We start from the raw sequence: 57671 nt of genomic DNA, 5'->3' as shown, positions 1-57671 counted from the left end.
TTTCTACAACTGCATATACTTTATCTGCCTGTATGAGAGAGTAACTTATATTACCAACCTTTAAATTTTTCTCAATCATATAACATAGTTTGCTTTCAAACGAAACAGATACAACTTCATCATTCTCTACATATGCATCCACTGAAAAAATTCCAGATAACGTTTCAATTTTATATTGATTGGAATCTCTCTTTTTTAAATATCCACTTTCTAGTAACATCGTTATTACCGCGACAATGCCGCCGTAATGAAGAGGAATTGATCCTTCATGATTAAAAAACAATACAGCTGCATCAACTTCATTATGAATAGAAGGAACGACAATACATCCATTTAAGCCGATAAAACCACGTGGTTCATTTAATAAGAGCTTCATTTCCTCTGCTAATTCGCCTGAAAATTGTTCATTTAATTGCTCCAAACTGTAGTAGTATTTGCATGGTACGTCTTTAATTACACGAAATGCTTCGCCATTTACGTGTACGTCTACTGCTGTATACATTTTTTGAATGTTCATTTTACATCCTCCGTTTCATGTTCCATCGGCGGAATTAGCAAAAAGCCTTCTTTAAGTGGATCCTTTTCATTGTAAAAAAATCTATGCATGCCCATAAGCCAAGCTGATCCCGTAATTTTCGTTACTACAGCTTCAATATTTTCGACATATGTTGTATTCATGACACACCCTTTAAATAGAGAACCTACAATACTCTCATGAACAAATTCTTCATCAATGTCGATTTTTTTATGAGCGTATAATACAGCTAACTTCGCTGATGTTCCTGTACCACATGGAGATCGATCAATTCCTCCTGGCGGAACAACAACTGTATTTTTCACATGCGCACTTTCATGAGTAGGATCTGTGTAAAATTCGATATGTGTTAATCCTCTTATAAACGAATACTGCGGATGAATGATTTCAAACTTCTCATTAATTACATTTCTAATATGAATCGCCTTATCAATGATTGTAGATGCGTTTTCTGGTACTAACTCTAGACCTACTGACTTCGCATCGATAATGGCATAAAAATTCCCTCCATACGCAATATCAGCCTCTACAGTTCCAATTTCTTCGACGTGTACAGAAATATTTTTCAGTAAAAAAGCTGGTATGTTACAGAAAGAGACTTCTTTCGCTTTCCCATCTTGAACAGAAATATCTACTTCAACTAAGCCAGCTGGCGTGTCTAGCTTTAAAGAAGTAACCGGTTCAACTACTGGAATTAAACCTGATTCAACTAAAGCTGTACATACACCAATTGTATCGTGGCCACACATCGGCAAATATCCACCTGTCTCTATGTATATAACACCTATATCAGCTTCAGGATGACACGGATCTGTTAATAGTGCTCCTGACATTACATCATGACCACGTGGCTCATTCATTAACAATTTCCGAATCCAGTCATACTCCTTTTTCATATGTAACATTTTCTCTGCCATTGTCTCTCCAATTAACTTAGGAAGTCCGCTAATTAATGTCCTCGTTGGATTCCCGCCCGTATGTGTATCAATCGTCGTAAAGACTCTTTGTGACCTCATCCGTTTAACACCCTTTCTGTAAAACGACTCAAACGAAGTGGTTCAATAGGAATGATTGTTTCTTTTTCATTTAATAACTCTTCAATCACTTTCCCAGTAACTGCTGCCAGACTAATTCCATCACCTTCATGCCCTGCTGCTATAAAGTAGTTCGGAATATGTTCCACTCCTGAAATGATTGGCAAATGATCTTCTGTCCACGGGCGTAATCCAGCATATGAACGAATCACCATCATATCTGCCATTTTCGGATAAAAACGAATTGCTCTGTTCGCAATACATTTAATAACCTCGTTATTTATCTTCGTATGAAACCCTACAAACTCTCTACTACTACCAATTAAAAAATTTTGGCTTTCTGTCGGCTCAAATACAAGAGCTACTCCGTATTTTTCAGTTAAAGCATCCACTTTTCGTTTTCCGCCAAATTTAGAAATTAAATAACCAAATTCCATTACTTTACGGCAACCTACGTGTTGTTGCCTTGAAGCTACAATAATATGTCCTTTTCTCGGTTCGATTGGGATATTTACATCTAACATCTGTCCGATTTTAGGAGCCCACACACCGGCTGCGTTCACAACTTGTTTCGCAGTAAACGTTCCATTTGTCGTTTCTACAATAAAGGAACCGTCTATATCTCTTTTTATTTCTTTCACTTCTGTATGATTAAAAGCTTTTGTACCAAATTTCTTCGATTCTGCAAGAAGTGAAAAAGCAAGAAGATATGGATTTACAGTCGAATCAGTTGCGCATTCTAAACCACCCAATAAATCATCTGCAAAAAATGGTGATTCCTCTCTTATATCTTGCCTGTCAAGCATGCGAAACGGTAATCCAGCTTCTTTTTGACGATTTACCCATTGCTGTGCTGCCTCCATTTCTTCGTCTGATTCACAAACGAGAATGCTTCCTGGCGCCCTATATTCAAATGAGTGCTCCAACTCTTCACTTAATTCAGTTACTAATTTTTGACTTACTAACGACATTTGACTATCAAACCCTGGGTCTTTATCAATAGCCAAAATGTTCCCGTCACACCGTGAAGACGTCCCACTGACAAATTCCCCTTTTTCAATGATTGTTACGTCTCTTCCGTATTTTGATGTGTAATAAGCGATAGAACATCCTATAATACCACCGCCTATTATTAAAACGTCACAGTGTCTCACATATCACCCCTCCTTTCTCCTAAATCTCTCACTTTCTATTTATGCAATTGGTGTGCCAACTCTACATACAGAACTATTTATATGAAATAATTTTTATTTGTAAAAATATTTTAAATTTATCGTAAATAGGTGTATTATTTCTTTATCACTGTCTAAATTTTTATACATACCAGGAGGACACTATGACATTTTCATTTCCAACAATAAAAGAGTTTATAAAAATTTTGTCAATTGATCGTACAAGCACCATTCAGCATATGAAACAGGAAGGTAAAAATTTTTATTACCTTCCTTCATCTACTGAAGAATGTAGTTGCGCAGTTATTTATGAAGAGGACTCTTTCACTACGTTAATCGAAGCTTTTTCTAACAATTCGGCAGTTGTAATTGTGAACGAAAATCTAGATCCTATATGCTGTGTAACTGCTCAACAAATGATTCCATTTCTTTATAATTCTTACAATGATCTGCTAGCTTTTTATAACACTGTCATTCAAACGACTGATTCTTCTGTTACCGTCATTGATGAGAAAGAATGCGTTCGTACGTGGACAGATGGCGCTGAAAAAATCTTTTCAGTCAAACATAACGAAATTATCGGACAACCCATTACACAGTTTTTTGATTATAAAGATTTAGAAATTTTACAATCATTACATGACGGAAAAAGCATAATCGCTCAGTTCCATCAGCCTCGTCCGGATTTGTTCGTATTAATTAATTCAAATCCAGTTTATTGTAACGATGAAATTATAGGAGCAGTCGTTTCTGAAACTGATGTTACAAATCAAGTCGCTTTGAATGAAAAACTATTTAATATGTCGCATGAAATGCACCGATTAGAACAAGAAGTAGCAAAATATAAAGATACATCCGATCCTTTCCTTGCGATGAATGGAAAAAGCCCTGTTATACAAAGAACGATTCAATTAGCTAGAAAGGTTTGTTCAGTGAAATCAACTGTTTTAATACTCGGCGAAAGCGGTGTTGGAAAAGAAGTGTTTGCGAAAGCAATTCATGAAGCAAGTGAGACAGCGAATGCCCCTTTCATTTCAATTAACTGCGGTGCAATTCCTGAAGCGTTATTTGAAAGTGAATTATTTGGTTACGAGCGCGGGGCGTTTTCTGGTGCAAATAGTAAAGGGAAGAAAGGGAAAATAGAGCTCGCGCAAGGCGGTACTTTATTCCTTGATGAGATTGGAGAAATGCCTCTCGATATGCAAGTGAAACTTTTGCGTGTACTGCAAGAACGAAAGTATTACCGAGTTGGTGGAGAAAAAGAAATAAATATTGATTTCCGCATTATCGCTGCTACAAATCGTGATTTACAAGAAGAAATGAGAAAAGGAACTTTCCGAGAAGATTTATACTATCGCTTAAATGTAGTTAGCTTGCATATTCCGCCACTACGCGAAAGACGAGAGGATATTATCGAATTAACCTATTCCTTCTTAAACGATTTTTCAATAAACTATAACAGGCCTATTCGCGACTTACCTTCAAGCACTATGCATGAACTGCTTCATTACAATTGGCCTGGTAATATTCGCGAGCTCCGCAACGTAGTTGAAAGACTCGTCGTATTTGCGACAGACGGCATTATAAAACAAGAATATTTACCGTTTCATACAAATGATACTTTAGAGAACAAAACATCTCATTCCCTATTACTCAGCAATAATAATATGATTCTTTCTTTACAAGAAGAAATGGATGAGCACGAGAAAAAGGTAATTGAAAGGGCTTTACACATTTTAGATGGTAATAAATTAGAATGTGCGAAACAACTCGGGGTAACGAGGGCCACTTTATATAACCGTTTAAAAAGGCTTGGGTTACAATAACCCCTTCTCCTCCTCTATGTTGGCATAGTTATTGCATAATAATTTATGTAAACCGAACTAGAGGAGGAATACATATGACGAATAAAGAGAATTTAATTGTTTGTCGTTGTGAAGAAGTTACATACGGACAACTTCAATCGACAATTGCTGAATATAATTGCTCAGCTCGTGAGTTAAAACTAAGAACGCGTGCTGGTATGGGTTTTTGCGGGGGACGTACATGTAGAACAACACTAGATCGAATGATCGAAAACGCTAACCCTGGTACATCTCCTGACGAGATTCCATTAAAATATCAACCACCAGTGCGTGCAGTTACTTTTGGGGCGGTAGGTGAAAATAAATGAATAGAATTACAAATCACCCTATTTTAGGTAGTTTAAATAGTAGTCAGCGTATCAATTTTCAATTTAATGGTCAACAATATGACGCATATGAACATGAAACGATAGCGGCCGCTCTACTTGCAAACGGAATAAGAACGTTAAGAGTGCATGAAGATAGCGGAACTCCGCGAGGTATTTATTGTAATATCGGGCATTGTTCTGAATGCCGCGTGACTGTAAACAATCAAACGAACGTACGAGCTTGCTTAACTGTTGCCGAAAACGATATGGTTGTTGAAAGCGGAAAACAGCATCCAAATATCGTGAGAGAGATGGTGAAAAAGCGATGATCGATGTAATTATTATTGGTGCAGGACCAGCAGGATTATCAGCTTCCATCTCTTGTGCACGTTTTGGACTTAACGTACTTGTTATTGATGAATTTATAAAGCCGGGCGGAAGATTGTTAGGACAGTTGCATCAAGAGCCTACTGGGGAATGGTGGAACGGAATAGAAGAATCAAAGCGCCTTCACAAAGAAGCAAAATCCCTTTCAGTCGATATTCGGTGCGGTATTTCCGTATATAACTTAGATAAAGATGAGAGGTCTTGGTTCGTACATACAAATATCGGTACGTTAGAAGCACCGTTCGTACTAATTGCTACTGGGGCTGCGGAGTATTCTATTCCCCTTCCTGGCTGGACACTTCCAGGAGTTATGTCAATTGGAGCAGCTCAAGTTATGACAAATGTTCACCGAGTTCAAGTTGGGAAAAAAGGAATCATAATTGGCGCTAACATTTTGTCTTTCGCCATTTTAAATGAATTACAATTAGCTGGAATTAAAGTAGAACATATTGTACTTCCTGAAAAAAGTGAGTTAAGCCAAAAAGCTGGTGAACCAGAAGAAGTTTTGAACTCCCTTTTAAACGCAGCTCACCTCGCTCCTTCTGCTTTTCTGCGTATAGGTAGTCGTTTTATGAAGTATGATTGGATTCGAAAAGCCGGATTAACCTTTTATCCAAATAGCGGAATGAAAATAAACGGAACACCACTTCATCTCCGGAAAGCTGCACTTGAAATTATCGGAACGGATCAAGTTGAAGGTGTTCGTGTTGCTAATATTGATTCTAAAGGAAATATTATTAATGGATCAGAAAAGATATATGAGGCTGACTTCGTTTGTATTGCTGGAGGGTTATATCCGCTTGCTGAGCTTGCCGCTGTAGCTGGTTGTCCGTTCCATTACATTCCTGAACTTGGCGGGCATGTCCCACTTCATTCAGAAGAAATGGAAACCTCTCTTCCAGGTTTATTTGTAGCTGGAAATATTACCGGAATTGAAAGCGGAAAAATTGCAATGGCGCAAGGAACTGTCGCTGGATATTCAATTGTAAAACAAGCAAATAAAAAACCCAATTCGGTTGAACAACACTTACAACAAGCAATTCAAAACGTCCACACCGTGCGTCAACAAGCTGCAATTCAGTTTAATCCGATGGTTGATGTTGGTAGACGAAAGATGAATGAGGTTTGGCGTGATTTTCAATCATTTGAAGAAAAACAACAAATGAAAGCGTGAAAAACTAGCATATAAAAAAGCGGTGGATTACATTTCCACCGCTTTTTTTATAATGTGTAATGTCACATATCGTATTTCTGTTATGTCAATTACAGGAACCAAAAGTAATTACCTATTTTTCATTCCGACTAAAACTTTCGATATAGAAATCCATAAATTTACAAACATTAAAATTCCGCAAACATCAGCGACAACTACATAAAGTCTTATAAATTGGTTTTCAAAGTGGAATAACGGAGTGTAGTAAATGGCCATTATTAAAGCTATAATCATTGAAAACAGAAGAAGTTTTTTCCTAGTTATCATATAAATGCAATACAAAAACGTATAATAAGCCCAAAATTGTGCAGCATACCATGCATGAGATAGTCGAATACCTGTTTTCGTATGTAAAGTTGTTAAAATCAGTATGAATATTACAAGTAATACAATTAATGGTGCAAATCTAACAAATTGCAAAAGATTTATTAAAAAGCGTTTTTTTGAACCTAGGTGATTTACTTCATATTTAAACATCTGTTTCGTTATATAATGAACAAAAAATATTAAACCTACACTAATAGCTAACATAAAAAATATCATTACTATGCCTTCTTTTCTAATATATTTATCAACTGTATTTTAAAAATCAATAGGACTTAACCTAATAAAAATTACACCATCATTCTTCTACCTCGCTTTGAATAATAAAATATAAGATTTCTAAAACATCATATCAAATATGGTTGCAATTCATTTGTCACAATTCGTCGAATAGATAAATAAAAGTCGTTTTATGTCACAAAAAACATTCCTCAATGAAATTTACGATTTATTTGGATGGCCAACTTCGGATTATATAGTTAAAATAATGCAAATACTAAATTGAGGGTACATGAAATACTGAATTTTATCCCAAAAGAAGAAACATACTAACAATATTAATCCAAAATAAAAAACTGTTAGAGCATACAGCTCTAACAGTTTTATTGTTCGTCATTATTAAATTTCGCTAATGCGTAAATGCCTTCCTCATCATCTAATTCAAGTTGCAATCTTGCTGCAAATGAATTGACGTTGTACTCTCGATCAAGTAGTAAGCGTAGTGCTTCGATTAAGTTCGCTTGAATTAATATTTGCTTGCGACCATTTACCTCTACTTCTGCAGAGAAACCGTAGTCGTCATCATACATTAGTTCAACTGAAACTTCTTCTGGACCAACTTGTCTTTTTTCAGCGATATATACACAAAGCGCATTTATTAATTCTTGTTCAGAAATTTTTATTGTTTCCATGCTACTTCATCTGCCTTTTTCTTACGTTGATCTTTGAAGTATTTAAATGCACGAACTGCTAACATTACGATACCAGCCATTACTAACATATTTACCATAAACGCTAATACAGAACCAAGAGCTCCCATATTTGCAAATAAGCTACCCATTAGTAAACCACCAAGACCACCTAGTAATAAGCCTTTCATAAAGCCACCTTTATTACTTTTTGGTGCTGTGTTTGTTGCTTTTGTTTTTGAATCTGTTGTCGTTTTTTGTGAATTTACATTAGAATCTTTTTTGTTTAAATCAACTTTTGAATTTTGACCAGAACTTGGTGTATATGATTTTTTACCAGATTTGTAACTTTTCGCTTCCGCGTGATTTACGAACATAAAGCTACTAGCCCCAAAGATAACCATGAATGCTGTCATTACTGCTACAAGTTTTTTCAACATATTATATCCATTCTCCTTTTATATAGATATATGTGAAATCTACCTTTCTTTTAAAACAAGAATGATAGATTTATTTTAAAATCATTTTAAAGGTTCTTATGAACTCATTATATGAACTTTTGTCGAAATATGCAAGTATTATTTACTTACGACAATAATTCCATAACAAAGGAAAAATTAAGAAAAACGGAATTGACTTTAAATGAAACAAAACATATTATAAGTTCATAAGAACTTTTTATAATTTTGGAGGTGAAAAGATGGAAACATTTCATCTCACACGAAACGAAATGGCAACGCTCCTTCTATCACTTAGAGGATGGAATACGAAAAAGCCTCTTAGCATTTTACAAGAAGCTTGGGCAAAGTCACATAAAAAAGATATTGAAAGCGGACAAAGCGTTACAGCTTTTATTACAACCGCACTTTCACCTATTTTTGAAAAATTAATTAAAATCGATGATACGGATGTCGGTTTTTCTTTAAATGAAATAGTTGCGCTTGGTAATCAGATTGAAAACACAAGTTTCTCTGTAACTGCTATGCAAAACTGGGTGAAACGAGATATAAAAGAAATGATTGGCTCCCCTCAAAAAGGGAAAAAATACTCAATCGAACAAGCAGCATTACTATTCATTGTCGAAGATTTAAAAACAGCGCTTGATTTTGAATCTATTCGCAAACTATTACGACTCATCGTAAATGATCCGGCCGATCGAAGTGATGATTTAATTAACCCTGTTCATTTATATGTAGCTTATTCTTCTTTATTTGAAGAACTGAATCAAGGGAATTGCTTACAACTAAATGCAACAGATACCATTCATACGATCGAAAATATTGTAAAAGAAAAAGCTGATAAAATCGCAAGCAAGTTTGATCAAATCAACAACGAACAACGCGAAGCAATTCGTAACGCTATTATTATCGCCACACTTTCTGTACATACCGCTTATGTACAAATGCTAGCAAAACGTTACGTTTCAGCAACGTTATTCTTACAAAATTTAGATGTGAAGCCGTAAAAAATAGGAGCAGAATTGCTTCTATTTTTTTATAACAAAAAGGTATTTAATTTTAAAGACTAAAACAAGCATAACCCTGTCGTATATTGAGAACATGGTTATGCTTGTTTTTCCTCGATGTAAGATACTAAACAATTTAACAAGAAAGTCGTTTTTAGTCTAAGTTTCATTCCACAATAGCTCTCGCTAATGAAATATACTACTCGCCTATCATTAATTTAACAAAAGTGATTTCATTCTATTAAATTCCTAACAAATTTTCTCGATAGATTTAATTATTTCATCCTTGTAACTCTTTATTAATTTCAATAAGTGCTTTTGAGCTATTAGCAAAATTTAACCAATCCTGCCTCACATTACTTTTATTATCAGTTACCCAGAGTTCAACAATATCTAGATGTGAAACATTCGTTGTTATCGGTTTCTTTATGCCATTAACTTTAGCACCTGACATATACTTAGCAATCTCAGGATTTAATGCGAAAGCAAAGTCAATTACGGTAGCACCTTGTGGTAGATGCATGGGATCTAATTTAGGGGTAAATACAACAATGTTGTCTTGTAATAGTTCATATGATACTAAATCATAAAATTCAAGAGCATCTTGAGTTACTAGATCATTTGTCATAATAAAATGATCCATCAATTTATAAATAATATCTTGCATGTCCTTATCAGTTATACTTTTTGTAAGAATATGAAATACCCCTTTATCTCTTATCTCCTGATTGATTGTTGTTTCAATACATATCACTATCTCATGGTTATTGATTGCCACTTTGGTCCTTAAGTATTTGTTTAATACATTGTTTTCAATTGCTATGTTATCTTCAAATTGATGAGGAATTGGTTTGTATAGTTGATGTATAATCCCTAATATTTTATAACAATCTAAATTGCTTGAGGCCGTGATGATTATTTTTGATACTGCTGTAATGTCTTGAATGTCTTGGAGACGAGAATAAGCTGTATAAATAGGGCTTACTTCATAGTCCACTTCAAACATTAAAGATGGTTCTAGAAAGTTACTTACGTCTTGCTTAATGTTTTGGGACATATCCTCTAATAACTTAACATAATTCTGTAAAAGTATTTTCATTCCCTTATATTTAGAATGATTGAGATGAAAGAAACTTAAATCTTCTAACTCGTATTGAATGTTTAATAGCCCTAACCTTTTACAAATAGGAGCGAAAATTTTAAGTGTTTCATTTGCATAAGGAACTTGTTTTTTTACAGCTTTCACCTGTAAAGTTCTCATGTTATGGAGACGATCTATCACCTTTATAATAGCTACTCGTATATCTCCTTGTGTAGCTAACAATAACTTCTTTAAATTGATTGCTTCATACTCTTCTTTATTGAGGATTTGTTTTTTATCGATTTTAGTTAATCCTTCTACAATATCAGCCACTTTTTCGCCAAACGTATTACGTATATACTCAATTGTGTAATCTGTATCCTCTACAACATCATGTAGTAACGCTGAGACTAAGCTTATAATATCTGCCTTACAATCTAGCAGAATCTCTGTAACTGCAAACGGGTGAGTAATATAAGGCTCACCTGAAACTCGAAATTGCCCTTCATGAGCTTTCTCGGAGACTAATATTGCTTTATGTAATTGTTCTAGTTCTGATTTATGTAGATAGGAGGCTTTTTTCAATAATTCTTTTTTCATATTTTCACCTTCATCTTGTTAATTTTCTATAAAAATTTTAATAACATTATAATTCATTATTTGAAAGTGAAATACCTGTCTAAGTGATAAGAGAATATTTATGTTGTTTATTCTCCGTTAAGTATTTTTAAATTTTTGAACCGAATCAAATTGAATACACATATTCTTTCTTAGGCAATTTCATCCTCTCTTGAATGAAAGGTGATTGTTCTATAATGTCCTCTACTTGCCCCTCTCTATAAACATAAATACCACCCACATATGCACTGTAAGCCTTTTTCTCAGTTATTACCGCTAAGGTGTTATTTTCCTTTTTAAAATCCCCCTCTATTCCTTTTTTAAATGATAAACTTTTAGAGGTTGAAAAATAAAGCTGGATTAATGCCACTAATTGTACATCATCTGATTTTGCAAAGTACTTTATTTCATTTAAAATCATTTCATCTTGTAACGGAAGAAAGTCCTCTACTTCTAACTTCTCTCCTTTATGAAAGAAATTTTGTAGCTCAGGAGTATAGAACGAAAGATTTTTCTCCTCTATCTTTTTAAAAATAGATTGTAGTAATAAGTCTTTCCCTATTACAAACGGATGGCCAAAGCCATTATTGTAAAGCCCTTCTTTCATTTTCATTAGTTGTTCGATCAAAGGGATTCCTGATTCTTCAATAACAAGTTTACCGTTAATAAAACGCATATTAGCAATCAATTCTTCTATTCGTAAGCCCTCTAATTCAAGCGTGGAATAATATAAGTCTCTATTCCAAAAATCTAATTGATCCATTCCTAATGAATTAAATAATAGCTCATCTATAATCGGAAAGGCATCTTCTTCTGTTAAAGCCTTCGTAACGTCTTCTAATAATCCATAAGTCTGATTTATAATCGTACGTATTTCCTCATCTTTTTGAATGATTCGAACAGTCCAATCACCATGATCTTCACCTGATATTTTCTGAAAGCAATGCGAATATGGACCATGTCCAATATCATGTAGAAGAGCTACAGTAGATACTAACTTTCGCTCATATTCTGATAAATGAATGTCACCAATCTCTGTAAGATGTTCTATCACTTTATTAACTAGTACATATACACCTATTGAATGTCTTTTCCTCGTATGTATTGCGTTCTCGTGTAAAAAATATGTATGTCCTTGTTGTTTAATATAGGCCAACCTTCGAAATGCTTTAGTATCGATCAATCGTATGATATCTCTATTGTGAATAGTAATTGGTCCGTAAATAGGATCTGTAAAATGCATAACTTCTCCCCCTTTGTAAATTTAACACTCTATAATCGTACGGAATTTTCAGTCTTTTTCGCTACTCCTTCCCTTTAAATATGAGAAATTTTTAATACTCCTTTCATTATCTCTTCATGAAAACTCAATTCATATCCTTTACTATAAAAACTAGGAAAGCATATACGAGACATAAAAAGTATTGAAATGGCAATATGTTTATTAAATAAGGTATAATTTGCATATAGTGAACTTTTTATGTTATTAAATAAAAAGAGCTTTTACTCGAAAAAATTTATGAACTAGAAGGTGCAACAATGTTAAGTAGTTTTATTCATTCAGTATTAACGTTTTTTGAAGGATTAGGTTATTGGGGCATTATGCTTGGACTTATGATTGAGATTATTCCAAGTGAGATTGTCCTTGCCTATGCAGGATACTTAGTATCAAATGGAAGTATCTCATTTGTAGGCGCAGTTATATTCGGTACAATCGGTGGAGTCATTGCCCAAATCTTTATTTATTGGATTGGACGATACGGTGGTCGCCCTGTATTAGAACGTTATGGAAAGTATATTTTCATTCATAAAAAACAAATCGATGCTGCTGAAGACTGGTTTAATCGTTACGGAACTGGCGTAATTTTCACAGCACGTTTCATTCCTGTCGTTCGTCATGCGATATCAATTCCTGCCGGGATTACAAAAATGCCGCTTTTACGTTTCATTACATTAACAGGACTAGCTATTATTCCTTGGTCTATCATTTTCATTTATTTAGGTGAAAAACTTGGAGAAAACTGGGGTAATATAAATGACGTTGCTGGGCCGTATGTGCAATCTTTCGCTGTTGGCGGGGTTGTTCTTATTATTTTATATTTCGTAATAAAAAAGTGGGCAAAAAAACGTAAAAAGTTTGCTTAAATTTTTAATAAAACCGCTATAAATTCATTTAGAATTATAGCGGTTTTTATTATAGGCTTCGCTATGTTTTAAGAATTGCATAATTTCTTCTTTATGTTTTAAATCATGTTGAATGAGTGATGAAAAATAATTGTTTAATCTCACTCTTTTCGTGCCGAATTGATAGTCATCTTTAAAGTTCTGGGCAGGAATTTGATTAATTTGATCAACTAATTGTTTACGGGTGGATATAAACTGATCTATTAGTTCTTCTTTTGAAATACCAGACCTCGCATATCTCATTGCACTCTTGTTCATTTCTTCCACATCTGTTGGAACATTTGGTACAAATTGTCTACTTATAAAGTATGGAATTCTATACTTCATTAAAAACTCATCCCAAACGATAAAATGTGAAATCACATCCGCAATTCCCCATGAACCTTTTCTAAAAGACTCAAACCATACATCATTTGTTACATCCTTAAATGTTTGGCACCATTCTATTAGACTTAACTTTTTTTCTAGAATACATTCTTTCTCCATAATTCATTCCTTCCTCTTTCACACTTATAATTCATTCATATTAATGACTTCTAGACATTTTATTACAACCCTCCAGTTTAAGATTTACGTGGATAAGTTACAATTCATTTGTAAATTCGTATAGTAACTCAAAAGGAGTGTTTCCCCTATGCATTGGCAGCAAAAAGTACCATACTTAATCGGACACCCTGTTGGTGTTTCTCTCATAAATGGGCAAGGGACTTCCGGCGTTTTATGCGGCGTCCAAAATAATCAATTATTTGTTTACGAATACCTTTACCAAGCCCAATTTGCAATGAAACATTATGACTTTAGACAAATTCAAGATATACACGCCTTTCCAAATTGCCCACACCAAAATCCTTTATACTAAAAAACAGGAACGGCTTTATTGCCATTCCTGTTTCTATTGTTTTCACGCTATTTTTCAGAGTAAAACTTCTGCACTGCTTCATCAAAATAGATCCAGCCTTTCCAGCCTAAATGAATTGTATCTTTTAAGAAATACTTATCATATTCATGGCTAGAAAAATCGACTACTGGGTATCCGGCTTTCTCGACTTGCTCGCGAACCTTATTATAATACACATCACGGCGTTCTTTCGGGAAACCAGCGTAATCATACCACGGTCCGTTTACAGGTACAGAAATAAAGAGTGGTTTTACATTTTTTTCTTTGAAAAGATCTAAAACAATTTGTAAGTCATCATATTCTGGTGATTCATCATACGATTCATTTGCTCTAAAGTTTTTTAACCCTTTTAATTTTTTCTTTAAATTATGTTTATAGTAATACGGATTTTCAATTCCGAATGTATTTGTTGTGGATTCCGCCTTACCTTCTTGTTCCGCTTGTTTACGTGCATCTTCCCAAGAAATTGAACGCAGTCCTGTATTTGTTTTCTCTTTCACCGGTTCGATCTTAAATAGAGAATTAAATAAATCTCGATGATCTAAAATATTCCGGTACATATATGCTAGCGGTTTAGCTAGTCCAGCTTTGATGTTATGTTTTGTATCGTTATATACAATACTTTCTAGCGAACTACTTAATATCGCATCTTTACGAACAACTTTGTAATCTAGTAAACGTTTCGCAATTTTTTTCTTCATTTCAGGATTTATTTCGTCATTAAAAATAAAGTGATAGGCTTGTTGTTTGGAGAAATTATTTGTAAAATCCCCTTGTGATACACCGGTTTTTGTAAACCATTGTGGTGAAAGAACGAAGACTACCTTTTTACCTTCTAATTCATCTATTGTCGACGTCATATTTAAAATATGAGCCAAGCTTTGCGTACCACCAGTTCCTATTAGAAATGGTGTGAAACCTGCAGGGTTTACTTTGAAATAATTAGACGGATGATATGCATCCATTCGTAAAAATTCTGATGAACCGTACATCGGTAAATACTGCGAATTCTCTAACATTTTCTGCTGTAAGAAAACACTTTGTAATTTCTCTTTTTGCAAGGAAGTTGCTGCATCTTCAACTTTCTTATCGCTAATAAGTGATATTAAACTTTTAGATGGGATAAGCAGTACAATGAAAAAGAGTAGACACGCTAAAATAATGGGGCCAAAAGCATGCTTCATCTTCATCTGTTATCCCTCTTTCTATTACTAATAAATTGTAACCCTTGTTTATGACACGCCATCATTTTCTCCTTTTTTCTATACATGTTCCATTCTATTTATCTATTATTTACATGTATGTATTTCCTTCCGTTGCGCTATTAAGTCCTATATTTATAGCACAAGAAAATGTTTCCAAAGAAACATGTTAATTATACAAGATTCTACATAAATTTCACACTGGAATTTATGTAATAATTTTATTTTTAAGCGATGAAAAAACATATAAAATGTCTATAACTCATTTAGAGCTGTAGGATATTCAAAATATGATAATAAACGTCCGTTATGATTAACATTTTCTACATTCGGTCTCCTCACGAATAACCTTTTCGTATGTATTGCAAATACAGACATAATCCCTCTCCTAATACTGTTTACAGATTAATAAATTATAAGCATGAACTATCATTCTGCTTTAAATAAGAACAAACAGACTACCACATATGTGAAGTCTGTTTGTTCTCTCACTTTATTTTTGCACGTCCGCCCATTTTAGGCTTGTTGCTGGACCAAATTGGTGAACATATAAATCTTTCACGTATGGTTTTTGTAAGTAAGATAATCCGCGCTGGAATACTGGTGCGATTACTGCATCATCAAGGAGTACTTTTTCAGCATCTTGCAATGCCTTCCAACGAGCTTTTTCATCATTACCTAATTCTGTTTTAATCTTTTTAATTAACGCATCATATTCTGGATTTGCATATCCTGTATTATTGACAGTACTTCCCGAAAGGAATACTTCTAAGTAAGTCATTGGATCTGGATAATCAGGTAACCAGCGTGATAACGACATTTCATATTCTTTTTTCTTCTCTAGCGCTAGTTTTTGCGTATGTGGTTGTAATTTCACATTTACCTTTAATCCTGGTAAATTTTTCTCAAGCTGCTCTTTAACATATTCGCCTACCTTTTTAAAGTTTTCTAAGTCATAGTTTAATAGTTCTAACGTCACTTCATTCGTGCCTGTCTCTTGTTTTGCCTTTTCCCAATATTCCTTTGCCTTTTTTACGTCCGTCTTATTAAACTCTCCTGCCGTTTCTCTAAAGTCTTTCTTGTCTGGCCCTTTTAAAAACCCTTTCGGAACGTAGTAGTTGGCAGCTACCGAACCATCATTTAAAAATGAAGTCGCGAGCCCCTTCTTATCAAAAACTGTGCTAAGTGCAAGACGGGCATTTTTATTTTTAAGAATCGGTACATTTTCATTGAAACGGAAGAAATACATAACTGGATCTGTATATTGTTTCAGTTCTTTATTATTTTTATATTTATCTACGAATTCTGTAGAAATGACCGCTCTGTCTACTTTATCTGTTTCATATAAATTTACCGCCGTTGAAATTTCTTTAACAATTTGGTAGTTTACTTCATCTAACTTCACTTCTTTTCCATCCCAATATTTATCGTTTTTCTTCATTGTAAAACTTGCTTCGTGCTTCCACTCCGACAACGTAAACGGCCCATTATACACCGCTTTATTTGCCTCTAAACCGTATTTATCACCTTGCTCTTTCGCAAACTTTTCATTAATTGGATAGAAAGACGGTAAAATAAGTAGTTTCGTAAAATACGGTACTGGATGTTCTAATTCCACAACGAACGTTTTATCATCTTTTGCTTTCACACCTAATTCTTCTAATCCTAATTGTTTCTTATTTATCTTTTCTGCATTTTTTACATCGTACGCAATATATGCATATTGAGAGGCTGTATCTGGATTAATAAGTTGCTTCCAAGCATATACGTAATCATGAGCTGTTACTGGATCACCATTAGACCATTTCGCATCACGCAAGTGGAATGTATAAGTCTTTCCGTCTTTACTCACTTCATATTTTTGTGCCCCAGCCTGGATCACTTCATCATTTTTCGATAAACGGAATAACCCTTCCATAACATTGTTTAAAACATTAAACGATACTGCATCTGTTACTTTTCCAGAATTCAGTGACGGAATTTCACCCGTTTCTAGTAGTTGTAATACTTTTTTCTCATCTTTCGGCTTCGTAGCTGTTTTTTCTTTCGCACAGCCTACTAAAAATGAAGAGACAAGTAGAGTACTAACTAATGAATAGCGAACAACCTTTTTCATATAAAGCCCCCCTATCTTTTTTAAGGTAAGTAACGACGAGCACCAGCGTATTCTTCTATATATCCTGGTGTATTTAACGGTATAATTTCTACCGATCTTTCAGCTCTTGGTGAATGAATCATATTCCCATCACCAATATACATTGCAACGTGATGAACACTGCCTTTTTCTTGATTATGTGCAAAGAATATTAAGTCTCCCTTTTGTAGGTTTTCTTTATCAACCGCAATTCCTGCTTTTGATTGTGGCCCCGAATCTCGCGGGATTGTAATACCATGCGATTTATATATCGTATGAGTAAATCCTGAGCAATCAAAACCGAATCCACTTGTACCAGCCCATATATACGGTAATCCTAAAAACATCTTACCCGTATTTATTAGATCATCAGCTGTTGGCGTAGGAATATCATTTTGAGAACGGTGAACAGTTCCATCATTTTTCCGTAGCCACGCCTTCTGACCATTTGGCAACAACACACGGTATGAAATCGTATCTTCACTTAAAAGTGGTAATCGTGTATTATAACTTACTTCTAGTGATTTATGTTTTTCAGAAGGATTTATATATAAAATTGCTGTCGGTTTTGTAATTAAAACGAACGGCTGTCCTGCCTTATCTGCAAATTCTTGATTATACGTTAATTGTTTTTCAGGCATCCATCCTGGGTACCCTTCTTCATTTCGCGGCGTTGGCTGTCCGTGCACTAGTACTTTTACCCAATCACCTTTTTTATCAATGACCGTTACTTCTTGACCGAGTAGCGCTTGCGTTTCTAATTTATTTGCACTTGTTAACCAAAGCTTCTCATCAAGCGTCATTGATTTCGTCCACTTCCACAAATCAACTGGATTTGTTGCGCTCGGTGCATCAATTGGTCGTAATGAATCAGGCACAGTCCAAAGTGTTGCTGCAGATACATCTATAAATGCTTTATTATCCTTCTTCTCTTCAGCATTTATAGATGTAAACGATGAAAATATAAATAAAGTTGTTAAAAATGCAGTTCCTACTTTTTTCATATATATCCCCCTTAAAAGATAGTTTACTAGGTACTACTTCTAAGATTGTATATTCACTACAGAATGCAGGTTTACCTTCGGACCAGTGTAAGTCATTCCTTCTGGCTCTTCTACTAACCATAACGGTGCATCAAGATCAAAGTAATGAACGTTCGGATGGGCCGCAGCTAAATGTGCAACAGCGCTAACTGAAAGTGAAGATTCCATCATACTTCCAACCATACATTTCACACCTGCTGCTTCCGCAATATCCGCAATTTTCCATGCTTCTCGAATACCACCGCATTTCATTAATTTAATATTAAGTAGGTCTGCATATCCTCCTTGGACAATCTTTAATGCGTCACCCGCTGAAAATATACTTTCATCTGCCATAATAGGCGTTTGTACATTGTCTTTCACGTACTTTAATCCATCCCAATCTTTCGCATGAACTGGTTGTTCTACAAATTCTATATTTAAATTTCTATTCTCCATTTCTTTAATAATAGAAACCGCTTCTTTCGGTTTCCATCCTTGATTTGCATCTAAACGTAACGTCGTATTTTTGGGTACTACATTTCGAATTGCCTCTATGCGTTCCAAATCTAAATGCGCCTCTTTACCCACCTTAATTTTTAATGTTTGGAATCCCTTTTCGATATGCTTTTTCGCTTCTTTTGCCATTAATAAAGGTTCATCCACACTTACTGTAATATCAGTATAAACCTCTTTCTTTCCACCTAGTAATGCGTATAACGGTATGTTGTGAAATTGACAATATACATCGTATAAAGCCATATCTACCGCCGCTTTCGCACTTGTATTTCCTATACAACTCATTTGAATGTGTAACAATAACGTTTGAAATTGCAGTACATCTTTTTCAACTAATACAGAACGAATTGGTCCTAATATTGCTTCCTCAATCCCGTTGGCAAAATCACCTGTAATAACCGGCGTTGCTGCAGCGGCTCCTTTTCCAACGATCCCTTCATCTGTATGAATAAACACATCTATACTTTCGATTTCCGTTACAGTACGAAGCGCTGTTTTAAATGGTGTATGAAGCTTTACATGTCGGCGGTTTACCTTCACATCGGTTATTTTCATTTTGTTCATCCTTTCATTGTCTATAAAGTGAAACTTTAATCCGCAGGAGGCTTTATCCGGCCATTAATGTGGAACAAAAAAATCCAGCCATAAGAAGATTCTTACGGCTGGATTTTGTCTATGAGTGGGTAGACAAAGCAGCGATCTGATTATATTTTTTTTGTGCATCTTTCAGTGCTACAAGCAGCGCCTTTTGAGACGAACCGAAATAACGATTTTTTATTTCTGTTACTAGCGCTGGATCATTAATATTTTTATGTAGAAATAAATATTTAACAAATTGAGATGTTAATGCAATTGTCGCTGAGCAATCTGCATCTACAATTTCCCCTGTATCCTTCTCAAGTACAAATGCTACAAAATAGCTTTTGTACTTTTCGGTAATGGGATTATTTTGAGGTGCTTTCGCATCCCCTACGATGTAAATTGTATTTGAAGCGTACACAGCTATCTTCCTTTCTTATACGAGGATAACGGTTTTCTTAACAGACGTATGAGCTGTTAATTCAACGTTGATTAAAAAATATATCCGCTTATCTTGTATTATATATAATTGACAGAATTTTAACAATATTTATTTTGACATATATTCCATAATTATAAAAATCTCTTAAAATAATTAAAAATGGCTCAAACTTCTCATTTTTACAATATGTCATTACTCCTTGTACCATGACATTCACACTACAAACCCCTTTTTCCCCCATACATCAAAAAACAGTTAGCTATCGCTAACTGTTCCACCACTTCACTTTGGCAATACGAATATTGTTTCGTTTGACTTAGAAAATTGATACTCTTTTCTCGCAAACTTTAAAATTTCTTCTTCATTATCCGTTAAATTCTCGATGTTAGTCTTTAAAGAACCTTGATCTTTCTTTAAAGAAACTAATTGTTTCTTTTGGTTCGTTATTGTATTTTTTTTGCCATTAATTACTTCTTGTTGTTTCGTTAAAATATATTGAACGTACAAAGTAGTCGCAGCAATAAAAATGAACATGAAAATAAAACGCCTTAACTTCTTCTTATTTATAGTTCGATTGTCGTTAGGCTGTGATAGTTGCTCTGGTATATTAGGAATATTTACTCTTTTGAGTTTCCTCATTTTCAAATCCCCCTAACCCATATTTTTTCACTACCATCGGCACGATCTCTTACTAACTTAAATTCTATTCTTATAAAATAAGCTCCTTCACAAAAAAATCTCATAAATTAACCAATTAGAGATAGCGTTCGACGACATCTCTGTATTTAAAGTAAAATTTTTTATTTATGCTGCAATAAAATAGTAGTTTATGTTATTCTTTTTCCTCTATTGTAGAAAACATTTTCACTCACATAAATTCTCCCTTTGCATACCGATGTTATAACTTGCTTACAAGGAGGAAGAAACGATGCACTACCGTACATTAGGTAAAACTGGAATCACTGTTTCAGAAATTGGCTTTGGAGCGTGGGCGATTGGCGGCGATGAATGGGGTCCTGTTAACGACAAACAATCTATAACCGCTATGAAGAAAGCAATTGAATGCGGCGTAAACTTTATTGATACTGCTGATGTATACGGATTAGGCCATAGTGAAAGGTTAGTAACTCAAGCGATAAGAGAGCACCGTAATAATATCATTTTATCAACGAAAGGCGGTTTAATTGGGCATCATTATGATCCAAATGGAGAGCCTGTTTATAATACTGCCGAAAAAGTAATCGCAGTCTTTGAAACTAGCTTACTGCGCCTAGAAACAGATTATATTGATGTTTATTTCTGTCACATTTGGTGGGATAAACAAGAAGAAACAGAAGCATTTTTACGCGCATTTGAAATATTAAAACGGGACGGAAAAGTAAGAGCTGTTGGTGTTTCAACTCACGACCTACAATATATAAAACACTTCAATAAAAACGATGAAATTGATGTTGTGCAACTTGATTACAACATATTAAACCGAAAACCAGAAAACGACATACTGCCCTACCTACAAGAGAACAATTTAGGAGCTGTTATACGCGGACCTTTAAAAATGGGGATATTAACTGGAAAGTTTACAAATAAAACAACTTTTCCTGGCGAAGATTTACGCAAAGAATGGCCAAAAGAAAAGTGGTTTCAAGAAGATTTACAAAAAGTAGAAAAATTAAGATTACTCTCAAATAAAAATCAGACATTAGGACAACTTGCACTTCGCTATGTCCTCTCCCATCCAGCAGTATCGGTCGCAATTCCTGGCGCAAAAACAGAAAAACAAGCGAAAGAAAATGCAGATGCAACTACCCGTCCGATCCTTACAGATGAGGAATTAGCGTATATTCAGTCAATATAAAACAAGACCAGCAGTTGGAAATATCCAAATGCTGGTCTTGTTTTACTTTTAATATTGTAAATCTATATCATATTCCATTCTCTTCGCTGTTTCTTCAGCAACCTCAGCACCTAACAAATTTTTCACAATATGAAATGACATATTAATTCCGGCTGAAATTCCACCAGACGTAATAATATGCCCCTCATCTACAAACTTTACATTTTCTAACATTTCAACATTCGGAAAATCTTTTCTAAAGTTTTCAATACTAGCCCAATGTGTTGTCGCTTGTTTTTCCTCAAGTAAACCTGCTTTCGCTAACAAAAGCGCTCCAGTACAAACAGAAGCCATTAACTTCACTTCTTTCATTTGCTGGCAAATCCAATTTATTATAATTTCATTTTCCACTTCGTTTTCTCTAACACCTAACCCACCAGGAATAATTAAAATATCAACTGGAGGTAAGTTTTCAATGCTATAATCCGGTTGTACCTTTAATCCGTTCCGCGCTATAATCATTTCCCCATCTTGGCTAACGGTATGTACAGTAAATGGTTGTTCACCATTCGTTGTAGTAACGGAAAAAACTTCAAACGGCCCCGCGAAATCTAACACTTCCACTTCATTAAATAGAAAAACCCCTACATTCCAGCGATTGATCATAAACTTACTTCCCCCTGCAAATGATGTAAAAGATGCTCATGCCCTTTCTCTAATGCAATATCGTACGCTGTTTTCCCATCATTTTTCTTAATCGTTTTATTAGCCCGATTTTCAAGTAATAATATAATTATTTCTTCATTTCCTAATAAAGAAGCTTCATGAAGTCCTGTCCAACCACCACTTTGAACTGCATTCACATCTGATCCCTTTTCAATTAAGAAAGCTACAAGCTCGCTTTGTTTGTTCGCAATTGCTGCTTGAAGTGGCGTATTTTCATTTTCGTTTTTTGCCCTAATATGTATATCTGCATCCTGTTCTAAAAGGAAGCTTGCTAGTTCTTTCTGTCCAAAATAAGCTGCTAAATGAAGTGGTGTCCAGCCATCTTCACTAAATTCGTTAACAACACTTGGATCAATCTTTACAAATTCCGCTACTTTTTCCTTGTCACCGCTTATGACAGCTTGTGATATTGATTGTAAATGTTTCATAATAATCCCCCAGTTTTCAAACCATTTGAGTATCCCTTTCTATATGTTCTATTAATTATTATATTTTCCTTTTTTAATTAATAGTTTACATAATAATGTTATTTGATTATTTTATTGATAATAATGGGTAAACTTCATTATTTATTTTAAATATTAAAATCTTCTGTTAAAATGGTCGTATTATGCTTAATAAGGGAGAGAGACTATGTTACAAGTAATGCCTTTAAACACTGAAGACTATGATTTAATTAGAGCCGCTGAAAAAGTAATCGAAAAAAACTATAAATATGGTCGTCATCATATCGGTTCAGCTGTACGAACCAAAACGGGTAATGTGTATGCAGCAGTACATGTTGAAGCGAATGTTGGAAGAATAACAGTATGCGGTGAAGCAATGGCAATTGGAAAATCTATTTCAGAAGGTGATCATGAACTTGATACCATTGTAGCAGTTGCTCACCCACATCCTCATGAAGATATAGAAAAATGTTGGGTTGTTGCTCCATGTGGTATGTGTCGAGAATTAATTAGTGATTACGGAAAAAATACGAAAGTTATACTTTCTTATAATGGTGAACTTGTAAAATGTAACGTAATGGAATTATTACCTGAAAAGTATACAAGTGAAGTAGAATGAAATGAAATATAAATACATACATTCAAAAAAATATTATTCCAATAAAAAAACAATCCACTTTATAAACGGATTGTTTTTTTGTTTTCATTTTTATAATGAAGATTATATTTTCGTATTTAAATTTAAAGTACAAATATCTTTAACGAAAATGAAATTAAAATACAAATATATGTCGTTATTTAATTCTTATCTTTTGAAAACCAAAAACACACTATAACCTTACATATGAAAAACACAACTACATTATGCTATATAATTCTTACTCTTATCATACTAATCTATAACAATTCTGCCTTCTTCCCTTACCTGTATCTTTCAGTACATAAGACTTTAAAACGAGTGCTGTTAGTGAATCCGTTAGTGTTTTATATGATAAATTTGAAAGGGCTAATAGATCGTTCGTATATAACATTCTATGCTTCTCTAATAATAATAGTACTAATCGTTCTGACGGTTTTAATGATTCGTCACTTTCTAGTATAAAATCTATATTTTTCATATTCCTACTTCTTACTCCTTATATAAAAAATGATTTTAGTAATTATTTAATATAAAAATACTACATAACAAAATTAAAGATATATCTAAATAACATATCATTTAAACACTATCATACTATAACATAAAAAAGGCATTTCCCCAAATTGGAAATGCCTTTTTTATGTATCTCTCTTATTTATATAATTGATACGATTGTTCTAGCCCTTTATTATATTTTGTATTATTATCCGTCCATTCTCCCCCTAAGTTTCCTGGCCATCCTGATGTATTGGCAACGTATTTAAGTAAATCCCAATCAACCAATCCTTTTTTTACACCGCGCTCATACGATTTAATCATATTAGAAATCGCTATTGTTGTATTTATTCGTGAATCCATTAAGCTCTCTTCCGATAATTGTACTGGTGCTAAACCACCACGATGTAATTGGAATAATCCGAAAGATGTTCCGTTGTCCCCTATCGCTTTTCGATTAAAATTTGTTTCATGATCAGCAATAGATAATGGTATCCAATCTGGAATACCATACCTCATTGCCACTTCACTAATTACTTGTTTATTATTTTTAATCTGTTTCTGCTTTTCATAGTTGGTATAAATTACATAACTTAAAGTAAATAACGTAAGTAATATGAATATATATTGTAGCGCTTTTTTCATCATTCCATCTCCTACTTGGTGTATGTTTCACTTCCTACATACACTATAAGACTCTTATGTGACATTCATTTGACGAAATGATATTAATTATACATAAGCAGTTACATTTTTAACTATCTATCTACTAAACTCAAGTTCTTCTAAAATCCCTTCAACAAATAAAAACGGTTAGCCAGCTTCTTCTCAATTAACATTCTCAACCTTAAATATTCCTTGCAATATGTGGTTTGCTGTAATGACTCGTTCCACCGCCACCTACTACTACTTTACCGCCTTTTTCGAAGATTAATAATTTACTTGAACCATCTGAAAGTAGCACTATTACTTCAGCATGGTCACTTGTCGCTACATAGATTACATAACCACTTTTGGAAATACAAGTTTCCCAATGCTTATCAAATTCTGATCGTACAACCCGATTAGAATACACTTGATTTTCAATTCTTCCTTGTTCTTCGTTTTCCAAATTTATTCTCCCTACTTTCCTAAAGTATCATTTATATTAAAAAAAGCCCCAATTAAAATAGTGACCACCTTGACTATAAATAGTATATGTGGTTTTTAGGAGAGTGCTTGGACAATAAAACATAACAGCATATAAATATATTACAATCGGAATTTTTCCTTAATCTTTACAGCTACTTCTTGAGCGCTCAAATTAGTATTATTAATTTTTATATACTCTTCTTTATCAATTTCACCATGAAGTGAGTTTAATCTATGTTTTTTCATCGTTTCTTTTAAATTTTTTTCAGACCATTTAATATCTCTTTTTTTCGGTTTATGCTCTAGTCTATGTGGACTTTTATTTCGCTCTAATCTTTCACCTAGTTCTGCTTCAAGCTCTACAAAATATACTGTTCCACCTTTTGATTCAAAAATACTTACTACATGATGTATATACTCCCAATCAGATTGAAGGTCAAATGCCCATACATATGTAAAAATCATTCCGTATAAATCACTTTTAGACACTTCTTCAAATATTTCATTACGCAACAAACTTACTAATCTTTTTGCTTCCTTCGTACTGTAATCAAAAAATGGACTTACTAAATCAATGGTCATGTGATTATGAAAAATTTTCAAATCTGTTAGTTTCGCTAATTCTTGTCCGACTGTCATTTTCCCAACTGCTTGGGGACCAAATATTAAAATGAATTTCATTAATTTTTCCCTCCATCTATTTATTCATTTTACAAACCATTACATAAAAATAGAAAATAAGGCAGTCGATTTTGTATCGATTGCCTTATTTTTATTGATACTTCCTTTCCGAAAATTCGCCCTATTCTTTTCGTACAGCTTCAAAAGTAATAATTTGGTCTGCATTTGACGGTTGCTTTTCATAAACATAGTCAGCAGAGCAAATAATATCAGAGAAACCTATACTTTCTAAAAGGAGTTTAAACTCTTCTATACCATACCACCGCATTGCAAAACGTTGCAGTTCAGTTTGTACTAACTGTCCTTTACTCCATTTTTCATATTTTAAATATGATACAGTTACTTGGTTAAGCCAATCTATTCCAATTGATTTATTTTCTAATGTAATCCCGTCTCCACTGGGTAAGGAAAAAGTCGATGTATGAATCTCACCTGTCTTCCAATCATACGGAAGTCCAAGGTCTACAATTAAACGCCCACCTGGATTAAGATGTTGATAAAAACATTTCAAAGCGTTTATAGAATCATCACGATTTTCAATTAAACAAAAGGATCCAGTAGAAATTATTATCGCTTCATATTTATGTGGCAGTGAAAATTGTTGTAAGCTTCCTTGATATAAATTAGGATTTAAACTTCTTTCTTTACAACGCTTACGGCAAGAATCTAGCATTTCAGACGAATAATCTATCCCATCAACTTTAAATCCTGCTTCGAGTAATGGAATAATTACACGTCCCGATCCTACTGCTGCTTCGAGAATTCTTCCTTTACAACTTTTTATACGTTCTTGATAATATTCAATATCACCATTCAAAGAATAACCGACAGGTTTTGTGTAATCATAAAGTTCTGTACAAAGTGTACTATAAAAACTAAACATTTATTTTCTCCTCCGTTTTATGTGTACGGAAGATTCTAATTTACTTAATCTTTCCGTACCTCAAATTTTAATGAAAATTCGAAAGAGCTGACTATCATAATTTACCACTCACTTTCCATGTAATATATTTACATTGTATAATATTTCCTTCCGATTGGAAATATAAAAATCAAAAATTCTGATTATAAATAGAAGAGCTTACTATTGTAAGCTCTTCATCATAAACCATTTACTTCACAATCGGTAATGTCAATTCACTCAATTTCACCGTTAACTTTGTCCCTGCTTTCGGTCTAATTGTATAATCATAGTCACTTGCGATTAATACGACTCCAATTTGATGTCCTGCTTTAAATACGTAATCATCTGGCTGCATGTCCCATGTAAATGTATAATCTTTACCAGGTTGAATCGCTGTTGAATTCTCTATACTATTTAAATTTTGTGGATCCATCCAACCTCTCGTTACAATTTCAGGCTTCGCCCCGCCATAATCAACGAGTAATGCTGTTAAATTTGATACAGACCGATCAATATTCCCTTTAATTGAAATCTTCGGCGTACCGCTTATTCGCATATCTTTTTGTAGTACAGGCACTGTATATACTAATCGATTCGCTACTTCTAACTCAGGGTTTTCTGCTAGTTGATTTGACTTTATTTTAGCATCATCTACTAATGAGAAAACATTGTTTACTGATCCCATACTTAATGGCAAATTGACTGCTTTATTACTTAAATACATACGGATTTTTGACGGTACAGCCGCTGGATCTGGCCAATTTTTTATTTTTTGCCACGTCTTATTTTCACGTTGTACATCAACCATCGGTTCATCCATAACCCCATTTTCAATTCCATATAACCAATAATCGAACCATTTATTTTGCGTTTGTTGCCAGTTATTACTTGATGTTCCTCCGTGTCCACCTTGGTGTAACCACATTTTACGAGGAACATTATTTTCACCAAGTGCTTCCCACCACTGTGCGAACTGCTTCGTTTTTACATTCCAATCATTTAAACCGTGAACAACAAACACACTAGCCTTCACATTCTTAACATCTTTTACATAGTTACGTTTATCCCAAAAGTCGTTATAATCGCCTGTTTTACGATCTTGTCCAGCTGTTAGTTCTTTAATGATCTGACCGCAAACTTCTGGGTTCTTTCTTGTTAGTACTGCTTCAGCCATATTATCTGTATCTTCTCCTTGATAACCACCCGGCGCAATGACCGCCCCATTTGCACGATAATAATCATACCAACTACTAATCGCTGCGATTGGAATAATTGTTTTTAACCCTTCCACTCCTGTCGTTGCGACAGCATTTGGTAACGTACCATTATAAGAAGCTCCTGTCATCCCTACATTGCCCGTAGACCAATTTGCATTTACTTCCTTACCATCCTCTGTATATGCTTTTGCACGACCATTCACCCAATCAATGACAGACTTCGTTCCTAGTATTTCTTGTTCATCTCCAGTTGTCGGACATCCATCTGATTTTCCAGTTCCGATACTTTCGCCTAAAATAACTGCATATCCTCTCGGAACATAATAATTACCATACGACCCAAGATTAACTGCCCCATACGGTTTTCCTTCATACGCATACAATTCTTCATCAACATTATAAACAGGAACATCTTTTAATCCAGATCGATATGGACTCATTTCATAAATAACAGGCACTTTCACATCTGGATTCGTCTTTGGACGCATAACCTTTACTGATACACGATCTTTTTTACCATCTCGATCACTATCAACTTCTGTCTCTACAAATAGATCTTCTACAATGGCTTCATCAAGTGAATAGATTGGTTTCGTCATCCCATTTTCCAATTGAATTTTCGTATTTGGAGTTAAAGCTTCTGAAACTTGTCCATTTAACTTAACACCATTCTCTTTTACAGAGGTCCCTTCTTTATTTTCTGCATGTACAGTCATGCTAGAAACTCCTGAAGTAATTGTTAAAGATAATATAGTCGATAGTGTAATTGCTAATTTCTTTTTCTTCATGTCCTTCCCTCCCCATATGTTCCTTCTTTTACTATACATTAAATATGCAGAAAATTCGGTTTATATTTTATATAAAAAATTGAGAAATTTGTAGTACTATCAAATTTGTTTATATAAAAGAAAAGGAACTAATAACAATTAGTTCCTTTCTATATACATATAAAATTGTATTTCCCCACCTACTACCGAAACCCCGTATTCAAATCCATGCCTTTCTAAAATACTTTTTACAATCGCTAGTCCTAATCCAGTACCTGATTTTTCTTTACTACGAGAAGATTCTAATACGTAAAAAGGCTCCCAAATTTTATCTATCTCTCTAATTCCCTCAGCAGCAATACCATTTTGAATTTGAAAATACACAATGTCATTTTTCTCTTCTAATGTGATTTTTATATTTTGATTCGTTGTATATTTTATCGCATTAGAGATTAAATTTTGAAAGACCATTCTCATTTTATTTAAATCAGCATAAACAATCGCATCACCAGCATTATAGTTCACTTGCAACTTGATTTCTTTCGACTCCAGTTCAATTCTATGCTTATCTATTATACTTTGGACTAGTGGTTCAATAGGGAATTCTTCTTTTTGTAAAATATCTCTTTCTAGTTTAGAAAATCGCAATAACTCTTCAATTAAATTTGAAATTTGATCTGTTTGTTTAATGATTGTATCAACATATGTGCCATCATCTAAACCGTCTTTTATTCCCATAGAATATGCTTTTACTAATGCGATTGGTGTTTTTAATTCATGAGTTACATCGCCCATAAATCGTTTTAAGTGGTCATTTCGATCTGTTAAATCTTGATGTGCTTCATGTAATTTATCACTCATAATGTTTATACTATTTGCTAACTCCCCTATTTCATCATTCGTTTTCACTTTTGTTCGTTTAAACTGAAGATGTGAAATATCTTCTGCGACTTCACTTAATTCTTTCAGCGGAGTAGTGATTGTTTTTGAAAGAATCCAAACAAGAACAATAATAAGAAATATTGAGAATCCTAAAATGTATAAGTAAAGTGTGTTAAGCGTTTTAATCACTTCATTGGAATGTGCGATAGAAACTCCTACTAAAATCAACATATCATCTTTCGCAATGTATTTCGCAAAAAAACTAGATTTTATCTTTTCTTGATCATATATTTTATTCGATTGTCCGAGGTTCTTCACTTTCGTAATTTCTTCTTTTGTAATCCAAAGTTTATTCAATGCAACTCTCTTTTTTGTAAGTTGCATGCGTAATTCTTCATTAATAACATCTTCTGAATTATTTATTGATGTATATGCAATCGTAACATTACCTTCATTTTCAATGCGATTTATAGCATCATCAAGTTCTTCACGCGGTATCGACTGTATTTGCGCTGTAATGCCTTCTAAGCTTTCACGTGTTTTGTGCACATTATATTTTGGTAAAAAATAGTTAATTAATAATAAAGAGATGGAAAAAATAAGGATGACTGTTAAAGAGATGCTGAAAAATAACTTTTTACCGAGCTTATTCACACTCTTCCTCCAAACTGTATCCTAAACCGCGATGCGTTTTTATAATATTTTCTCCTATTTTTTTACGCAACCTTCTTACATGCGTATCAACCGTTCGCTCTTCCCCAAAATAATCAAATCCCCAGACGATATCTAACAACTTTTTCCGCGTTAAAATCGTGCCTTTATGATTTAAAAAGCACTTTATTAATTGTAATTCTGTCTTTGTAATGTCTAATTCTTTCTCATTTTTATATACTTTATTTTTGGTGAAATCTATTTTTACATCTTGAACTTGAATAACATCTTCATGCTGCACAAGCTTTTTCGCTCGGGTTATTAGCACCCCTGGGTGAAATGGTTTTTTCACGTACTCATCTGCCCCGCTTTGAAGAGCTGCTAATTCGTCTTCACTTTCACTTTTCGCAGTAAGCATTAATACTTTTACACTCGAATTCTTTTTTATTTCCTGACAGACAGTAATACCACTACTTTTCGGCATCATCCAGTCTAAAATAGCTAAGTCAATTTTCTCATCATAAAATATTTGAAGTGCTTCCTCTCCATCTTTTGCTAATAAAACTTCGAAGCCTTCTTTTTCAAAATATGCTTTTAAAATTTTCAGCATATCTTGTTCATCATCTGCGATTAATACTTTCATTACATTTCCTCCGTTACCTATAAACAAATATCAATTTTATCATACAACTTCTTTGTTACATGAATGTGACAGAAAAATATTTACAACATTTGAGGGTATAGTAAGTGTGAGGTGTTGTTTTATGTTCAAAAAAATAGGAGTCATTACTCTGTTTTTCTTTTTATTATCAACAAATGCGTTCGCAAATACAAATAAACAAATTGAAGTATTTGATTGCAAAAAAGAAATGGTAGTCCAAAAACAATCTTTAGATGCAACCATTCAAAAAGAAGCAGTTCAATTTGCAAAATCAATTACCGGTCCATTCAAAAACTTAAATGTCGTTCCGAAAGATGGACATATGATAAAAATCCCTTTATCTAAACCTGCTTTTATTACAAATCAATGGTTACATACAACAATTGATGAAGTACTCATCCTTCTTCCACTTAATGAAAAACCTTATATTATGCTTTACGATGATGAGAATAATCCGCATTTTTATTATGTAAAAGGTAATCCGAAGGGGTTATTGAAACAAATGAAAGTTAAGATGTAATTGCTTAAGAAAGGTTCCGTACATGAGTATGGGACCTTTCTACAATCTTATAAAGTGACTTGAACCTTTATAATCTTCTCCTTTTAAAAATCCATTTGCGCAATAAAACTCATCACCTTGCTTCGTATCCGTATGTAGAACAACAACGTGAAAATACTTTTCCGCATGTCTTAATAGTTGCTTTAATAACAACTTCCCTAATCCGATGCGCCGATAATCCTTTAAAATATAAAACCTTCTTAATCGGCCAATCTTATTATCTTTCGTATACGGATTTTGATTTAATCCTCCGATTCCAATTAACTTATCCTCTTGAAAAATTCCATATAAACATTCACCTGTTTTACTAAATGTATTTTTTTCACTTTCATATTCATTTATTAATTTTAATAGGAAGTTAAATCCCTCTTCTTTACTTTCTTCGACAAGGTGATTCATCTCATATTTTAGCAAATCTTCAATTTGTTTAATTTGTATATTTTCCAGCTTAAACTCCTACTTTCTATATCCAATTGTATCTTTTTGAAATAATAAAAATGCTCTAGAATATATCATTCTGAGCATTCATTTGTCTATTCACTTATTCAATTCGTTGTGTAAGTATTCTTCCATTCAGGTAATATTCCCTTCAACTCCATTAAATCATCTATTACTAAATCAGCATGAGCAAGTTCATCTTCTTGTGCAAAATCAAAATTACATCCAATTGCAATTAGACCATTATCTTTAGCTGCATTTATATCAGATAGACGGTCTCCAACTACTGCTGCAGTTTTTATATTATATTTTCCTATAATTCCTTTAACTAGATCTCCTTTATTAAGCGTTTGTATTTGTTCGATACTAAACGTTTCAGTAACCCATTGCTCTAAATCATAATAAGATACGATTGCTTGCAAATATTCTGTTAAACCATTACTAGCTATGTAAATTGAGCAACCACTTTCTTTTAAATAATTGAAAACTTCCTTTACATTCGGATATAAAGCCCCTTTTCCACTCTTTATGTTTTCAATTAATCTCTCTAAAAAATAAGCATCTGTTTGTTTTCTTACTTCATTTGAATGATTTGGTAACAGTGCTTCCCAAACTTTTGGTAAAGGTACACCCATAATTTCACGGTATTTATCAATTGGTGTTACTGCATCCCATAATTGTAGTGACCGTAAATGATCAAATGTATCATCTAGTGATAACTCTAAAATTTTGTCTGTTTGAAATAAAGTTCCATCCATATCGAAAATTAGTGCTTGTAACATGATATTCTCTCCCATTCTTTACTTATGAACTACAATACATTTTTACTCGAAATATTTTTAAGTATCTCAACAATAATTTCTGAACAATAATTCGCTGCAGTTTTCGCGAAATCATCATATGAAACTTGTGCCTCATCATCTGCACTATCAGAAATACTTCTTATAACGAGAAATGGTATGTCATTTATATGAGCGACATGCCCAATTGCTGCCCCTTCCATTTCAGTACAATGTGGTGCATATTCAGTGACTAATTGCTCCTTTAATTTTGAATCCTCGACGAAGCATTCTCCGCTGACGATTCTTCCTTCATGAACAGTAATATTTAAACTACTACTATTAACAGCTTTTCGGGCTAAATCTCTTAATTCCTCGCTTGCATGAAACTCTTCTTGAAACGGAAATAGATTCTTCATTTGATTTTTATTAACATCATGATGAGTAACATTTGTAGAAATAACTAAATCGCCAACTTTCACATCAGGATGCAATCCACCCGCAACTCCTGTATTAATGATAGTGTCTACATCAAACTTATTAATTAATATTTGTGTACATGCGGCAGCATTTACTTTTCCTACACCACATCGCGTAATAATAATTTCTGTATCCATGTAGTTTCCTTTATAAAAAGGCATTCCCGCAATTGTATGGTCCTCTTTTATATGTAGTTTTTCTAAAAGTAAGTCTATTTCAATTTGCATTGCTCCGATAATACCGATTCTGTTCATGTATGTAGTCCCCTTTTTTTATTCATAAGTATGCTAGCATATTATGTAGTTCCCCATAATTTTCAGCTAACCAAATCATTTCTTCTGCAAAACGCATCGGTGGTATACTATGTTGATCCATATTGGTATGAATCCACCAAGCACTCTCCATATACCACAACATTTGAATGGCCTGAACAATCCTGCCATTAATTGGTGAGGTCGAACTTGTTAATCTGCTGGATTATGATTTTACTCGGCAGTAGCCTCTGCAAAATACAGATTTATTTGGTTTAATTAGGATTAAAAATGAATTAACAATATCGGAGGCGGAGATTATCAAATTTATCCAACTAATAAGTAAAATGAGTGATTTGATATCACCAGATACAAAGAACGAAATAATAGCTGGGATTACCGATAATACGATAAAAGGTAAGCTCATAAAGAGCCAAAATCTCTTCTTAGAAAGAATTGCATTTGTATTGAGTCAAAAATATAGTCCTCTGAACGTTAAGCTAATATCACCTTTATTGTTTATTACAAGAATATGAAGAGCTTCGTGTATTAAAAAAACAAAAAAAATGATTAAAATAAGGGGGAATTTTGTCATATGATTAAAACTTACCCCAAACCAATTTGGTACTAGAAAAAAAGTAACCGTTAATAGGTAAACAAACTTCATATAATGCTTTCGAAACCAAGTATTTTGAATGAAAGGTTTCCATTCCGACAAATCCAGAATTGACTGTGGCAAATTTCGAAACCATAATATCATACCTATCCCTGCCTTTCCTATGATCTAGTTCCGACCAATTAATACCATGTAATGCTTGGGACTAGCGTATTATTGCTCGTCAGTTTAGTAAGTAAATGTTTTTTTGCAAGCCTATCATGCTGACCTAAATGAACGTACTTGTGAGAATACTGCTTTTTTGCAAGATTCAAGGACTATTGAACATTTCAGCATGTTCTTGCTCATCTGTTTATGTAACTCTAAGAAGAGGAATCAAAACAAGTAGTTGTCGATATAGTGGGTTCCGACGCCGTTCAACCACTCCAGCCATTTCTTTAATCGCTGATGATAAGCATTGACGTGCTGAATGTGATAGATGCCTTTTTTGGCCCGCACGCCTTTATTCCCATTAAGAAGTTTCATGCGGAATGACTTTTTCCTTGGCGAACAGCTTGTAATTAGAAGCTGAGTCTGTGCAGAGAATAATGTCAGAATCTAAGCATCCACTTAAAGCCTAATCAATTTCCTCAGCGGTAATCCGCCCTCTACCAGCTACTTTTGTCATAGGCGACGATAACGCTGATTTGTTCATTGCTAATGCCGTATTTTCGTGATTTTCGATGGATAATTCACCTTGTCCTTTTATCGCTTTCGAGAAAATAGCCTTTCAAAAAAACACTCATTATACAAGCTCCAAATATTCATCAATATCTTTATGAATTTGCATAAAAGCTTTATTCCAAAATTCATAATCTGTTAGATCAATATCAAAATGTTTTTTCATCAATTCTTCAACTGGGGCCTTTCCTGTTTCTCGTAAAAACTCTTTATACCTCAAATGAAATTTACTTTTATTTTCTTTCGCTAATTCTAGTAAACTAAAACTTACTAAATAACCAAATGTGTATGGATAATTATAAAAAGGAACATCTGCTATATAAAACTGAACGTATTTCATCCAAACAAACGGCTGATATTCTGTTAGTGCATTTCCGTATGCCTTTTCTTGCGCGGCTATAGATAATTTCTCAATTTCATCAGCACTTATAGGACCTTCTTTACTTTTTTCATAAAAACTCTTTTCGAACTGAAACGATGCACGAATTGCCATAACATAATTAAAGCTATTTCTAATTTTCCAGCCAAGCAATGACTTTTTCATTTCTGTACATTCTGCTGTTTTTATTAAGTGATCTACAAGCACCATCTCAAAGAAAATAGAAGCTGATTCTGCTGTACTCATTGGCAGATAATCATCTAAAAATGAAGTGGATTGTTCAAGACTCATAACATAAAAATGCCAAGCGTGTCCTAGTTCATGAGCAAGTACTCGTACACTATCAATTGTTCCATCATAACGAAGTGAAATGCGAGATTCTTTTTCACTGAAAAAAGGAGCACAAAATCCACCCGGTGGTTTACTCTCTCTCGGTTCAGCATCGACCCAGCCATTCACAATTGCATTCCATGCGAACCGTGCCAATTCTTCATCTATATTTTTTAGTGCATCATATATGTTTTGTACTGCTATTGAAAAAGGAATAACAGTCTCATTACTTTCTTTCCATGTCATTAGCTCGTGCCATGCAATCGAATTCTTTTGCTTTTTAAATACGTTTAAAGCACTTACTAGCTTCGTAAGATTTTGTTCCGTTGCATTCCACATTTGGGATAATGCAGTTTCAGAGATGCCATTTGCTTGTAGTGATTGTTTTAAAATCTCTGTCCCTTCCATTTCATCACTTTTAGCATGACGTAATCTTCCTATTTGATTCAATACAGTAGCAAAGATATCTTTTTCCTTATTCAAAGCATTTGTAAGAGAATCAAATACTATTAATCTTTCATTATGATCATCACTATTCATCGCAACGTAATTTGCTTGTCCAAATGATAGAGTCTCTTTATCGGGTATTACTTCTATCTTATACCGTAATTGTATGTACATATCTTCCCAAGCTTTTAATTCATCTTCTATTAGCTTAATACTTGAATTATTACCATTAATATTTTGTTCCTTAATAGATTCTATTAAAAGCTGAGTTTCTTTCTTTAATTGATTTATTTTTACACTTAGTAAAGTATTTTCAGGTTGTGCATCATCTTCAGTAGATCGGCAATACAAATAATATTCCGCCTTTTCGATAGCTTGAATAAGTTGTGAAAGAGTTACTGTATCTTTTGTTGCTTTATATTCAATTTTTAATCTTTCTATCGTTTCTATAGAAAACGTGAAGTTTTGTTCTTGAGGATATAGCCTGTCCAAATCCCATTGAGATTGGGCTTGTATTATTTTATTCATTTTGCACCATCCTTTTTTTACAAATAGTTACAAAAATCCACTCTCTTCACTATTATATATGAACTATCTAAATTTTAACATCTTGAAATATTCAAACTTATATGAATGTAATTTGATATTTCATTTTCTGCTTCTTCCTATTTATATAAGTTGTAAGTATTACTACCTCTTCTAGGGAATTTCTAGGTTCGTATAGACTACACTGTTTATTTACTCTTTCTTTTGTTTGAAGTTTATAACTTTTACTCCACTTGGATTAATGTTATAAGTAATTGTTACAACATGATTTGGTGGGTTATGGGCGTTTGTATAAGTTCGATACTTTGCAACGACAATGAAGTTAAAAGTGTATTTCGGGGATCGGTCAATTTTTATAACCTTCGCATCAGTTAAACTATACTGATGCGAAGGTCCAAGTTTGCTTTGAATCGTTCGACTTGCATACGGAGCCAATAAAGTGTTATAGGAATCATAAAAATCTTTATCAAATATGTTAGCTGCGTTTCCTTCTTTCGGAGATGCAAATATGACCATTATTAAAATTAAGTAAATTATTAGGAATAGTTTACTCTTTAGCATGAGATTCACTCCAGGCTTATTAGATGATAAACTTTAGGATGCTCTAAAAAATAATGACTATTCTTTTTATGTTATTCTTAGCTTATTAAGCATCAAATAAATCAGAACTTTTACTTGCGAGTCAATATTTTTAATAACATTTATGCTAGCTCGAATGACTGGAACTGATTTTTAAATATATTTCAAACAGATCGAAAAAAATATCAACCTAACAATCTAAAGATGCTGACTTTTACCGATATATAATTTAAACATAGAAGAAAGTGAGAAAATAACTTATGACAACTCATATTGTACAATCGACCGACTATAACCAAGTATCTGATGCACTAAGACGCGAAATTGTTGTAATGCTACAGCGGGTTTGGCCAGATTTCGATCCCCTTCCTGAGGGAAAAATTCCTGAAACACATCTTAAAGAATTTAATGTACGCTCATTTTATTCCTATATAGATGGAAAGCTAGTCAGCTATGCAGGTGTAGTGCGCAAAACTATCCATCATAAGGGACAACCATTTAATATAGCCGGACTGAGTTGTGTAGCGACTGATCCAGATTATCATGGTCAAGGTTTAGGTTTACATACAGTTACTGCCGCTACCGAATGGATTGAAAAACAAAACGATATAGATTTCGGTATATTTACATGTAAACCGTCTTTAGCTCCCTTTTATAATCGTGCTGGCTCTTGGCCTGTTATACCAGATGTAGTACTTATTGGTAGAGAAGATGAAAATGCTTTATCTAGTGCATCCTTAGAAGTTGCTGTTTTAATGCGTTTGTTTTCAAAGAAAGCGAACTCCCATAAATCAATGTTGCACCATACCACTATTAATCTTGACTTTCCAGTTGATCAGTTTCTATAACAAAAATAAACAAAAGCCAATTTCCATACGATAAGGACATTGGCTTTTGCTTTTTTATTTTGTTTAACATACGCAATTCACATTAGCGGTTCTTCCCATACAGAACCGCTAATGCGGGATAAAAAAAGGTCTCCCTAAGATCTTTAAAACACTTACTCTTTAGGATAACCTCTAATAATTTATAAACTAAGAAAACATATTACTGAAACCCTGTTTTAATCCATTTTATTTTCAGCTGATATTTTAAAATACTTCGCAGATAATTTATATGAGCGATTCTCATAATAATAATTCCCCAATTTATAAGCTAATTCAGCAACTAAGCTATATTGCTGTTTTTCTGTCCCTATCTCAATTGCTTGTTTCATATTCTTCTCATATCCATTATAATCTGCCCATATTTTAGATTTTTCTGCTTTAAACCCATAAAGTTGAACATGTGCATAAGGTACATCGAAAATTGATAAAATTCCAAATGCCTCATCTATAAGTTTAGTTACTTTTTTCCAATCTTTTAATTCCATATAAATCTCTATTAAATTCCGGATTGTATATACTTTATCTGCTTTATTTGGTAAATACTCACAAAGAACCAAGTTTTCTTCGTAACATTTTATTGCATTTTTATAATCTTTTAATGCTTGATAAATTTTTCCGTAATTATATTTTACATAACATAAGTTTAATGAATCATTTTCCACCTTTGATTCATTTTCTACTCGTTTCAAAGTTTCAAATGCTTGTTCATACTGTTTATCTTTGTTATATTGCATCACAAGAAGTATTAGCGCATAAATTTTATGTTGCTCTATATTAAACTTTTTATACAATTCATATGCTTTTTTTGCGTATATGCGACTAACACTTTGGTCTTTATTAAGATGCTGACTTACCATACTTATATTGTAATACGTATCCGCATGCAACTCGGTCTCTTCTGGTTCCAGCATATTTTCTATCTTTTTGTAAACTCCATATGCTGTAAAATATTCACCTTTATTAGAAAAATAAAGACCTCGAGCTCTTAAGTAATAAATATAATCCTCAGTATCTTGCATTTCCACTTGACTTGGAATCATTTGCGAAGCTTGATCTACAAATAACTTCACATATAATAAGTTTTTATTTCGGACATGATAGTATATGATGACGCCATACGTCTTTAATAATAAAGGAATTGCGTCCACTTCACGAACATATAATTCTAATGAGGATAATTCAGCTTCAGTTATACTTTTATCTTTTTTATATTTATTACATATTTCAAGAATAGTAAGCTTTATCTCCTCGTGATTACCTTCTATGAGATAATCGTCATCAACATCCAGCTTCTTAGAAACTTTCTTTAAAAAAGAAGATGATGGTTTTATTTTCCCACTTTCTATTCTGCTTAAATATGTTATTGAACATATTCCTGATACGAGCTCCCCCTGTGTTAATCCTTTATGCATACGAACTTGCCGAATACGCTCCCCTATTTCCATCTCTCTACTCTCCCTGTCTAACCATTTCATGCTTTTTACTAATTAAGTCATTATGTATTTCTTAATCTTTCATACTATATAAAATGGACATTTTCACATATGTAAAAAAATGTATCGATTATTTAAATTGTACATTCATACTTTGATTATTTCTATACTTCTTGTTAAATTAAATGGTAAAAAATCGGTTTTTTCGGCTATTTTTTTCATACAATTTTACTACTTTTTATTAACAAAGACAGCGCCATATACTTGAATTACGATAAACTTAATAAAAAGGATTTAATCAAATGTAAGCTAGCAATCTTAATTTAGATAGTATGGTTGGTTACACTTGCCGATTACATAGAAGGCATCTATTGTAAATCAAAAATAAATTAAATGAGCTTAATAAACGGATTATAAAGATCACATCCTATTTAGTTTATCGAATAATTTATTAAACAAGAAAGGTTGATAAACATGATTGTAAGACTAAAAAACGAATCAGCACGAAAAATAGTAAGGTATGTTGGAGGAGCCGTTTTACTTTTAATACTAGCATCTTTCCTTTATCAGTGGAAAAATGACTTAGTAATTGATCATACTGAAAGAGTCAGCTTCGCACTAGCCATCACTACTTTTCTATCTACCTTCTTACCTTTTAAAGAGAAAGTTAATAAATAATTACATATTTTTCATTCGCATAAAACATTTATTTTAGAATTAAAAAAAGATTCATCAAATGTTAACTATCTTTCTTAATTTAAATAGTATGGTTGGTTACACTTGCCGATTACATATAGGGCATCTATTGTAAACCAAAAATAAATTAAATAGGCTTAATAGATGAATTCCAAATATCACATCCTATAAGTTAGTTCATCGAATTATTTATTAAATATGAAAGGGCGATAAATATGATTGTAAAACCTAAAAACGATTCAACACGAAAAATAGTAAGATATGTTGGAGGAGCCGCTACTCTTTTAATACTAGCATCCTTCCTTTATCAGTGGAACAATGGTTTAGTAGTTGATGATACTGAAACATTTGGTTTCATGCTAGCCTTCACCGGTTTCCTATCTACCTTCTTACCTACTAAAAAGAAAGCTACTAACTAATAAATAATTACATATTTTTTATTAGCATAAAACAATTATATTAGAATTAAAAAAGGATTGATCAAAAGATCAATCCTTTACTCTACCTCGTTTAAGAAGAACAACGTTAACGCACCAGGTCCTGTATGCGCTCCGATTGCTGCTCCAATTGTATTTACGATAAATACTTCACAGCCGAATCTTTCAGTAATTAATGCTTTTAATGCTTCGGCAGTTTCTAAATCATCACCGTGAGTCATACCGATTGTTTGACCTTTAAGGTCTTTGCCACGCTCTTCCATAATATCAACAATGTGGCTTAATACTTTCTTTTTCCCTCTTACCTTTTCCAGTGGTACAAGTTTTCCTTCATCCACATTTAAGATTGGCTTAATGTTTAGCAAACCACCGATGAAACCAGCTACTTTACTTAAACGGCCACCTCTTACAAGGTACTGTAAATCAGCTACAGTGAAGATATGTTCCATATGCTCCATTAGAAAAGCGACACGGTTTAAGATTTCTTCTTTTGACGCGCCCTCTTTTGCCATTTTGGCAGCTTCTAATACGACAATACCTTGACCGAGTGAGGCACATTTTGTATCAATAATTTCTAAATCTAAATCAGTGTATGTTTCTTTCACTTCTTCTTTAATGAGAACTGACGATTGATATGTACCAGACAATTCAGATGAAAAGGCTAAATATATACAAGGGTTACCTTCCTTTGCATAGGAAACAAATTTTTCTTGGAATGTTTCAAGTGAAGGCAATGACGTTTTATAAACGGCGCCTTCTCTCATTTTTTGCAGTAATGTAACTGATTTTAATGTAACCCCATCTAAATACTCTGTTTCTGCTTCATCATATACACGGAGTGGAATTAAATCTATATCATATGCTTGCAGCAATTCTACCGGTAAATCCGCCGCACTATCCGTAATGATTTTAACACTCATTTTTAAACCTCTATTCTGTTATAAATATATAAGAAAATAAAATAAAAAATATTACTTTTAAATTATATACGTAAAACAAGAATGAAGAAAGTGAAAGTACTTTATATTGTATGCACTCTTCTTTAAAATTTGAACTGTTAAGAAAAATGATTTCGATTTATCCTCTTTTCGCTAGTTGTTGCGCTGTATATAATGAGAATATTAGAACTTTTGTAAAGGAGAATAAATATGAGTATCGACTAGCTACATCTAATGATTTAGAGTGGATTAATAATCAATATGAATCAATAGGATTTGTACCGAGTGATTTAAAGCGGGACAAAGTTGCGCTTATTACATACAACGATGAGTATGCAGGTATAGGACGTTTAGTCCAAATAGATGAAAATACAATCGAATTGGGTGGTATTTTCATACTACCTAACTTTAGGGGAATACAATTAGCAGGAGAACTCGTTTCATTCTTAGTACAAACAGCGAAAGAAATACACATCCAAAATGTATATTGTCTTCCTTTTAAGGAATTAAAAACTTTTATAAAAAATACGGTTTTACTGAAGTCGATACTACGCAAGAGGTTGTCCATCCAATTATTCTAAAAAAATATAATTGGTGTTTAAAAACTTATGATAACCATGTATTACTATTTAAGTTGTGAATTTTCTATAATTAGAGGGGATACACATTGTATTACACCTCATGTTTTAACAAAGATTTATCCGTTTCATCTATCTTAATAACTAGTATTTTTAACCTACCTATCAGTTATAGTTCACATCTTTTCCCACCCCTTATTAGCTAGCTCGTTTGCAAACTTGCTAGCACTATTTTTAAGTTTCTCTATTACATACTCCTAAAAAAGATTTTAGCTGATTGATGGAGATATGATTATTTATGTAATCCGCACACGAACTTCCTGTTCTTGCAATAATTGGATAGTCAATTCCAATACAATATTTTGTATCAACTGATAAAGCTTATCATGAGATGTACGTTGTTCTGATATAAATTCAATACATTGAAATATATAGCCTTCCACAAGTAAGCTCCCTTTTTCAATTATAGATGGATTATGTCCTTTCTTTATTACTTTTGGCAATAAGAATTATTTTTTTGTCAAAATAATTTCCTGTGATACCTCTTTTATTCCTAAAACTTTTTCTTTGAATACCACCTTTTCTTGTAAACTAATTTCACCTTTATATCTCCCTATTTCTATTGATAGTTTCCCAGTTATATAATTATTTACGTCTGCTTCATCTTCCTTCTCTAATATTATACCGTGGATAGGAATCCACGAAGATGTGCCTACCCAATTCTCTTCCATATTCCCTTTTACTTTTTGATTAGAAAATTCTAAAAGCACTCTCTTTTCATGAAGGCTTGAAGAAACTAAATTACAATTAACTTCTCCATGATAGTGTTGCACTGTAGTTAATAACTTAGCATCCAGTTCACGACCCCTAGCATCTTTTTCATTACGAAATACAAATGCTTCTTGTTTTTTTACATTAATATTAGGAAATTTTATAAAACTAGTCACATCCGAAATAATAGAAAATGGAGTTTTCACTACTATTGAACGCACTGAAGTCTCTACTTTTGATCCTGAATCTATACTTTCTTTCTTTGATTCATTTGCTATATCTTCTTTCTCTGATTCAATTGCTACAGTTAGCCGTAAGACGTTGCATGCTTTGTAAGCGCTCTCTTTCATTCATCTATTATTTACAAAATAAGTATCATACGCCTTATCAAAAACATATCCTAGCTTTTCTGCTAGTTTAGCAGAAGTACTATTCGCTGCGTCCCAGTTTGGATACTTCCCCTTTTCTAAACAATTCAATATTAAGGCCGCACAAACTACAGTTGCCAATCCCTTTCTTCTATGATCAAGATTAGTAGCAACTTCAATTTCAATACCATTATCATAAATACTATAGGATGATGCACCACATACGACTTCTCCATTATACAAAATACAATAACCTATACCTCGATTTACATAATCATCAATCGATCGAAATTGGCTTGTAAAATCTTCAGAAACGTTGTGTAATGTTGGATCATTCGCAATATGCTCATCTATTTTTCTTAATTCATACCCTTTTGGAAGTGCAGTTATAAAAGATTGTAATTTTGAGCGATTAAACACTTCTGGATTTCTTTTAAATTTATATCGTAAAAACTTATCTATTTTTCTTTCATGGAATGTTTCTAAACGCTTTTTCCACTCATCACTATTAACGATTACTAAAATTCTTTCAGGAATGTTACGTAATAACTCTTCTATTTCTTTCGCATTTGAGTCTCCAGCGTAAAATGTAAAAATCCCTACGGTAATTTGTGCTACTTTCGGATTTTCAAGATCGTTCACCCACGCGTTACCCATATGTCCTTGTAAATAAGAAAGAAGAACAACATTGTTAAAATCCTCAAACATAGAAACTAATTTTTTTCTTGCATGTATATTTGCTTCATATATCATTTACATTCCTGCTTTCCTTAAAATCAAATTAACTCAAAATTTTCATAAGTAAACTTGTACAAGTTTTCTATACACATGCGTTTATTCATCATGTAAGTAAAAGTCTATTAAACTCAATTGTTAAATATCAAAAAATTATAAATCATACGCAAATACAAGCTTATTATAACATCTAATTCTATTGAAATGATTGCCCTATCAAAAAATGCTACATACTTATCTACTCATTACTTTAAAAGTAATATTCCTACTTTATGCAAGCATTACTCAGTTTCAGTAAAAAAATATAGAATTAAAACGAAGAGCTCCACCATGCATGTAATCGATTAATATATTTTTATGTAACAACTCTCATACATAGCATAGTGTATGAGGGTCACTTGAAATAGATACGTTATAACTCCTTCTTAGAAGTGTAAGATTCCGTCTCACCATTTTTATATATTTTAGTTACCTTAATAATTGACTTGTACATGTTACTATTGTCATTGATTATCATTTTTTTCATCTCTTCTATTTCGGCATTGCCAGTTCCACTCTCTATTTTTAAACAGTTTGAAATGTTGAGGTATCCACTTGATGCGAAAAGAATGATAAACGTAATATCAGGGAAATTAATAAATAGTAATCCGAATTTCAAAGGATTCCCAGCTGTATCCGATAAGATTAATCGAAAATCTAACAGTTCAGGTACCTGAACGTAATCTTTAGAAACAATCGCTTCACCTACTATAGTAATTTGCTTTACTAAATTGCCAAGTTCATCTGTAAATTCAATACAACTAGGTGCATCAATTGTTTTAGCTTGTAAAGATAAATTCAATTCTGGATTATGAAAATCGAAAAAGAGTGTGCTTCCCTCTGTTAAACATTGTGGACAAACATTTCCAAGTAGACTAAAATCCTCTTCAATAAATTTAACTTTCGTTTTACAACTACAAACTTTTCCTATTCGAATCGCATCAATCCTTGAACAATCTACAAATATTACCTCACTGTCTTCTTGTGCAAACGACACTATACCTTTTATCTCATTAAATGAAATAAAATAGGATACAACTATTTCGTTTCCGTCTATTACAATACTCTCCACCCTAGAATAAGGATCTAAACTTTTCAAAAATTCACATATACTATTTTGACAACATTGACAATCACGTTTCGGCTCACAATCCACTGATTCTCCATTCCTTTCCTATATGTTTTACCTAATAAATATAATATGAAAGGCATGTAAGAAAAGCTTGGACAATATAACTCTAATATTAGTCTAGATAAGTATACCGACATATGCCTGTCAAATTAAGAAACTAATCGTTCCTCAAATAAGTAATAAAATATATTTTTCACTATAAATGCATATAACAATTTCATCTTTCAACAAAAAAGCGTTATAATAAAGTGAAACTTCTATTAGCAGGGAGCTTTATCTCCTACTAATGGTTAGCCCTCACCAATCGGGCTCTTACGGGCAGTTATCTCCCGCCGTCCTCATCATTTGCTTCTTCATCTTGAGGTGGGAGTCTACTGCTCGTTATTGCGGGATGAATTGCAGCCTCTAAGATTACGTTATAAAGGAGATTAAAACAATGACTAAAATTAAAGTATATCAAGTAAAAGAAGAAAATATGGAAGCAGTAAAAAACATTATTGATGTTGAGGAACAAAACCCAACTGCTGAAAACTTACAAAATCTATATACATGTGTATTAGATACTGAAGATATGGCATTGCCTGAATCCTACATTGAAGAAGATATCTTAATTGATTCGATGGAAGTTATGGTTAACGCTTCTCAAAGCAAGCTAAGAGACTTAGGTACATATGATGTAATCGAAGTTCAAAACAAAGGTAAGAAAACACACATTTTATTATTAGCAGACGAAGAATACGAAATTATCGAAGGCTAATTCGACTCCGTACATAAGAAAAAGCTCCTTTCAAAATTGAAAGGAGCTTTTTCTTTACGCTTTTGATGTTTCACTTTTCACCTTGTTTTGTTCTTTCTTATATACCATGCGCTCATTTCCCATAAAGAAAACGAATACGAACGCTAAACTTGCTGGGACTAACGCCCACATAAATGTCTGAACGATTGAACTAGAGAGAGCTTCAATAATTTTATCTAATATTTGCGGCGGAATTTGAGATCTTGCCGATTCTGATAGAATAGCTCTTGAATCTCCTAAAGCGTTTGTATTCATTCCCCCGCTCATACCTTTAAACGCTTCTTCTAATTGATCCTGGAAACCAGTTCTTTGAATCATTCCGAAGATTGTAATACCAAGTGTCATACCTAATGAACGAATGAAGTTACTCGTTGAAGTCGCAGACCCGCGTTGCTCCATACCGAAGTTATGAATAGCAGCCATACTTAGTACAGAGAATGAGAAACCAACTCCAAAACCGATTATAATCATATAAATTGTTAATAATATACGACTTGTTTCTGGTGTTAACGTGCTTAATAAGAATAATCCGATTAGCATAATAACAGCAGAAATAATCATAATGTTTCGGTAGCTAAGTTTCGATGTTAAAAATCCACCTAACTGCGCTGTAACTACTGATCCTAACATCATTGGTAATAACAATAATCCTGAGTTTGTTGCCGTACCACCGTATACACCTTGAATAAATAACGGAATGTACACAGTTGCTGACATAAATGCCGCCCCGTAACATAAGGCAATAATTGTACTCATTCCAAACAGACGTTGTTTAAACATCTCAAATGAAATGATTGGTTCTTCTACTTTTCGTTCAATAACAATAAAAGCAATTACTAAAATAGCGAATCCAGCAAATAAACTTAAAATAAAGCTAGAATCCCAATCGTACTTTTGTCCACCTAATTCTAAGGCGAACATTAAACAAACTACTGCACCAACTAAAGTAATTGCGCCAAACCAATCAATCTTTTGTTCTCTATGAACTCGTGACTCTTTATAAAATAATGTAATAAAAATAAGTGCTAAAATGCCAAGTGGTAAGTTAATATAAAACACCCAGTGCCAACTAATGTAATCCGTAATATATGCGCCAAGTAATGGTCCGAAAATACTTGATAAACCAAATACTGCTCCGAATAAACCACCCATTTTCCCGCGCTTTTCTGGAGGAAAAATATCAAAAACGATAGTAAATGCGATCGGCACTAGTGCCCCGCCGCCAATACCTTGAATGACACGATAAATACCTAACTGTGTAATATTTTCAGCAGTACCACAAAGTGCCGAACCAATCATAAAGACGATTAAACCGAAAATAAAGAATCTCTTTCTACCATACATATCTGATAGCTTACCGAAAATCGGCATACCTGCCATTTCTGCAACCATATAGGCAGAAACAACCCATACAAAGTTTTCAAGACCTCCTAAGTCACCAACTATAGTTCCCATTGCTGTTACGACAATGGTATTATCCATTGATGCCATTAAGATACCTAGCAATAAACCGGCAACAACGAAGCCGAGTTTATTATTCTTCTCAACCATATCTCTTGCTCTCCCTCATACTACTTATATTTGTTTATGTTCTTTTACGACTGCATTTCCTTTTTGGTTAAAACTAGTATGATATTCTACAATACTAATTTCACAGCCAGGGCCAATTATAACACGATTCCCTCTTACTACGTCTGCTATTGTATGTTCTAAATAAATATCATCCCCTTCAATAATTGATGTTTGAAGGCTTCCTGCATGACTTGTAAAAGGAATAAATCTCGCTTTTTTACGTACTGTAATCTTTTTCCCGCCGATTTCTTTTACTTTACTTCCTTCATAACGAAGTGAGATTTCAATATTTTCAGCATTAAGTAAACCATCACTTTCAAGACCGCCAGTTAGTAATAATTCCTCTACTTCTATATCTCCCGTCACATTTAAAGCGCCTGTCACATCTACAAAATCACCAGATAGCTTCCCTTTAAATTCTATCATACCCCTAACTTTTATTTTATTAATTTGTCCGTCGCCTTGTACTTGGGCATTACCATATACTTTTACATATTCCGCCTTCATATTCCCTAGCACTTCACTATCTCCATACACGACATAATTCTTTGCTTTCATATTGCCACGTACTTCACTCGTACCGTACGTTTTAAAATCATTACAACTCATATGATTAGAGATTGTTCCGTCGCCGCGAATCTTCACTTTATTATAATCTCCACCTGCCGAGCTACCTGATCCATTAACAGTAAGACTATGTTGATTTTCCATATCGATTGCTCCCTTCCTTTACACCTGCTTGATTTCTTTCACACTTGCGTTTTTATCAACGTTAAGAACACCGGTATATTCAATCAGTTCAATCTCACAGTTCGGTCCTACTGTAATATTGTTTCCTCTTACCGTTTTAATGTGAGCATAATCAATATCGATATTATCACCTTCTAGCAGTTCAGCTTCCAACTGCAAACCAAATACCGTTTTAACTAATCTACTAAAAGCGCTCAATTTATGTCTTACTTTAATTGTTTGACCGCCAATTTCTTTCGCTCTACATGTACCATGAATATTAATATTAATTTCATCTGCGCTTAATAAACCACCTACCGTAAACTGTCCCTCTGAAGAAAAAACATCAACCTCGCAATTACCATCAATCGTCGCTTGGCCACTGACCTTAAATTCTTCACCAGTTACATTACCACCTATCGTCCCTTTACCCGCAATTTTTAAAGTATTCGCCTTTACATCTTGCGTTATTGTTGCTTTCCCATCAATTCGCATACTATCTGTATTTACTGTGCCATCTACTTTACCCGATCCACTTATTCTTGTACGATCACATTCAACATTTCCGTTAACAGTCCCTTTTCCGTTTAATTGTACTTTATGAAACTCGCCACCATTCGATGAACCGTAACCATTTATGATTAAATTTTCGGTACGCATTATTTCTCCTCCACTACAACAGTTTTGTTTTTAATGCTTCTGTATAATTCATAATCGCTACTCGTAAAACGATCTTTGTTCCCTTTTCAAACATTAAGTCATCCACATTTGAAACTAAGAAACACGTGGAAATTCCTAGCTTACGAATGATAACTAAGTCACAATTTTTATGCTTTATCGCTTCATAATTTTCACGTAAAACTTGTAACACCATTTTTCCTTCTTCTAAACTAACGTCTCCCGATTGAAGAAGTTCTTCTAACATGTACACATAAAGAATATCTACAAATTGAAAATCTGTCGTTTTGTTCGTTTGCTCTATAAAAAATTGCAAAACGGGTTCTGAAGCAATCCCTTTACGGATGAGATCTTCTTTTGTTAAAAGAATCTCTGTTACGCTCGGTGAAAACATATTCGCTAATTCATCAAGAGACAAATCCTCTTTCAGCGTTTGAATTTTATCAATACGCTCTAATATTTTTTCTTTCGGAAAAAATGTTTCTTGACCTGTGAAAGTTGACTTCCTTACAAACCAATCTTCCGGTATTAAATTTTTTCTCTTCCACCTATATAACTGTCCGTATGAAATACCAGTTAGTTCTAATAAATCTTTTTTTGAAATTAAGTCTGTACTCAACTGTGTAACACTCCTTCCTAATAACAATGTAACATAACACTGTTACGTTGTAAATGAGATTTAATAACACGTAGCGTAACAACGTGCAAAACAACTCTCCATTTCATAAAAAAAGGTTCTTACGCATCTCATTAAAATGCGTAAGAACCTATATATATCAAGATTTAAACCATATATCATAAAAATCAATCCAGCCTTGTGAATTAATCATTATATTTTGTATTTTTTCGTGTGAACTTACTCGCTGTTTATTGCGATATAAAGGAATGATATGCATTTCACGTAACAGTGTGCCCTCAATATCGCGTAACAGTGTCACCCATTTGTCTAATTGATTTTCTATAAAATAAGACTGCAATACTTCGTTAAATTTTATATTGCTATGCTGATGAATAAAGCTGTTTTTTGTAAGAAACATATATAGTAAACTTTCTTCAATACGCTCACTAATTGTCGCACTATCATGCATTATATCAGCCTTTTGTATCGTACTTGTTTGCAATAACTCTTTTGTTTCAAGAAATTTAATATCAATTATAATTCCGTATTTCGCACACTCTTTTTGTATCCAATTGGAGTCTTCGACATGATCTTGTCCTGTAAATGTGTATAGTCGCAATGTTTCATTACGGTAAGAGCTTTCTTTAATAAGCGTATATATATCCTCATTTATATGTATTGTACCACTCTTTGTTAGCACTAATTCTTCGGCCATCTCTCCGCGCGCTCCTTGTAATTCCGCAATAAGCGCATTGCTATGAATGATTTTATATAGAGCTTTCCGAAACATCTTATCTTGCATGGGCCCTTCTTTTGCAGTATTTAACGTAATGTATGTTACATTCGACTCAAGTCGAGTTAGTTCTTTATGATGCTTTTCTATATCTTTATATCGTGCTTTCGCTAAAACATCGTACGTATTAACACTGTGCTCTACATTCCATAATTCAATTCGGTTGAGAAAAGGTCGCTCTCGAAAATAATAATCATGTGCTTCTAGTACGAATACATCCTCATTATTTTCACATAACCGAAACGGTCCTGTACCAATTAAATTACCTTTTTCATCTTCACTTACAATAGAACACTGTTCTGAACTTAAAACATGTAAAAATAACTTATTATCTGTAGATAAATGAATCTCCACAATGTAGTCATCTAGTATATGTAAACTTTCAACATGCTGTAACATCCAAGCATGCGGATTATTTTTAGCTTTCAAGAACCGTTCAAATGTATGTATAACGTCATGAGCGATAAATTCTTTCCTGTTATGAAACTGAACACCTTTTCGTAAGTAAAAGGTCCATATATGATTCTGATTATCATATTCCCAATAAAACGCCAGTCTTGGCTCTACATTTTTTGTACTTCCGTCTACATACACTAACGTGTCATATATATGTTTGACCATATGACATTCCGAACGCATCGTGGCATATACAGGATCTAATGCAATGTCTAGATTCATTTGAACTTGCAAACGTAGCACATCTCTTCTCCCTTGAGACGTCCTTTCAACTTGATAACCAAATATTGAATCTATCCAAGTTTGAAATTGTGGTTGGAGCGATGGAAAATACGAGCTATACCGTTCGATAAACGCGATCCCGCTTTTTACGTCCCCTTGTTTCGTTATTTCTTTTCCTCTTTCTAAAATTAAAGAAAGCGGATGTTTTTGAAATAACAACTTTGAACGATTCCCTCTTCCTCGGCCAGGAAACCACACAATCCAATGTAATTTTTCTAATTTTTTTATGATTAGTTTACTATTCCGCTCTGTACAAAATAATGTTTCGGATATATTTTGTATTGTTATTTCTATTTGTTCCCCCTCTGCTCTCCCTTTTCCATACTGGAGCCATAGGTTCATATATTGCTCCAAAATGCTCATAAAACGCCCCCCTAAAAGATGAAAAATCTTCCCCTTTCATTCTACCCTTTTTCATTTTTAGCTTCCACCTTATCATTTTAATATAGAAAGGAGGAATTAGAAATGAATCATTTTTTAAAACGTTATAATAGGCCAATCCTCATTCGGTTGTTCGGTGAATTGTTAGTCCGGACGACTGAAGCAATGTTAGCTATCATTTTTATTGTTCACGTTAATAAAGTGTTAAATAGTAATGTCATCGTTACAATGCTTCTTTTCGGATTACAGCCTCTCGCTGATATTGTGTTTACATTAATTGCTGGAGGTGTAACAGATAAATACGGTCGTAAGAAAATCATGTTACTCGGCTTAGTTTTACAAGCTTTCGCCGTAAGTGGATTCGTTTTTGCTGAATCCGTCGCCTTTTTTGCCTTATTGTATGTAGTAAATGGTATTGGCCGCTCTTTATACATTCCGGCACAGCGCGCTCAAATCGCTGACTTAACGAAGGAAGAACAACAGGCCGAAATATTTGCGGTTCTGCAAACGATGGGAGCAATTGGCTCTGTAATCGGCCCATTAATCGGTGCTTTTTTCTATAATAGTCATCCTGAGTACTTATTTATTGCACAAGGTGTGACTCTTACTCTTTATGCCGTGCTCGTATGGACTCAGCTTCCTGAAACAGCTCCACTCATAAAAAACGTTAATAAAACTAAAGAAGTATATTCACCAAAACATTTTATTTCGAAACATTACGCTGTGTTTGGACTTATGGTTTCTACGCTACCTATTAGTTTTTTCTATGCTCAAACCGAATCGAACTATCGTATATTCGCCGAAAGTGTATTTCCAGATTTTCTATTCGTACTCGTATTTATCTCAACTTGTAAAGCAGTCATGGAAGTTATTCTTCAAATTTTCCTTGTGAAATGGTCTGAACAGTTTTCTATGGCTAAAATCATTGTTATTTCCTATACTTGCTTTACTTTAGCTGCTATTGGCTACGGTTATTCCACAACAATATGGTCATTACTCTTAACACTACTCTTTTTAGTAATTGGGCAAAGTATTGCTTTAAATCATTTACTACGATTCGTTTCACAAATGGCTCCAAGTCATAGACGTGGATTGTACTTTTCTATTTACGGTATACATTGGGATATTTCAAGGACTTGCGGGCCTTTTGTAGGTGCACTATTATTAAGTAAATTTAGCGGCAGTACTCTATTTTATATTTGTGCCTTCTTATTAATAATCGGCGGTATCATTCAAGCTTTTTTTGTTCAATCATTAGAAAGAAACAAAACAAAAGAGCTGTCCCTATAGGAACAGCTCTTCATTTAACCTGCCATTTTATTAATACTATCCTCCGGTGAGAACACAGAAATATGATGTACTTTACCAGTTGATTCCGGAATAATGAATTTCAATTCAAACTGGTTATTTACTTTGTAAATGTATATTTTGTCATTTCCATTTACTTTAACCGACGCCGGTTTTCCTAAAGCCTTTTCAACTTCTTGTAACGTAATCACTTTGAGTTCTGAATGATAAGAGCGAACGTCAAAGACTTGCGATCCTTTATTAAAGCCAAATGATACATTTTTATTTGTAAAAGTCGCGTACATCCCGTTCCCTGCTTGCTCAGTCTTATCTGCTTTTCCCCACGCTTTTTCTATTTCCTCGATGTCACCTGTATGTGCTGCATATGGTACGTTAGGTACTTTTCCTTCTTTCGCTTGCTCAAATAAATCTTTAATATGGTTAATTGATTTTTGATTAACTACTGTATTTTTTGAATTAGAATCTGTTGATGGTTTTGCTGAATCTTGACCTTTTGGTTTTTCCACAGGTTCTTTCTCTTTTTTCGAAGCGGTGTCCTCGTTCTTTTTACTCATTTCTGACGAATCACTCTTTTCTTCTGTACTATTTTCTGATGTTGGGTTAGTTTGTTTCTTTTCCTCAGCGTTATTACACGCGGTTAGAGCCGCTACACACGTTAAAGTTAGGAAAAATATAAGCACTTTCATACATACTTTCATCATTTTCAGCCTCCCTCTTCAACATATTCACTTTTGTAACCATTCCATTACACTACTCTTCAAATTATTTTTTCTCCAAAAAGTAAGTGCTTCCGTTTCTCCGAAAGTATGGACTATATATGATGCTCCGAAATAATAACCAAGTCGGTTGTATCCGAAATAATACGAATGTCTTCTAGTTTTTCAGGATACTTTTTAATTGCACTAGAAAGACGTTCTTCCTTCTTAGGACAGTGATAATTAAAATACTCTTCGAATACTTCTCGGTACATAGCATGATATTTGTTCAAGTCATGTAATCCTATATCATCGCTTTCCAAAAGCTTCAAAAAGCTTGGGATTGTATTGTTAATCATCTTATTCATCTCCTTGTATACACCTTCTCTCCATACTCGTTATATCCTTTTTTATAACTTAAAATAAACTGTCACAAAAGCTCCTTTAAATGCTAAAAACCAGCAGGAAGTGATTAATCTTCCTTGCTGGTTTAATTTTTTCTGAAATATAATTAAACAACCTGTCGCCATCAGAACTCCATTAAGATTCCCTATTTATATAATTAAAAAAGCTGTCCTATTTAAGGACAGCTTCAAATATGTATTTTTACACTTCGATAGATTTACCATCTTCAACGATATGGTAAAGTAAATGTGCTAAATGATGAATTGGACCATTTTCTTCCTCTTCTTCATTTGTCTCACCTTGGAATTCAAGATCATTTAAGTATAGTGCTAAAAATTGATAGAACAATTTCAAATCAAATCCGTAGCAAGCACTTGGTTCTTCATGATCTCCTTCATATTGTAACATTAAGTATTGCTCGTTTCCTTCTGCATCTTCAGCATCAAAGAATACGAAGAAACCAACGTTTGTATCTAAATCAAATAGATGACGAGTACCTTTTTCTGTTGCTTTATCGAAGTCCTCTTCACTTAATTTATGTACTGTTGTTGCCTTTGCATTATCCTCTTGATGAAAATTTACTGTAAATGATTTCAATGCTGACACCTCCTGATTGTATAAAAATAGCATAACAGATTAAACAACATAATACAAAGGGACTGCTCACAAATGTAAACAGCCCATTACTATTTATTTCCGTATAGCTCGTAATAAGAAGCTCACAATGAAAATTAATATTACTGCACCTATTAAAGCTGGAATAATTGCAAATCCCCCTATAACAGGACCGAATTTACCAAGTAATAACGTACCAAGCCAAGAACCGATAATACCCGCAATAATATTACCAATTACACCGCCAGGTACATCCTTTCCAGTAATCAAACTTGCAAACCATCCTAATATACCACCGACTATTAAATACCAAATCATATCATTACCTCCTTTATTTTTGAACGATAAAAATTATAATTAGAAACAATTGCTTACCATTAGTTATGTTTCATTTTTCGTAAGTTATTCGTCTTATGAAAATCATTCAAATCTGCTCAACCTTTTAAGGACAATCTGGCTTCAATATTGTTCTCATAAATTCGTCTTTAAACGCTTGATAATTAAATTCAGCGGCAATTCTTTGTATAGGACGATCATCAAACCTCGTCGGCTCAGCTATTTTTCTAAAATCTGCAACACTTTGACCTCTCGTTACATCATTTGTCGTACTTATCCAAACTGCTGATTTTTTATATTCAAAAATATCATCATTTATAAATGAAATGAACGGAAGTAAATCGTGAATCGGACTCCCAGCAATACCTGGATATTCTTTTTTGTAAAAGTTCTCGTAATAAAAATCGATCATTGGCTTAATAAGTTTCGCCTGTCCTGTTCCTTCTTTATCAATAATATCGACCATTTCAGGGGTGATAAGAGCGCGCTGCGTTACATTTAACGGATATATAGTAGCATTCTTCGCGTATTTCATAACGATATTCGCCGCAATTGGATCGCCGTAAAAATTAGCTTCCGATACTGGTGTAACGTTTCCCGGAAAAAGAAAAGCACCACCCATTATATAATAAGAACATACTCGATTCATTAAATTGGGGTACAACAAAAATAATGTTGCAAGTGTTGTTAATCGTCCCGTCGCCACTATAATAATATCTTCTGGACAAGGCTCAATTAATTTAATCAATTCACAAAAATTTTCTCTGTCACAAATTCTCATTTTCGGTGGAATAATTGGACCTAAACCGTGATCCCCATGAATTTCAGGGAAAAATAAAGGTTCTTCAGCTGTCATTGGTCTACTGGCACCTTCAATAATCTTCACTTTTGTAGCATAGTATCTTTCTAAAAAATAAACATTTTCCGTGACAATTTCCCGCGACACGTTACCATACTCTGCAACGATACCTATAATATCTAATTTGCATGTTTTATTCGCATAAATTAACGTTACTGCATCATCAATACCAAAATCTCCGAAAAAAATTATTTTTTTATTAACTTTCCTCCCCCCTCTCCAGCATAATCTACTATCATTATTATGCGAAAAAGACAAGGTGGTGAAACGGAGATAATTAAAAAAGCCGCCTATTTATTTATTGGCGACTTCAATCTTCTTATACGATAAATACGCTAGTACATTTTTGCTTGAATCATATTTCGGATTATTCCCTTTTCTCGGTTCTCTCATATGTGTTTTTTCAAACCCAGGAATGTCAGGCATTTTCTCTAAAAATTCAAGCATCTCTTCCTCAGTTCCCTCAATACGTACACGAATCATTATTACTATTCCTCAATTCTCATTTTCTCTGTACTAAGTATAACGTACTTCGGAAAGACTGCAAGAAATTTATCTTTTTAATGTTGAACTTTTTTTGCATACGAACAGTGCCATTTCAGTATAGAACGATTCTATTTTATTGTTTTCAAATTGAATTTTGAAGAATTCCTGCATTTCATTTGATGTTTTCATCATACACTCTGTTAACTTTACGCGTTTTTGCATAGGCACATCCATCATATCGCACCACCAGTCAAAATCGAACTTCTTGTCAAAAGTATGACATGACTGCATTTGTAAACCATGTTTTTCTAATAAAGTAATCCATTCTGTTTTTTTCAAAGCTCGTTCATGGCTCGGATCTCGCTTCTTTTCGATAAAGTTATAAAATGTATCAAATTCATTATTTTCTGGTGAAACATTATCAATTAATATAAATAATCCATTATATTCTAACGTACGATTTACTTCAAAAATAAATTGCAAAGGATCAACAAAGTGATGTGCTGCAATTCGGCATGTAATTGTATCAAAGGATTCATCAGCAAATGGTAAATTTTCTGCATTTCCTGCTACAAATGATACATTTTCATGCCCGTTCCCTTCTATAAAACCTTTTGCTTTTTCTAACATTTTTTCTGTTAAATCAAGAGCGACTACCTCTTTAAACATTGGGGCTAACAAATTTGCAACATGTCCACCACCAGTAGCAATATCAAGAAGACGAGTTTTATGACGAGTTTCAACTTGCTGAACTACATATTGTAAATCCGGTCCATTTGCATGAATTTTACTTTTCACATACTTCTCTGCATTACTACCAAATTGTTGTTTCACAAGTTCTTCTTTACTCATTTTTATCATCTTCTTTCTATTGTTATTTACATATACGATTCATTTAATTAATAAGTTCTCTTTACATATTTTCAAATCCTCTTTTAGTCTTATTTGTTACATACTCAAAACTTTATTCTTCTATACAAATCGTAGTATTGGAGTGATTGAAGACTTAAATTATTAGGAGAAAACAAAGAAGGCTGTGAGAACTTATCCCCACAACCTCATAAAACGCCCCTTACATAAGGGTCCATTCACATTCGTCTAAAATATGAATATTCTCTTGCAAATCCACATAGAATTCAATTTCATTATTAGTTGCCAATCTTGCAAACATTTCAGATTAATTCATACCAACCCATATCCATTCTGCTGAACCATCAAGTACCGCATTCTTTACATTTTCTAACTTAACAAGTTCCAATCTCATAAATCTATTCTTATTAACCGTTTGCTTATCTATTAATCCATATTCTATCCCATTTTCTAATAATGAGATAAACTTCCCAGCGATTGGATGTTCACGAACAATAAAATGATACTCCTTTTCATCTTTAGTTGCTACAATCAAACGAGAAATAGAAACATCAAATCCAGAATTCAGCATATGCATATTGATCAGCTCCTTTAGTAGTTTCATAAACATCATAACATTTAAATATTAAAATTAAATTAATATAATGTAAAATTATAAAAGCTGATTTCTAATAGGAAATCAGCTTTTATACACTTGTAATATTTAAATTTTTGACAAATCTATTTAT

62 protein-coding genes and 6 pseudogenes (1 of these 68 only partly in view) are annotated in these 57671 nt (G+C 33.5%); 17 read left to right on the top strand and 51 right to left on the bottom strand.

Going from position 1 to position 57671, the window contains the following annotated elements:
• The 3 genes in view from MR071_RS04065 to MR071_RS04055 are tightly spaced (each overlapping or abutting the next) and all read right to left on the bottom strand, a layout consistent with a single transcriptional unit that may run on beyond the window.
• Positions 1–517: the 5' portion of a proline racemase family protein gene (locus MR071_RS04065; RefSeq protein WP_242235075.1), read on the bottom strand. It extends 425 nt beyond the left edge of the window; the window shows 517 of its 942 coding nt (coding positions 1–517); the start codon lies at positions 515–517; its stop codon lies beyond the left edge, outside the window.
• Positions 514–1551 (bottom strand): proline racemase family protein, encoded by a 1038-nt coding sequence (locus tag MR071_RS04060; protein ID WP_242235073.1) that lies wholly within the window; start codon positions 1549–1551, stop codon positions 514–516. Before MR071_RS04060 ends, MR071_RS04065 begins: the two co-directional genes overlap by 4 nt.
• Positions 1548–2723, bottom strand: coding sequence for an NAD(P)/FAD-dependent oxidoreductase (locus MR071_RS04055; protein WP_242235071.1), 1176 nt, complete (start codon positions 2721–2723; stop codon positions 1548–1550). Before MR071_RS04055 ends, MR071_RS04060 begins: the two co-directional genes overlap by 4 nt.
• Before the next feature lie 182 nt (positions 2724–2905).
• On the opposite strand from MR071_RS04055, the gene MR071_RS04050 reads away from it, so the two are divergent.
• The 4 genes from MR071_RS04050 to MR071_RS04035 all read left to right on the top strand — a co-directional run bounded on the left by MR071_RS04050 (position 2906) and on the right by MR071_RS04035 (position 6475).
• A complete protein-coding gene (locus MR071_RS04050; RefSeq protein ID WP_242235068.1) occupies positions 2906–4567 on the top strand; it encodes a sigma-54 interaction domain-containing protein in 1662 nt (553 codons plus the stop codon).
• 74 nt (positions 4568–4641) lie between these two features.
• Positions 4642–4914 carry a (2Fe-2S)-binding protein gene (locus tag MR071_RS04045; RefSeq protein ID WP_002065856.1) on the top strand — a complete coding sequence of 91 codons (273 nt, stop codon included), beginning with the start codon at positions 4642–4644 and terminating at the stop codon, positions 4912–4914.
• Positions 4911–5243, top strand: a complete 333-nt coding sequence (locus MR071_RS04040) for a (2Fe-2S)-binding protein (RefSeq protein ID WP_242235067.1) — start codon at positions 4911–4913, stop codon at positions 5241–5243. Before MR071_RS04045 ends, MR071_RS04040 begins: the two co-directional genes overlap by 4 nt.
• On the top strand, positions 5240–6475 hold the full coding sequence (locus MR071_RS04035) for an NAD(P)/FAD-dependent oxidoreductase (RefSeq protein ID WP_242235066.1): 1236 nt from the start codon (positions 5240–5242) through the stop codon (positions 6473–6475). Before MR071_RS04040 ends, MR071_RS04035 begins: the two co-directional genes overlap by 4 nt.
• A 108-nt stretch (positions 6476–6583) precedes the next feature.
• On the opposite strand, the gene MR071_RS04030 is transcribed toward MR071_RS04035, so the two are convergent.
• The 3 genes from MR071_RS04030 to MR071_RS04020 form a co-directional block, all read right to left on the bottom strand.
• Positions 6584–7057, bottom strand: a complete 474-nt coding sequence (locus MR071_RS04030; protein ID WP_242235065.1) for a hypothetical protein — start codon at positions 7055–7057, stop codon at positions 6584–6586.
• A 383-nt stretch (positions 7058–7440) separates the two neighbouring features.
• Positions 7441–7749, bottom strand: a complete 309-nt coding sequence (locus tag MR071_RS04025) for a YxcD family protein (protein WP_242235064.1) — start codon at positions 7747–7749, stop codon at positions 7441–7443.
• On the bottom strand, positions 7737–8186 hold the full coding sequence (locus tag MR071_RS04020; protein WP_002012966.1) for a hypothetical protein: 450 nt from the start codon (positions 8184–8186) through the stop codon (positions 7737–7739). Before MR071_RS04020 ends, MR071_RS04025 begins: the two co-directional genes overlap by 13 nt.
• Before the next feature lie 260 nt (positions 8187–8446).
• Between MR071_RS04020 and MR071_RS04015 the strand changes: the two genes are divergently transcribed.
• Positions 8447–9211 carry a DUF1836 domain-containing protein gene (locus tag MR071_RS04015; protein ID WP_105584957.1) on the top strand — a complete coding sequence of 255 codons (765 nt, stop codon included), beginning with the start codon at positions 8447–8449 and terminating at the stop codon, positions 9209–9211.
• Between the two features lie 280 nt (positions 9212–9491).
• On the opposite strand, the gene MR071_RS04010 is transcribed toward MR071_RS04015, so the two are convergent.
• Together MR071_RS04010 and MR071_RS04005 are read right to left on the bottom strand one after the other, a co-directional pair.
• Positions 9492–10892, bottom strand: a complete 1401-nt coding sequence (locus MR071_RS04010) for an HD domain-containing protein (protein WP_242235063.1) — start codon at positions 10890–10892, stop codon at positions 9492–9494.
• Between the two features lie 145 nt (positions 10893–11037).
• On the bottom strand, positions 11038–12153 hold the full coding sequence (locus MR071_RS04005; protein ID WP_242235062.1) for an HD domain-containing protein: 1116 nt from the start codon (positions 12151–12153) through the stop codon (positions 11038–11040).
• 296 nt (positions 12154–12449) lie between these two features.
• Between MR071_RS04005 and uptA the strand changes: the two genes are divergently transcribed.
• The gene (uptA, locus tag MR071_RS04000) at positions 12450–13055 is read left to right on the top strand and encodes an undecaprenyl phosphate transporter UptA (protein WP_242235061.1); all 606 of its coding nucleotides are present in this window, start codon (positions 12450–12452) and stop codon (positions 13053–13055) included.
• A gap of 24 nt (positions 13056–13079) precedes the next feature.
• On the opposite strand, the gene MR071_RS03995 is transcribed toward uptA, so the two are convergent.
• Complete coding sequence (locus tag MR071_RS03995) at positions 13080–13580, bottom strand: DinB family protein (protein WP_242235059.1); 501 nt, start codon at positions 13578–13580, stop codon at positions 13080–13082.
• A gap of 148 nt (positions 13581–13728) precedes the next feature.
• Here MR071_RS03995 and MR071_RS03990 point away from each other — a divergent pair, with 148 nt between their 5' ends.
• Positions 13729–13953 carry a hypothetical protein gene (locus MR071_RS03990; RefSeq protein WP_242235057.1) on the top strand — a complete coding sequence of 75 codons (225 nt, stop codon included), beginning with the start codon at positions 13729–13731 and terminating at the stop codon, positions 13951–13953.
• Positions 13954–14000: 47 nt separating this feature from the next.
• Here MR071_RS03990 and dltD read toward each other — a convergent pair whose 3' ends face one another.
• The 7 genes from dltD to MR071_RS03960 all read right to left on the bottom strand — a co-directional run bounded on the left by dltD (position 14001) and on the right by MR071_RS03960 (position 20529).
• A complete protein-coding gene (gene dltD / locus MR071_RS03985) occupies positions 14001–15182 on the bottom strand; it encodes a D-alanyl-lipoteichoic acid biosynthesis protein DltD (protein ID WP_242235056.1) in 1182 nt (393 codons plus the stop codon).
• 267 nt (positions 15183–15449) lie between these two features.
• Positions 15450–15572, bottom strand: coding sequence for a hypothetical protein (locus MR071_RS25455; protein ID WP_255833131.1), 123 nt, complete (start codon positions 15570–15572; stop codon positions 15450–15452).
• 115 nt (positions 15573–15687) lie between these two features.
• Positions 15688–17310: a peptide ABC transporter substrate-binding protein gene (locus MR071_RS03980; RefSeq protein ID WP_105584964.1), complete on the bottom strand. Its 1623-nt coding sequence runs from the start codon at positions 17308–17310 to the stop codon at positions 15688–15690.
• A 20-nt stretch (positions 17311–17330) separates the two neighbouring features.
• Positions 17331–18332, bottom strand: a complete 1002-nt coding sequence (locus tag MR071_RS03975) for a C40 family peptidase (protein WP_242235053.1) — start codon at positions 18330–18332, stop codon at positions 17331–17333.
• Positions 18333–18371: 39 nt separating this feature from the next.
• The gene (locus MR071_RS03970) at positions 18372–19433 is read right to left on the bottom strand and encodes a dipeptide epimerase (RefSeq protein ID WP_242235051.1); all 1062 of its coding nucleotides are present in this window, start codon (positions 19431–19433) and stop codon (positions 18372–18374) included.
• Positions 19434–19542: 109 nt separating this feature from the next.
• A complete protein-coding gene (locus MR071_RS03965; RefSeq protein WP_070143408.1) occupies positions 19543–19869 on the bottom strand; it encodes a DUF3870 domain-containing protein in 327 nt (108 codons plus the stop codon).
• Positions 19870–20172: 303 nt separating this feature from the next.
• Positions 20173–20529: an FtsB family cell division protein gene (locus MR071_RS03960; protein ID WP_105584967.1), complete on the bottom strand. Its 357-nt coding sequence runs from the start codon at positions 20527–20529 to the stop codon at positions 20173–20175.
• A 289-nt stretch (positions 20530–20818) separates the two neighbouring features.
• Here MR071_RS03960 and MR071_RS03955 point away from each other — a divergent pair, with 289 nt between their 5' ends.
• Positions 20819–21745 (top strand): aldo/keto reductase, encoded by a 927-nt coding sequence (locus tag MR071_RS03955; protein ID WP_242235049.1) that lies wholly within the window; start codon positions 20819–20821, stop codon positions 21743–21745.
• Between the two features lie 48 nt (positions 21746–21793).
• On the opposite strand, the gene MR071_RS03950 is transcribed toward MR071_RS03955, so the two are convergent.
• Together MR071_RS03950 and MR071_RS03945 are read right to left on the bottom strand one after the other, a co-directional pair.
• Positions 21794–22390: a DJ-1/PfpI family protein gene (locus MR071_RS03950; RefSeq protein WP_242235048.1), complete on the bottom strand. Its 597-nt coding sequence runs from the start codon at positions 22388–22390 to the stop codon at positions 21794–21796.
• Complete coding sequence (locus MR071_RS03945) at positions 22387–22878, bottom strand: ankyrin repeat domain-containing protein (RefSeq protein WP_242235047.1); 492 nt, start codon at positions 22876–22878, stop codon at positions 22387–22389. Before MR071_RS03945 ends, MR071_RS03950 begins: the two co-directional genes overlap by 4 nt.
• A 205-nt stretch (positions 22879–23083) precedes the next feature.
• Between MR071_RS03945 and MR071_RS03940 the strand changes: the two genes are divergently transcribed.
• On the top strand, positions 23084–23515 hold the full coding sequence (locus MR071_RS03940; RefSeq protein ID WP_242235046.1) for a cytidine deaminase: 432 nt from the start codon (positions 23084–23086) through the stop codon (positions 23513–23515).
• 268 nt (positions 23516–23783) lie between these two features.
• On the opposite strand, the gene MR071_RS03935 is transcribed toward MR071_RS03940, so the two are convergent.
• From MR071_RS03935 to MR071_RS03900, 8 genes are all read right to left on the bottom strand, one after another.
• A complete protein-coding gene (locus MR071_RS03935) occupies positions 23784–24014 on the bottom strand; it encodes a hypothetical protein (RefSeq protein WP_002136784.1) in 231 nt (76 codons plus the stop codon).
• Between the two features lie 173 nt (positions 24015–24187).
• The gene (locus MR071_RS03930) at positions 24188–24679 is read right to left on the bottom strand and encodes a lysozyme family protein (RefSeq protein WP_242235045.1); all 492 of its coding nucleotides are present in this window, start codon (positions 24677–24679) and stop codon (positions 24188–24190) included.
• A 199-nt stretch (positions 24680–24878) separates the two neighbouring features.
• Positions 24879–25142, bottom strand: a complete 264-nt coding sequence (locus tag MR071_RS03925) for a hypothetical protein (RefSeq protein WP_002147285.1) — start codon at positions 25140–25142, stop codon at positions 24879–24881.
• A gap of 140 nt (positions 25143–25282) precedes the next feature.
• On the bottom strand, positions 25283–25843 hold the full coding sequence (locus tag MR071_RS03920) for an AAA family ATPase (RefSeq protein ID WP_242235044.1): 561 nt from the start codon (positions 25841–25843) through the stop codon (positions 25283–25285).
• Positions 25844–25964: 121 nt separating this feature from the next.
• Entirely contained in the window at positions 25965–26726 is a 762-nt protein-coding gene (locus MR071_RS03915; RefSeq protein WP_242235043.1) for a class I SAM-dependent methyltransferase, read from the bottom strand.
• A 229-nt stretch (positions 26727–26955) separates the two neighbouring features.
• Positions 26956–28752 (bottom strand): Xaa-Pro dipeptidyl-peptidase, encoded by a 1797-nt coding sequence (locus MR071_RS03910; protein ID WP_242235039.1) that lies wholly within the window; start codon positions 28750–28752, stop codon positions 26956–26958.
• Between the two features lie 138 nt (positions 28753–28890).
• Positions 28891–30267 (bottom strand): sensor histidine kinase, encoded by a 1377-nt coding sequence (locus MR071_RS03905; RefSeq protein WP_242235037.1) that lies wholly within the window; start codon positions 30265–30267, stop codon positions 28891–28893.
• Positions 30260–30907 (bottom strand): response regulator transcription factor, encoded by a 648-nt coding sequence (locus MR071_RS03900; RefSeq protein ID WP_193659133.1) that lies wholly within the window; start codon positions 30905–30907, stop codon positions 30260–30262. Before MR071_RS03900 ends, MR071_RS03905 begins: the two co-directional genes overlap by 8 nt.
• A 121-nt stretch (positions 30908–31028) precedes the next feature.
• Here MR071_RS03900 and MR071_RS03895 point away from each other — a divergent pair, with 121 nt between their 5' ends.
• Entirely contained in the window at positions 31029–31445 is a 417-nt protein-coding gene (locus tag MR071_RS03895; protein WP_242235035.1) for a hypothetical protein, read from the top strand.
• Positions 31446–31484: 39 nt separating this feature from the next.
• On the opposite strand, the gene MR071_RS03890 is transcribed toward MR071_RS03895, so the two are convergent.
• The 5 genes and pseudogenes from MR071_RS03890 to MR071_RS25745 all read right to left on the bottom strand — a co-directional run bounded on the left by MR071_RS03890 (position 31485) and on the right by MR071_RS25745 (position 33859).
• The gene (locus MR071_RS03890) at positions 31485–31898 is read right to left on the bottom strand and encodes a GNAT family N-acetyltransferase (protein ID WP_242235033.1); all 414 of its coding nucleotides are present in this window, start codon (positions 31896–31898) and stop codon (positions 31485–31487) included.
• 131 nt (positions 31899–32029) lie between these two features.
• A complete protein-coding gene (locus tag MR071_RS03885) occupies positions 32030–32704 on the bottom strand; it encodes an HAD family hydrolase (RefSeq protein WP_242235031.1) in 675 nt (224 codons plus the stop codon).
• Positions 32705–32733: 29 nt separating this feature from the next.
• Entirely contained in the window at positions 32734–33435 is a 702-nt protein-coding gene (locus tag MR071_RS03880; protein WP_105584980.1) for a 5'-methylthioadenosine/adenosylhomocysteine nucleosidase, read from the bottom strand.
• A 22-nt stretch (positions 33436–33457) separates the two neighbouring features.
• Positions 33458–33622: pseudogene (locus MR071_RS03875) on the bottom strand (homoserine kinase); the annotation flags it as partial.
• Between the two features lie 36 nt (positions 33623–33658).
• Positions 33659–33859, bottom strand: coding sequence for a metalloprotease family protein (locus tag MR071_RS25745; protein WP_375337509.1), 201 nt, complete (start codon positions 33857–33859; stop codon positions 33659–33661).
• Between MR071_RS25745 and MR071_RS25740 the strand changes: the two genes are divergently transcribed.
• Positions 33780–33968, top strand: coding sequence for a hypothetical protein (locus MR071_RS25740; protein ID WP_375337508.1), 189 nt, complete (start codon positions 33780–33782; stop codon positions 33966–33968). The genes MR071_RS25745 and MR071_RS25740 overlap by 80 nt on opposite strands.
• A gap of 864 nt (positions 33969–34832) precedes the next feature.
• On the opposite strand, the gene MR071_RS03865 is transcribed toward MR071_RS25740, so the two are convergent.
• Both MR071_RS03865 and MR071_RS03860 read right to left on the bottom strand, forming a co-directional pair.
• Positions 34833–36452 carry a M3 family metallopeptidase gene (locus MR071_RS03865; RefSeq protein WP_242235029.1) on the bottom strand — a complete coding sequence of 540 codons (1620 nt, stop codon included), beginning with the start codon at positions 36450–36452 and terminating at the stop codon, positions 34833–34835.
• Positions 36453–36662: 210 nt separating this feature from the next.
• Positions 36663–37031: a DUF3888 domain-containing protein gene (locus MR071_RS03860; RefSeq protein ID WP_242235027.1), complete on the bottom strand. Its 369-nt coding sequence runs from the start codon at positions 37029–37031 to the stop codon at positions 36663–36665.
• A 278-nt stretch (positions 37032–37309) separates the two neighbouring features.
• Between MR071_RS03860 and MR071_RS03855 the strand changes: the two genes are divergently transcribed.
• On the top strand, positions 37310–37897 hold the full coding sequence (locus MR071_RS03855; RefSeq protein WP_242235025.1) for a GNAT family N-acetyltransferase: 588 nt from the start codon (positions 37310–37312) through the stop codon (positions 37895–37897).
• A gap of 215 nt (positions 37898–38112) precedes the next feature.
• Here the strand turns inward: MR071_RS03855 and MR071_RS03850 are convergent, their stop codons facing one another.
• Positions 38113–39381, bottom strand: a complete 1269-nt coding sequence (locus MR071_RS03850) for a helix-turn-helix domain-containing protein (RefSeq protein WP_242235023.1) — start codon at positions 39379–39381, stop codon at positions 38113–38115.
• 462 nt (positions 39382–39843) lie between these two features.
• On the opposite strand from MR071_RS03850, the gene MR071_RS03845 reads away from it, so the two are divergent.
• Positions 39844–40047 carry a hypothetical protein gene (locus tag MR071_RS03845; protein ID WP_105584983.1) on the top strand — a complete coding sequence of 68 codons (204 nt, stop codon included), beginning with the start codon at positions 39844–39846 and terminating at the stop codon, positions 40045–40047.
• 233 nt (positions 40048–40280) lie between these two features.
• Positions 40281–40484 (top strand): hypothetical protein, encoded by a 204-nt coding sequence (locus MR071_RS03840; protein ID WP_105584984.1) that lies wholly within the window; start codon positions 40281–40283, stop codon positions 40482–40484.
• Between the two features lie 77 nt (positions 40485–40561).
• On the opposite strand, the gene MR071_RS03835 is transcribed toward MR071_RS03840, so the two are convergent.
• Positions 40562–41422 carry a DegV family protein gene (locus MR071_RS03835; protein WP_242235021.1) on the bottom strand — a complete coding sequence of 287 codons (861 nt, stop codon included), beginning with the start codon at positions 41420–41422 and terminating at the stop codon, positions 40562–40564.
• Between the two features lie 200 nt (positions 41423–41622).
• Here MR071_RS03835 and MR071_RS03830 point away from each other — a divergent pair.
• A pseudogene (locus MR071_RS03830) lies at positions 41623–42080 on the top strand (GNAT family N-acetyltransferase).
• Between the two features lie 234 nt (positions 42081–42314).
• Here MR071_RS03830 and MR071_RS03825 read toward each other — a convergent pair.
• The 3 genes and pseudogenes from MR071_RS03825 to MR071_RS03815 form a co-directional block, all read right to left on the bottom strand.
• Positions 42315–43085 (bottom strand): annotated as a pseudogene (locus MR071_RS03825) (BC_2427 family protein); the annotation flags it as partial.
• 54 nt (positions 43086–43139) lie between these two features.
• Positions 43140–43910 (bottom strand): GNAT family N-acetyltransferase, encoded by a 771-nt coding sequence (locus MR071_RS03820; protein WP_242235019.1) that lies wholly within the window; start codon positions 43908–43910, stop codon positions 43140–43142.
• A 394-nt stretch (positions 43911–44304) separates the two neighbouring features.
• Complete coding sequence (locus tag MR071_RS03815) at positions 44305–45087, bottom strand: BC_2878 family exosporium-associated protein (RefSeq protein ID WP_105584987.1); 783 nt, start codon at positions 45085–45087, stop codon at positions 44305–44307.
• Between the two features lie 412 nt (positions 45088–45499).
• Here MR071_RS03815 and MR071_RS03810 point away from each other — a divergent pair, with 412 nt between their 5' ends.
• Positions 45500–45820, top strand: coding sequence for a hypothetical protein (locus tag MR071_RS03810; protein WP_105584988.1), 321 nt, complete (start codon positions 45500–45502; stop codon positions 45818–45820).
• A 54-nt stretch (positions 45821–45874) separates the two neighbouring features.
• Here MR071_RS03810 and MR071_RS03805 read toward each other — a convergent pair whose 3' ends face one another.
• The 5 genes and pseudogenes from MR071_RS03805 to MR071_RS03785 form a co-directional block, all read right to left on the bottom strand.
• Positions 45875–47410: an MDR family MFS transporter gene (locus MR071_RS03805; RefSeq protein WP_242235018.1), complete on the bottom strand. Its 1536-nt coding sequence runs from the start codon at positions 47408–47410 to the stop codon at positions 45875–45877.
• Positions 47411–47434: 24 nt separating this feature from the next.
• Complete coding sequence (locus MR071_RS03800; protein WP_105584990.1) at positions 47435–48142, bottom strand: polymer-forming cytoskeletal protein; 708 nt, start codon at positions 48140–48142, stop codon at positions 47435–47437.
• 18 nt (positions 48143–48160) lie between these two features.
• Positions 48161–48820 (bottom strand): bactofilin family protein, encoded by a 660-nt coding sequence (locus MR071_RS03795; RefSeq protein WP_242235014.1) that lies wholly within the window; start codon positions 48818–48820, stop codon positions 48161–48163.
• Between the two features lie 13 nt (positions 48821–48833).
• A complete protein-coding gene (locus MR071_RS03790) occupies positions 48834–49457 on the bottom strand; it encodes a YhbD family protein (RefSeq protein WP_242235012.1) in 624 nt (207 codons plus the stop codon).
• Between the two features lie 157 nt (positions 49458–49614).
• Positions 49615–51391 (bottom strand): annotated as a pseudogene (locus tag MR071_RS03785) (ABC transporter substrate-binding protein).
• 62 nt (positions 51392–51453) lie between these two features.
• Here MR071_RS03785 and MR071_RS03780 point away from each other — a divergent pair.
• Entirely contained in the window at positions 51454–52659 is a 1206-nt protein-coding gene (locus tag MR071_RS03780) for an MDR family MFS transporter (RefSeq protein ID WP_242235007.1), read from the top strand.
• 14 nt (positions 52660–52673) lie between these two features.
• On the opposite strand, the gene MR071_RS03775 is transcribed toward MR071_RS03780, so the two are convergent.
• The 8 genes and pseudogenes from MR071_RS03775 to MR071_RS03740 all read right to left on the bottom strand — a co-directional run bounded on the left by MR071_RS03775 (position 52674) and on the right by MR071_RS03740 (position 57514).
• Positions 52674–53378 (bottom strand): YjgB family protein, encoded by a 705-nt coding sequence (locus MR071_RS03775; protein ID WP_105584995.1) that lies wholly within the window; start codon positions 53376–53378, stop codon positions 52674–52676.
• A gap of 131 nt (positions 53379–53509) precedes the next feature.
• Positions 53510–53731 (bottom strand): annotated as a pseudogene (locus MR071_RS03770) (aminopeptidase); the annotation flags it as partial.
• A gap of 247 nt (positions 53732–53978) precedes the next feature.
• Complete coding sequence (locus MR071_RS03765; RefSeq protein WP_002110404.1) at positions 53979–54374, bottom strand: hypothetical protein; 396 nt, start codon at positions 54372–54374, stop codon at positions 53979–53981.
• Positions 54375–54467: 93 nt separating this feature from the next.
• The gene (locus tag MR071_RS03760; protein WP_070143465.1) at positions 54468–54710 is read right to left on the bottom strand and encodes a GlsB/YeaQ/YmgE family stress response membrane protein; all 243 of its coding nucleotides are present in this window, start codon (positions 54708–54710) and stop codon (positions 54468–54470) included.
• A gap of 124 nt (positions 54711–54834) precedes the next feature.
• Positions 54835–55845: a nucleoside hydrolase gene (locus tag MR071_RS03755; RefSeq protein WP_242235003.1), complete on the bottom strand. Its 1011-nt coding sequence runs from the start codon at positions 55843–55845 to the stop codon at positions 54835–54837.
• 36 nt (positions 55846–55881) lie between these two features.
• Entirely contained in the window at positions 55882–56070 is a 189-nt protein-coding gene (locus tag MR071_RS03750) for a DUF3970 family protein (RefSeq protein ID WP_002110407.1), read from the bottom strand.
• A 69-nt stretch (positions 56071–56139) separates the two neighbouring features.
• The gene (locus tag MR071_RS03745; RefSeq protein ID WP_242235001.1) at positions 56140–56925 is read right to left on the bottom strand and encodes a class I SAM-dependent methyltransferase; all 786 of its coding nucleotides are present in this window, start codon (positions 56923–56925) and stop codon (positions 56140–56142) included.
• Between the two features lie 220 nt (positions 56926–57145).
• Positions 57146–57514, bottom strand: a pseudogene (locus MR071_RS03740) (hypothetical protein).
• Between the last annotated feature and the right edge of the window lie 157 nt (positions 57515–57671).

Source organism: Bacillus cereus group sp. BfR-BA-01316 (genome assembly GCF_022664195.1).
Taxonomy (GTDB): domain Bacteria; phylum Bacillota; class Bacilli; order Bacillales; family Bacillaceae_G; genus Bacillus_A.
The sequence above is the reverse complement of the archived record's forward strand: the minus strand, read 5'-3'. Positions and strand labels throughout refer to the sequence as shown.

What these genes read in the sequence shown, in the direction of transcription:
- MR071_RS04060 (WP_242235073.1), bottom strand. Translation starts at nt 1,551, where the DNA reads ATGAGGTCACAAAGAGTCTTTACGACGATTGATACACATACGGGCGGG.
- MR071_RS04050 (WP_242235068.1), top strand. Translation starts at nt 2,906, where the DNA reads ATGACATTTTCATTTCCAACAATAAAAGAGTTTATAAAAATTTTGTCA.
- MR071_RS04045 (WP_002065856.1), top strand. Translation starts at nt 4,642, where the DNA reads ATGACGAATAAAGAGAATTTAATTGTTTGTCGTTGTGAAGAAGTTACA.
- MR071_RS04040 (WP_242235067.1), top strand. Translation starts at nt 4,911, where the DNA reads ATGAATAGAATTACAAATCACCCTATTTTAGGTAGTTTAAATAGTAGT.
- MR071_RS04035 (WP_242235066.1), top strand. Translation starts at nt 5,240, where the DNA reads ATGATCGATGTAATTATTATTGGTGCAGGACCAGCAGGATTATCAGCT.
- MR071_RS04030 (WP_242235065.1), bottom strand. Translation starts at nt 7,057, where the DNA reads ATGATATTTTTTATGTTAGCTATTAGTGTAGGTTTAATATTTTTTGTT.
- MR071_RS04025 (WP_242235064.1), bottom strand. Translation starts at nt 7,749, where the DNA reads ATGGAAACAATAAAAATTTCTGAACAAGAATTAATAAATGCGCTTTGT.
- MR071_RS04020 (WP_002012966.1), bottom strand. Translation starts at nt 8,186, where the DNA reads ATGTTGAAAAAACTTGTAGCAGTAATGACAGCATTCATGGTTATCTTT.
- MR071_RS04015 (WP_105584957.1), top strand. Translation starts at nt 8,447, where the DNA reads ATGGAAACATTTCATCTCACACGAAACGAAATGGCAACGCTCCTTCTA.
- MR071_RS04010 (WP_242235063.1), bottom strand. Translation starts at nt 10,892, where the DNA reads ATGAAAAAAGAATTATTGAAAAAAGCCTCCTATCTACATAAATCAGAA.
- MR071_RS04005 (WP_242235062.1), bottom strand. Translation starts at nt 12,153, where the DNA reads ATGCATTTTACAGATCCTATTTACGGACCAATTACTATTCACAATAGA.
- uptA (WP_242235061.1), top strand. Translation starts at nt 12,450, where the DNA reads ATGTTAAGTAGTTTTATTCATTCAGTATTAACGTTTTTTGAAGGATTA.
- MR071_RS03995 (WP_242235059.1), bottom strand. Translation starts at nt 13,580, where the DNA reads ATGGAGAAAGAATGTATTCTAGAAAAAAAGTTAAGTCTAATAGAATGG.
- MR071_RS03990 (WP_242235057.1), top strand. Translation starts at nt 13,729, where the DNA reads ATGCATTGGCAGCAAAAAGTACCATACTTAATCGGACACCCTGTTGGT.
- dltD (WP_242235056.1), bottom strand. Translation starts at nt 15,182, where the DNA reads ATGAAGATGAAGCATGCTTTTGGCCCCATTATTTTAGCGTGTCTACTC.
- MR071_RS25455 (WP_255833131.1), bottom strand. Translation starts at nt 15,572, where the DNA reads ATGTCTGTATTTGCAATACATACGAAAAGGTTATTCGTGAGGAGACCG.
- MR071_RS03980 (WP_105584964.1), bottom strand. Translation starts at nt 17,310, where the DNA reads ATGAAAAAGGTTGTTCGCTATTCATTAGTTAGTACTCTACTTGTCTCT.
- MR071_RS03975 (WP_242235053.1), bottom strand. Translation starts at nt 18,332, where the DNA reads ATGAAAAAAGTAGGAACTGCATTTTTAACAACTTTATTTATATTTTCA.
- MR071_RS03970 (WP_242235051.1), bottom strand. Translation starts at nt 19,433, where the DNA reads ATGAACAAAATGAAAATAACCGATGTGAAGGTAAACCGCCGACATGTA.
- MR071_RS03960 (WP_105584967.1), bottom strand. Translation starts at nt 20,529, where the DNA reads ATGAGGAAACTCAAAAGAGTAAATATTCCTAATATACCAGAGCAACTA.
- MR071_RS03955 (WP_242235049.1), top strand. Translation starts at nt 20,819, where the DNA reads ATGCACTACCGTACATTAGGTAAAACTGGAATCACTGTTTCAGAAATT.
- MR071_RS03950 (WP_242235048.1), bottom strand. Translation starts at nt 22,390, where the DNA reads ATGATCAATCGCTGGAATGTAGGGGTTTTTCTATTTAATGAAGTGGAA.
- MR071_RS03945 (WP_242235047.1), bottom strand. Translation starts at nt 22,878, where the DNA reads ATGAAACATTTACAATCAATATCACAAGCTGTCATAAGCGGTGACAAG.
- MR071_RS03940 (WP_242235046.1), top strand. Translation starts at nt 23,084, where the DNA reads ATGTTACAAGTAATGCCTTTAAACACTGAAGACTATGATTTAATTAGA.
- MR071_RS03935 (WP_002136784.1), bottom strand. Translation starts at nt 24,014, where the DNA reads ATGAAAAATATAGATTTTATACTAGAAAGTGACGAATCATTAAAACCG.
- MR071_RS03930 (WP_242235045.1), bottom strand. Translation starts at nt 24,679, where the DNA reads ATGATGAAAAAAGCGCTACAATATATATTCATATTACTTACGTTATTT.
- MR071_RS03920 (WP_242235044.1), bottom strand. Translation starts at nt 25,843, where the DNA reads ATGAAATTCATTTTAATATTTGGTCCCCAAGCAGTTGGGAAAATGACA.
- MR071_RS03915 (WP_242235043.1), bottom strand. Translation starts at nt 26,726, where the DNA reads ATGTTTAGTTTTTATAGTACACTTTGTACAGAACTTTATGATTACACA.
- MR071_RS03910 (WP_242235039.1), bottom strand. Translation starts at nt 28,752, where the DNA reads ATGAAGAAAAAGAAATTAGCAATTACACTATCGACTATATTATCTTTA.
- MR071_RS03900 (WP_193659133.1), bottom strand. Translation starts at nt 30,907, where the DNA reads ATGAAAGTATTAATCGCAGATGATGAACAAGATATGCTGAAAATTTTA.
- MR071_RS03895 (WP_242235035.1), top strand. Translation starts at nt 31,029, where the DNA reads ATGTTCAAAAAAATAGGAGTCATTACTCTGTTTTTCTTTTTATTATCA.
- MR071_RS03885 (WP_242235031.1), bottom strand. Translation starts at nt 32,704, where the DNA reads ATGTTACAAGCACTAATTTTCGATATGGATGGAACTTTATTTCAAACA.
- MR071_RS03880 (WP_105584980.1), bottom strand. Translation starts at nt 33,435, where the DNA reads ATGAACAGAATCGGTATTATCGGAGCAATGCAAATTGAAATAGACTTA.
- MR071_RS25740 (WP_375337508.1), top strand. Translation starts at nt 33,780, where the DNA reads ATGAGTGATTTGATATCACCAGATACAAAGAACGAAATAATAGCTGGG.
- MR071_RS25745 (WP_375337509.1), bottom strand. Translation starts at nt 33,859, where the DNA reads ATGAGCTTACCTTTTATCGTATTATCGGTAATCCCAGCTATTATTTCG.
- MR071_RS03865 (WP_242235029.1), bottom strand. Translation starts at nt 36,452, where the DNA reads ATGAATAAAATAATACAAGCCCAATCTCAATGGGATTTGGACAGGCTA.
- MR071_RS03860 (WP_242235027.1), bottom strand. Translation starts at nt 37,031, where the DNA reads ATGCTAAAGAGTAAACTATTCCTAATAATTTACTTAATTTTAATAATG.
- MR071_RS03855 (WP_242235025.1), top strand. Translation starts at nt 37,310, where the DNA reads ATGACAACTCATATTGTACAATCGACCGACTATAACCAAGTATCTGAT.
- MR071_RS03850 (WP_242235023.1), bottom strand. Translation starts at nt 39,381, where the DNA reads ATGGAAATAGGGGAGCGTATTCGGCAAGTTCGTATGCATAAAGGATTA.
- MR071_RS03845 (WP_105584983.1), top strand. Translation starts at nt 39,844, where the DNA reads ATGATTGTAAGACTAAAAAACGAATCAGCACGAAAAATAGTAAGGTAT.
- MR071_RS03840 (WP_105584984.1), top strand. Translation starts at nt 40,281, where the DNA reads ATGATTGTAAAACCTAAAAACGATTCAACACGAAAAATAGTAAGATAT.
- MR071_RS03835 (WP_242235021.1), bottom strand. Translation starts at nt 41,422, where the DNA reads ATGAGTGTTAAAATCATTACGGATAGTGCGGCGGATTTACCGGTAGAA.
- MR071_RS03820 (WP_242235019.1), bottom strand. Translation starts at nt 43,910, where the DNA reads ATGATATATGAAGCAAATATACATGCAAGAAAAAAATTAGTTTCTATG.
- MR071_RS03810 (WP_105584988.1), top strand. Translation starts at nt 45,500, where the DNA reads ATGACTAAAATTAAAGTATATCAAGTAAAAGAAGAAAATATGGAAGCA.
- MR071_RS03805 (WP_242235018.1), bottom strand. Translation starts at nt 47,410, where the DNA reads ATGGTTGAGAAGAATAATAAACTCGGCTTCGTTGTTGCCGGTTTATTG.
- MR071_RS03800 (WP_105584990.1), bottom strand. Translation starts at nt 48,142, where the DNA reads ATGGAAAATCAACATAGTCTTACTGTTAATGGATCAGGTAGCTCGGCA.
- MR071_RS03795 (WP_242235014.1), bottom strand. Translation starts at nt 48,820, where the DNA reads ATGCGTACCGAAAATTTAATCATAAATGGTTACGGTTCATCGAATGGT.
- MR071_RS03780 (WP_242235007.1), top strand. Translation starts at nt 51,454, where the DNA reads ATGAATCATTTTTTAAAACGTTATAATAGGCCAATCCTCATTCGGTTG.
- MR071_RS03775 (WP_105584995.1), bottom strand. Translation starts at nt 53,378, where the DNA reads ATGATGAAAGTATGTATGAAAGTGCTTATATTTTTCCTAACTTTAACG.
- MR071_RS03760 (WP_070143465.1), bottom strand. Translation starts at nt 54,710, where the DNA reads ATGATTTGGTATTTAATAGTCGGTGGTATATTAGGATGGTTTGCAAGT.
- MR071_RS03750 (WP_002110407.1), bottom strand. Translation starts at nt 56,070, where the DNA reads ATGATTCGTGTACGTATTGAGGGAACTGAGGAAGAGATGCTTGAATTT.
- MR071_RS03745 (WP_242235001.1), bottom strand. Translation starts at nt 56,925, where the DNA reads ATGAGTAAAGAAGAACTTGTGAAACAACAATTTGGTAGTAATGCAGAG.